Annotated in this window: 51 protein-coding genes and 1 pseudogene (2 of these 52 only partly in view); 29 read left to right on the top strand and 23 right to left on the bottom strand. The window is 54.0% G+C overall.

Going from position 1 to position 57671, the window contains the following annotated elements:
- Both ABU190_RS04995 and ABU190_RS04990 read left to right on the top strand, forming a co-directional pair.
- On the top strand, positions 1 to 1223 hold the 3' portion of the coding sequence (locus ABU190_RS04995) for an ABC transporter substrate-binding protein (protein WP_079497473.1). 376 nt of this gene lie to the left of the window's left edge; the window shows 1223 of its 1599 coding nt (coding positions 377-1599); its start codon lies off the left edge, out of view; it ends in the stop codon at positions 1221 to 1223.
- 11 nt (positions 1224 to 1234) lie between these two features.
- Positions 1235 to 1468 carry a DUF2526 family protein gene (locus ABU190_RS04990; protein WP_354690595.1) on the top strand — a complete coding sequence of 78 codons (234 nt, stop codon included), beginning with the start codon at positions 1235 to 1237 and terminating at the stop codon, positions 1466 to 1468.
- 1 nt (position 1469) lies between these two features.
- Here the strand turns inward: ABU190_RS04990 and ABU190_RS04985 are convergent, their stop codons facing one another.
- Positions 1470 to 1919 carry a DMT family transporter gene (locus tag ABU190_RS04985; RefSeq protein WP_354690594.1) on the bottom strand — a complete coding sequence of 150 codons (450 nt, stop codon included), beginning with the start codon at positions 1917 to 1919 and terminating at the stop codon, positions 1470 to 1472.
- Complete coding sequence (gene mddA / locus ABU190_RS04980) at positions 1919 to 2434, bottom strand: L-methionine sulfoximine/L-methionine sulfone acetyltransferase (RefSeq protein ID WP_354690593.1); 516 nt, start codon at positions 2432 to 2434, stop codon at positions 1919 to 1921. The genes ABU190_RS04985 and mddA overlap by 1 nt, the downstream gene beginning before the upstream one ends.
- A 38-nt stretch (positions 2435 to 2472) precedes the next feature.
- Here mddA and ABU190_RS04975 point away from each other — a divergent pair, with 38 nt between their 5' ends.
- The 4 genes from ABU190_RS04975 (at position 2473) to ABU190_RS04960 (ending at position 7200) form a co-directional block, all read left to right on the top strand.
- Complete coding sequence (locus tag ABU190_RS04975) at positions 2473 to 3045, top strand: helix-turn-helix transcriptional regulator (RefSeq protein WP_354690592.1); 573 nt, start codon at positions 2473 to 2475, stop codon at positions 3043 to 3045.
- 70 nt (positions 3046 to 3115) lie between these two features.
- Positions 3116 to 4153: an NADP-dependent oxidoreductase gene (locus ABU190_RS04970; RefSeq protein WP_354690591.1), complete on the top strand. Its 1038-nt coding sequence runs from the start codon at positions 3116 to 3118 to the stop codon at positions 4151 to 4153.
- A 259-nt stretch (positions 4154 to 4412) separates the two neighbouring features.
- Positions 4413 to 5069 (top strand): GntR family transcriptional regulator, encoded by a 657-nt coding sequence (locus ABU190_RS04965; protein WP_354690590.1) that lies wholly within the window; start codon positions 4413 to 4415, stop codon positions 5067 to 5069.
- 199 nt (positions 5070 to 5268) lie between these two features.
- The gene (locus ABU190_RS04960) at positions 5269 to 7200 is read left to right on the top strand and encodes a methyl-accepting chemotaxis protein (RefSeq protein WP_354690589.1); all 1932 of its coding nucleotides are present in this window, start codon (positions 5269 to 5271) and stop codon (positions 7198 to 7200) included.
- A gap of 52 nt (positions 7201 to 7252) precedes the next feature.
- Here ABU190_RS04960 and pqqU read toward each other — a convergent pair whose 3' ends face one another.
- Positions 7253 to 9367: a TonB-dependent receptor PqqU gene (gene pqqU / locus ABU190_RS04955; RefSeq protein WP_354690588.1), complete on the bottom strand. Its 2115-nt coding sequence runs from the start codon at positions 9365 to 9367 to the stop codon at positions 7253 to 7255.
- Positions 9368 to 9625: 258 nt separating this feature from the next.
- Between pqqU and ABU190_RS04950 the strand changes: the two genes are divergently transcribed.
- Positions 9626 to 10687 carry a YncE family protein gene (locus ABU190_RS04950; protein ID WP_354690587.1) on the top strand — a complete coding sequence of 354 codons (1062 nt, stop codon included), beginning with the start codon at positions 9626 to 9628 and terminating at the stop codon, positions 10685 to 10687.
- Between the two features lie 61 nt (positions 10688 to 10748).
- On the opposite strand, the gene ansP is transcribed toward ABU190_RS04950, so the two are convergent.
- Positions 10749 to 12245 carry an L-asparagine permease gene (gene ansP / locus ABU190_RS04945; RefSeq protein WP_354690586.1) on the bottom strand — a complete coding sequence of 499 codons (1497 nt, stop codon included), beginning with the start codon at positions 12243 to 12245 and terminating at the stop codon, positions 10749 to 10751.
- A 477-nt stretch (positions 12246 to 12722) separates the two neighbouring features.
- Here ansP and ABU190_RS04940 point away from each other — a divergent pair, with 477 nt between their 5' ends.
- The 6 genes and pseudogenes from ABU190_RS04940 (at position 12723) to ABU190_RS04915 (ending at position 19513) form a co-directional block, all read left to right on the top strand.
- Positions 12723 to 13739, top strand: a complete 1017-nt coding sequence (locus tag ABU190_RS04940) for an LLM class flavin-dependent oxidoreductase (RefSeq protein ID WP_354690585.1) — start codon at positions 12723 to 12725, stop codon at positions 13737 to 13739.
- Complete coding sequence (locus tag ABU190_RS04935; protein ID WP_039079080.1) at positions 13736 to 14857, top strand: amidohydrolase; 1122 nt, start codon at positions 13736 to 13738, stop codon at positions 14855 to 14857. The genes ABU190_RS04940 and ABU190_RS04935 overlap by 4 nt, the downstream gene beginning before the upstream one ends.
- A gap of 184 nt (positions 14858 to 15041) precedes the next feature.
- Positions 15042 to 17303, top strand: a pseudogene (locus ABU190_RS04930) (NtaA/DmoA family FMN-dependent monooxygenase).
- A 10-nt stretch (positions 17304 to 17313) separates the two neighbouring features.
- Positions 17314 to 17823, top strand: coding sequence for a GNAT family N-acetyltransferase (locus ABU190_RS04925; protein ID WP_354690584.1), 510 nt, complete (start codon positions 17314 to 17316; stop codon positions 17821 to 17823).
- A 9-nt stretch (positions 17824 to 17832) separates the two neighbouring features.
- Entirely contained in the window at positions 17833 to 18756 is a 924-nt protein-coding gene (locus ABU190_RS04920) for an amino acid ABC transporter permease (protein WP_354690583.1), read from the top strand.
- Positions 18740 to 19513 (top strand): amino acid ABC transporter ATP-binding protein, encoded by a 774-nt coding sequence (locus tag ABU190_RS04915; RefSeq protein ID WP_354690582.1) that lies wholly within the window; start codon positions 18740 to 18742, stop codon positions 19511 to 19513. The genes ABU190_RS04920 and ABU190_RS04915 overlap by 17 nt, the downstream gene beginning before the upstream one ends.
- A 48-nt stretch (positions 19514 to 19561) precedes the next feature.
- Here the strand turns inward: ABU190_RS04915 and ABU190_RS04910 are convergent, their stop codons facing one another.
- The 3 genes from ABU190_RS04910 to ABU190_RS04900 form a co-directional block, all read right to left on the bottom strand.
- Positions 19562 to 20872, bottom strand: coding sequence for an MFS transporter (locus ABU190_RS04910; RefSeq protein WP_071194157.1), 1311 nt, complete (start codon positions 20870 to 20872; stop codon positions 19562 to 19564).
- Positions 20873 to 20936: 64 nt separating this feature from the next.
- Positions 20937 to 21059, bottom strand: a complete 123-nt coding sequence (locus ABU190_RS04905; RefSeq protein WP_354690581.1) for a hypothetical protein — start codon at positions 21057 to 21059, stop codon at positions 20937 to 20939.
- 393 nt (positions 21060 to 21452) lie between these two features.
- Positions 21453 to 22649, bottom strand: coding sequence for an L-talarate/galactarate dehydratase (locus tag ABU190_RS04900; RefSeq protein WP_039079073.1), 1197 nt, complete (start codon positions 22647 to 22649; stop codon positions 21453 to 21455).
- Positions 22650 to 22965: 316 nt separating this feature from the next.
- On the opposite strand from ABU190_RS04900, the gene ABU190_RS04895 reads away from it, so the two are divergent.
- From ABU190_RS04895 to pptA, 4 genes are read left to right on the top strand one after another with little or no spacing between them, the layout of a single operon-like run.
- Complete coding sequence (locus ABU190_RS04895; protein ID WP_354690580.1) at positions 22966 to 23979, top strand: LacI family DNA-binding transcriptional regulator; 1014 nt, start codon at positions 22966 to 22968, stop codon at positions 23977 to 23979.
- 4 nt (positions 23980 to 23983) lie between these two features.
- Complete coding sequence (locus tag ABU190_RS04890) at positions 23984 to 24514, top strand: AAA family ATPase (RefSeq protein WP_039079071.1); 531 nt, start codon at positions 23984 to 23986, stop codon at positions 24512 to 24514.
- A gap of 32 nt (positions 24515 to 24546) precedes the next feature.
- Positions 24547 to 25164: a glutathione S-transferase family protein gene (locus tag ABU190_RS04885; protein WP_354690579.1), complete on the top strand. Its 618-nt coding sequence runs from the start codon at positions 24547 to 24549 to the stop codon at positions 25162 to 25164.
- 55 nt (positions 25165 to 25219) lie between these two features.
- On the top strand, positions 25220 to 25450 hold the full coding sequence (pptA, locus tag ABU190_RS04880; protein ID WP_039079069.1) for a tautomerase PptA: 231 nt from the start codon (positions 25220 to 25222) through the stop codon (positions 25448 to 25450).
- A gap of 102 nt (positions 25451 to 25552) precedes the next feature.
- Here pptA and ABU190_RS04875 read toward each other — a convergent pair whose 3' ends face one another.
- From ABU190_RS04875 to ABU190_RS04865, 3 genes are read right to left on the bottom strand one after another with little or no spacing between them, the layout of a single operon-like run.
- Positions 25553 to 27172, bottom strand: coding sequence for a carbohydrate porin (locus ABU190_RS04875; RefSeq protein ID WP_354690578.1), 1620 nt, complete (start codon positions 27170 to 27172; stop codon positions 25553 to 25555).
- A gap of 42 nt (positions 27173 to 27214) precedes the next feature.
- A complete protein-coding gene (locus ABU190_RS04870; protein WP_354690577.1) occupies positions 27215 to 28597 on the bottom strand; it encodes a glycoside-pentoside-hexuronide (GPH):cation symporter in 1383 nt (460 codons plus the stop codon).
- Positions 28598 to 28620: 23 nt separating this feature from the next.
- On the bottom strand, positions 28621 to 30192 hold the full coding sequence (locus ABU190_RS04865; protein ID WP_354690576.1) for a sugar hydrolase: 1572 nt from the start codon (positions 30190 to 30192) through the stop codon (positions 28621 to 28623).
- 204 nt (positions 30193 to 30396) lie between these two features.
- On the opposite strand from ABU190_RS04865, the gene ABU190_RS04860 reads away from it, so the two are divergent.
- The gene (locus ABU190_RS04860; RefSeq protein WP_354690575.1) at positions 30397 to 31224 is read left to right on the top strand and encodes a helix-turn-helix domain-containing protein; all 828 of its coding nucleotides are present in this window, start codon (positions 30397 to 30399) and stop codon (positions 31222 to 31224) included.
- An 86-nt stretch (positions 31225 to 31310) separates the two neighbouring features.
- On the opposite strand, the gene ABU190_RS04855 is transcribed toward ABU190_RS04860, so the two are convergent.
- Positions 31311 to 31883: a flavin reductase family protein gene (locus tag ABU190_RS04855; RefSeq protein WP_039079068.1), complete on the bottom strand. Its 573-nt coding sequence runs from the start codon at positions 31881 to 31883 to the stop codon at positions 31311 to 31313.
- A gap of 194 nt (positions 31884 to 32077) precedes the next feature.
- Between ABU190_RS04855 and ABU190_RS04850 the strand changes: the two genes are divergently transcribed.
- Positions 32078 to 33172, top strand: a complete 1095-nt coding sequence (locus tag ABU190_RS04850; protein ID WP_354690574.1) for a malate/lactate/ureidoglycolate dehydrogenase — start codon at positions 32078 to 32080, stop codon at positions 33170 to 33172.
- 36 nt (positions 33173 to 33208) lie between these two features.
- Here ABU190_RS04850 and ABU190_RS04845 read toward each other — a convergent pair whose 3' ends face one another.
- Complete coding sequence (locus ABU190_RS04845; protein WP_354690573.1) at positions 33209 to 35008, bottom strand: sensor domain-containing diguanylate cyclase; 1800 nt, start codon at positions 35006 to 35008, stop codon at positions 33209 to 33211.
- A gap of 243 nt (positions 35009 to 35251) precedes the next feature.
- Here ABU190_RS04845 and ABU190_RS04840 point away from each other — a divergent pair, with 243 nt between their 5' ends.
- The 4 genes from ABU190_RS04840 to ABU190_RS04825 all read left to right on the top strand — a co-directional run bounded on the left by ABU190_RS04840 (position 35252) and on the right by ABU190_RS04825 (position 39528).
- Positions 35252 to 35953 carry an ABC transporter ATP-binding protein gene (locus ABU190_RS04840; RefSeq protein ID WP_354690572.1) on the top strand — a complete coding sequence of 234 codons (702 nt, stop codon included), beginning with the start codon at positions 35252 to 35254 and terminating at the stop codon, positions 35951 to 35953.
- Positions 35950 to 36912 (top strand): ABC transporter substrate-binding protein, encoded by a 963-nt coding sequence (locus ABU190_RS04835; RefSeq protein ID WP_354690571.1) that lies wholly within the window; start codon positions 35950 to 35952, stop codon positions 36910 to 36912. The genes ABU190_RS04840 and ABU190_RS04835 overlap by 4 nt, the downstream gene beginning before the upstream one ends.
- A 42-nt stretch (positions 36913 to 36954) precedes the next feature.
- On the top strand, positions 36955 to 38610 hold the full coding sequence (locus ABU190_RS04830; protein ID WP_354690570.1) for an iron ABC transporter permease: 1656 nt from the start codon (positions 36955 to 36957) through the stop codon (positions 38608 to 38610).
- A gap of 75 nt (positions 38611 to 38685) precedes the next feature.
- Positions 38686 to 39528, top strand: a complete 843-nt coding sequence (locus ABU190_RS04825; protein ID WP_354690569.1) for an arylamine N-acetyltransferase — start codon at positions 38686 to 38688, stop codon at positions 39526 to 39528.
- On the opposite strand, the gene ABU190_RS04820 is transcribed toward ABU190_RS04825, so the two are convergent.
- On the bottom strand, positions 39510 to 40100 hold the full coding sequence (locus ABU190_RS04820) for a TetR family transcriptional regulator (RefSeq protein ID WP_354690568.1): 591 nt from the start codon (positions 40098 to 40100) through the stop codon (positions 39510 to 39512). The genes ABU190_RS04825 and ABU190_RS04820 overlap by 19 nt on opposite strands.
- 112 nt (positions 40101 to 40212) lie before the next feature.
- Between ABU190_RS04820 and ABU190_RS04815 the strand changes: the two genes are divergently transcribed.
- Complete coding sequence (locus ABU190_RS04815; protein WP_354690567.1) at positions 40213 to 41715, top strand: MFS transporter; 1503 nt, start codon at positions 40213 to 40215, stop codon at positions 41713 to 41715.
- Here ABU190_RS04815 and ABU190_RS04810 read toward each other — a convergent pair.
- The 3 genes from ABU190_RS04810 to yddG all read right to left on the bottom strand — a co-directional run bounded on the left by ABU190_RS04810 (position 41699) and on the right by yddG (position 43568).
- Positions 41699 to 42175, bottom strand: coding sequence for an RES family NAD+ phosphorylase (locus tag ABU190_RS04810; protein ID WP_039079059.1), 477 nt, complete (start codon positions 42173 to 42175; stop codon positions 41699 to 41701). The genes ABU190_RS04815 and ABU190_RS04810 overlap by 17 nt on opposite strands.
- Positions 42175 to 42621 (bottom strand): antitoxin Xre/MbcA/ParS toxin-binding domain-containing protein, encoded by a 447-nt coding sequence (locus tag ABU190_RS04805; RefSeq protein ID WP_271850435.1) that lies wholly within the window; start codon positions 42619 to 42621, stop codon positions 42175 to 42177. Before ABU190_RS04805 ends, ABU190_RS04810 begins: the two co-directional genes overlap by 1 nt.
- A gap of 65 nt (positions 42622 to 42686) precedes the next feature.
- Complete coding sequence (gene yddG / locus ABU190_RS04800) at positions 42687 to 43568, bottom strand: aromatic amino acid DMT transporter YddG (protein ID WP_354690566.1); 882 nt, start codon at positions 43566 to 43568, stop codon at positions 42687 to 42689.
- Positions 43569 to 43900: 332 nt separating this feature from the next.
- Between yddG and fdnG the strand changes: the two genes are divergently transcribed.
- From fdnG to fdnI, 3 genes are read left to right on the top strand one after another with little or no spacing between them, the layout of a single operon-like run.
- A complete protein-coding gene (gene fdnG / locus ABU190_RS04795) occupies positions 43901 to 46948 on the top strand; it encodes a formate dehydrogenase-N subunit alpha (RefSeq protein WP_354690565.1) in 3048 nt (1015 codons plus the stop codon).
- 11 nt (positions 46949 to 46959) lie between these two features.
- Positions 46960 to 47841, top strand: a complete 882-nt coding sequence (fdxH, locus tag ABU190_RS04790; RefSeq protein WP_354690564.1) for a formate dehydrogenase subunit beta — start codon at positions 46960 to 46962, stop codon at positions 47839 to 47841.
- Entirely contained in the window at positions 47834 to 48490 is a 657-nt protein-coding gene (gene fdnI, locus ABU190_RS04785; RefSeq protein ID WP_296416509.1) for a formate dehydrogenase-N subunit gamma, read from the top strand. Before fdxH ends, fdnI begins: the two co-directional genes overlap by 8 nt.
- A gap of 83 nt (positions 48491 to 48573) precedes the next feature.
- On the opposite strand, the gene ABU190_RS04780 is transcribed toward fdnI, so the two are convergent.
- The 3 genes from ABU190_RS04780 to ppk2 form a co-directional block, all read right to left on the bottom strand.
- Positions 48574 to 48897: a CcdB family protein gene (locus ABU190_RS04780; RefSeq protein WP_071194178.1), complete on the bottom strand. Its 324-nt coding sequence runs from the start codon at positions 48895 to 48897 to the stop codon at positions 48574 to 48576.
- Positions 48897 to 49088 (bottom strand): hypothetical protein, encoded by a 192-nt coding sequence (locus ABU190_RS04775; protein ID WP_169038529.1) that lies wholly within the window; start codon positions 49086 to 49088, stop codon positions 48897 to 48899. Before ABU190_RS04775 ends, ABU190_RS04780 begins: the two co-directional genes overlap by 1 nt.
- A 169-nt stretch (positions 49089 to 49257) precedes the next feature.
- The gene (ppk2, locus tag ABU190_RS04770) at positions 49258 to 50076 is read right to left on the bottom strand and encodes a polyphosphate kinase 2 (RefSeq protein WP_193796155.1); all 819 of its coding nucleotides are present in this window, start codon (positions 50074 to 50076) and stop codon (positions 49258 to 49260) included.
- 245 nt (positions 50077 to 50321) lie between these two features.
- Here ppk2 and araJ point away from each other — a divergent pair, with 245 nt between their 5' ends.
- Positions 50322 to 51497, top strand: a complete 1176-nt coding sequence (gene araJ / locus ABU190_RS04765) for an MFS transporter AraJ (RefSeq protein ID WP_222556061.1) — start codon at positions 50322 to 50324, stop codon at positions 51495 to 51497.
- Positions 51498 to 51538: 41 nt separating this feature from the next.
- Here the strand turns inward: araJ and ABU190_RS04760 are convergent, their stop codons facing one another.
- Together ABU190_RS04760 and ABU190_RS04755 are read right to left on the bottom strand one after the other, a co-directional pair.
- Complete coding sequence (locus ABU190_RS04760) at positions 51539 to 51976, bottom strand: VOC family protein (RefSeq protein WP_354690563.1); 438 nt, start codon at positions 51974 to 51976, stop codon at positions 51539 to 51541.
- A 183-nt stretch (positions 51977 to 52159) separates the two neighbouring features.
- Positions 52160 to 53875, bottom strand: coding sequence for an ABC-F family ATP-binding cassette domain-containing protein (locus tag ABU190_RS04755; RefSeq protein WP_354690562.1), 1716 nt, complete (start codon positions 53873 to 53875; stop codon positions 52160 to 52162).
- A 376-nt stretch (positions 53876 to 54251) separates the two neighbouring features.
- Here ABU190_RS04755 and ABU190_RS04750 point away from each other — a divergent pair, with 376 nt between their 5' ends.
- Positions 54252 to 55658, top strand: coding sequence for a glutamine synthetase family protein (locus ABU190_RS04750; protein ID WP_354690561.1), 1407 nt, complete (start codon positions 54252 to 54254; stop codon positions 55656 to 55658).
- Between the two features lie 111 nt (positions 55659 to 55769).
- Here ABU190_RS04750 and ABU190_RS04745 read toward each other — a convergent pair whose 3' ends face one another.
- Together ABU190_RS04745 and sra are read right to left on the bottom strand one after the other, a co-directional pair.
- A complete protein-coding gene (locus tag ABU190_RS04745) occupies positions 55770 to 57467 on the bottom strand; it encodes an NAD-dependent malic enzyme (RefSeq protein WP_354690560.1) in 1698 nt (565 codons plus the stop codon).
- A gap of 176 nt (positions 57468 to 57643) precedes the next feature.
- Positions 57644 to 57671, bottom strand: the 3' portion of a protein-coding gene (gene sra, locus ABU190_RS04740; protein WP_039079045.1) for a stationary-phase-induced ribosome-associated protein. The gene runs 107 nt beyond the window's last position; 28 of the gene's 135 nt are visible here — the last part of the coding sequence; its start codon lies off the right edge, out of view — the gene reads right to left on this strand; it ends in the stop codon at positions 57644 to 57646.

The following is a 57671-nucleotide window of genomic DNA, read 5'->3' as shown; positions in this document are numbered from 1 at the left end:
CTAACCATCCTTATCATAATGTTTCGAAAGGAAATTACGAATATTTCAGCGATGTTGGGCTGGATAAACTGATTCAGGATGTCAAAAAGGTTGATGACTATCACGTTCAGTTTGTTTTGAGCGAGCCTAACGCCGCGTTTCTTGCCGACTGGGGAATGGACTTCGCCTCCATCCTCTCGGCGGAATATGCCGACGCCATGCTGAAAAAAGGGACGCCGGAGAATGTCGATAACTGGCCGATCGGTACGGGCCCGTATGTCTTACAGCAATACAAAACCGACGCGCAAATCCGCTATCTCGCAAACCCCAACTACTGGGACGGCGAGGTGCCGACAAAACACCTGATATTTGCCATCACCCCGGATGTCCAGACCCGTCTGGCGAAACTGCAAACCAACGAGTGTCAGATTATCCCGGCGCCTGCGCCGGTTCAGTTTGAGCAGATTAAAGGCAATAAAGATCTGACCCTGCACACTATCGATGCGCTGAACGTTGGCTATCTGGCGTTTAACACCGAGAAAAAACCGTTTGATAATGTCCTGGTGCGTCAGGCGTTGAATTACGCCACTGACAAAAAAGCGATTGTCGATGCGGTCTTCCTGGGGTCGGGTACCGTGGCGAAATCGCCGCTGCCGCCGAACATGCTGGGCTACAAAAAAGATCTGAAAGATTACGGCTACGATCCGGAGAAAGCCAAAGCACTGCTGAAACAGGCCGGGCTGGAGAAGGGCTTTGAAACGACCCTCTGGTCCATGCCGGTACAGCGTCCGTACAACCCGAACTCACGCCGCATTGCGGAGATGATCCAGAGCGACTGGGCGAAAGTGGGCGTGAAAGCGAAAATTGTCTCTTATGAGTGGGGCGAATATCTGGCCGGGATGCGTCGCGGTGAGCATGATACCGCGCTGTTTGGCTGGATGTCGGATAATGGCGACCCGGATAACTTTGCCGACACCCTGTTAAGCTGCGCCAGTGTGAAAAGCGGTTCAAATGCCGCACGCTGGTGCGATAAAGCGTATGATGGCCCGGTACTACAGGCTAAACTGACCAGCGATCCGGCAAAACGCGCCGGGCTTTATGGTCAGGCGCAAGAGGTCTTCTATCAGCAGGCGCCGTGGATTGCGCTGGCGAACGGTAAAACCTTCTATGCCACACGCAGTAACGTCACGGGTTATAGCGTGAGCTTAATGGGCAGTGATTTTTCGAAAGCAAAACTGAATTAACAGGGGTAGGCATGTCACATCTGGATGAGGTAATCGCCCGCGTGGACGAAACCATTGCACAAAGCGTGATTGCAAATATGAACGAGCTGCTGATTGCACTGAGCGATGATAGCGCGCTGAGCCGGGAAGAGCGTTATACCCAGCAACAGCGCCTGCGTCACGCCATCTCGCAGCATGGTCGTCAGCATAAAGAGGATATTGAAGCGCGACGCGAGCAGCTCACCAAAGGTGGCAGTATCCTGTAAATCAGAACTGGCGTCTGGCAACCAGCCAGGCGCCAATCACCAGCAGAACCGCACCGCATACCGGGCCAATCAGGGCTTTGAGTGCCACCCCCTGGCTTCTGACCACATCCATCACCAGCCCTCCAATCAACTGACTGGCTACCAACACGGCAATGGTAGTGGCGGCCCCCACGTACTGATAGCCACTGATACTGGCGAAGACAAAAAACGAACCGAGCAGGCCGGGGATCAACGTCCACCAGCGGACGGTTGCCGCCAGTTCGCTAAAGCCGGACAGGCCGTGTTTTACCAACAAGATACTGATAAACAGAACGATCCCCACCAGCGAGTTCAGCAACATGGCGATCAATATAGTGGACGACGACTGGGTGATGCGCACCATCAGGGTGTTTTGCACCACCAGGCCAATGCCAGCGGCAACCAGAAAGCAGAGGGTAAGGGTCTGATTCATCAGATAGCGTCCGGGTCCTGGCGCTGATCCAGTTGCAACTGCATAAACGTCAGATCCAGCCAGCGGCCAAATTTGGTGCCCACCTGCGGCATCTGTGCGGTAACGGTGAAACCCAGTTTCCCATGCAAATGGATAGAGGCATGGTTCTGCGACTCGATGCCTGCAACCATCACATGTTTGCCAACGCGTTTAGCCTCGTCAATCAGTCGCGCCATCAACGCCTGACCGATTTTCTTACCCTGGTGATCCGGATGGACGTAGACAGAATGCTCGACCGTGTGACGGAAACCGTCGAACGCGCGCCAGTCGCCAAACGACGCATAGCCAGTGACAACGTCACCTTCTTCGCTTATCAGTACGGGATAACCCAGTAGCGCACGTGCTTCGAACCAGGCAATCCGGTTATCCACGTCAACAGTTTTGTCATTCCAGATGGCCGCAGTGTGCACGACGGCGTGATTGTAGATCTCTGCAATTGCCGCGCAATCGTCTTTACTGGCGTAACGAATATTCATGGTTGAACCTCAGTGATTGTTCACTATAGTATTACGATATGAATACTATTACAGACAACATAAATCAACGGATCAGTGCGCGAATTCGCGTTGAACGGGAATCCCGAGGCTGGTCGCTTAGCGAACTGGCCGAGCGCGCTGGCGTCTCGCGCGCCATGATCCATAAGATTGAACGCGGGGAAAGTAGCCCTACGGCGACACTGCTTGCCCGCTTATCCGGGGCGTTTGGCATTAGCATGTCTACCCTGATTGCGCGCGCTGAGATGCAAGAAGGCAAGCTGTTGCGCTTTGGCGACCAGCCCGTCTGGCGCGACCCGCAGACGCATTATTTGCGCCGTCATATCTCGCCGCGCAGCGATCTGCCCATCGACCTGGTACAAATCGATTTACCCCCTGGCAGCAATATCCCGATGCCAGCCTCTTCTTACGCACTTGCCAGGCAATTGATCTGGCTGCAGGAGGGGGAGCTGGTCTTTATGGAGGGTGATACGCGCCATGAAATGAAAGCGGGGGATTGCCTGGAGCTCGGCCCGCCTAACGACTGTCGCTTCATTAATGAAACTGACACATCCTGTCGCTACCTGGTAGTGCGCCTTAATCCAGGCAGTTAACAATGAATGTGCATCTCCTGTTTTCCACGACTAGTATCAATAGAACTTTTCATGGGAACAGGAGAGCAACATGAAACAACAGCATGACCGCAACCGCCGTTGGGTTCTGGCCTCAAGGCCAAAGGGCGCACCGACAGTCGACAATTTTCGGCTTGAAGAAGATACCATTGCCACCCCAGGCGAAGGCCAGGTGCTGCTGCGAACCGTCTACCTTTCACTTGACCCCTATATGCGCGGCAGGATGAGCGATGCGCCATCTTACAGTCCGCCGGTGCCGGTTGATGGCGTCATGTGCGGCGCTACCATCAGTCGCGTCGTACAGTCACAGCATAACGATTTCCACGAAGGCGACTGGGTGTTGGGCTACAGCGGCTGGCAGGATTACGAGATTTCCGGCGGTGAAGGGCTCGTCAAACTCGGCGAAAATCCTGAACATCCATCGTGGTCGCTTGGCGTGCTCGGGATGCCGGGTTTCACTGCCTATATGGGGTTACTGGATATCGGGCAGCCGAAAGCGGGAGAGACGCTGGTCGTCGCTGCGGCTACAGGGCCGGTAGGGGCGACGGTCGGCCAGATAGGTAAAATCAAAGGGTGCCGGGTTGTGGGCGTTGCTGGCGGCAGTGAAAAATGTCGCCATGCGGTGGATACACTTGGTTTTGATGCCTGTCTCGATCACCATGCCAGCGATTTTGCCGAACAACTGGCGAAAGCCTGTCCACAAGGCATCGATATTTATTTCGAAAATGTCGGCGGCAAGGTATTTGATGCGGTATTGCCATTATTGAATACCGCAGCACGAATTCCGTTGTGCGGGCTGATTAGTGGTTATAATGCGACCTCTTTGCCGGAGGGTCCGGATCGTGTCCCGTTATTAATGGCGACGCTCCTGAAAAAAAGAATTCGCTTGCAGGGGTTTATTATTAGCCAGGATTATGGTCACCGCATAAACGAATTTCAGCGTGACATGTCGCAGTGGGTTAAAGAGGGGAAAATCCATTATCGCGAACAAATCACTGACGAACTTGAAAGCGCGCCAGAGACCTTTATTGGCTTACTTGCCGGGAAAAACTTCGGTAAAGTTGTGATTCGCGTCGGCGAGGATAACTAAAAATGGTGGTGACGGTGAAAACCGTCATCATAATACGTGCAAAATTTTTAAAAACGTCTTTAATTATACAAGCATAAGGAATCGACGACCTTATCGGTAACGGTTCCTGGTAGTTGTGCATAAAAAATAACATTTTGTTCTAACTTTACGCGTCAATCCAATACCAGGCATGCTTATACATAATATATCTTCACAAATTATGTTTACCGACACGCTACCAGGCTGAAAATAAATAAGAATTTGGACGGGACACAATCACATGCTTGATTTGGAAAAAGCGCAGCGGACGAGCCTTACTATGCAGGTAGAAGCCAGTCTAAAGAGTGCGCTTATTATTGGTGCGCTTAAACCTGGCGCCCGGCTCATCACGAAAGAAATTGCAGATCAATTAGGAACCAGTATTACGCCTGTCAGGGAAGCATTGTTGCGTCTTGTTTCCGCAGGGGCACTTCATGCCACACCTGCGCAAGCATTCCTTGTTCCGGACGTGGGTAAGGCACGATTCATAGAAATTAGTGATATCCGCAAAAAACTTGAAGGCATGGCTGTACGCGCTGCCTGCAAAAATATGACGGCAGGTAAAGTTCATGAATTGCGTATTCTTGCCGAGGCTTTTAGTGAGGCGGCAAAAACAGGAAATACTGAATTGACTTTGCAGTCGAATCGCGTATTTCGGTTTGCCGTATATCATTATGCGGAAATGCCCACGCTTGCCGCAATTATTGAACAATTATGGGTTCGGATTGGCCCATGCTTTAATTATCTTTATCCTTCATCACCTGAGTTATCGCGTGGATATGATTATGGCGATTTATTATCCGCATTCGAGAAAGGCGACGAAAACGGTTGCGAAAAAGCAATATACCAAACCATTGATGATGGGGCAGGCATACTGTTAAAGCAGTTCAATAGCTGAGTGATAGTTTAGTCTTGAAATCATTCAGTGCAATTTGATGATTTTTTAAATGCTCCTCACCAAAAATTTGGCAAAGGGGAGCATCATCATCACGTTTTTTGTCTTCAGCGATTATCCCTCTTAACTCCCTGGCCCGCCTGCCGATAATCGATGAGTGCTAAGTTGAGCGCTAACATTGATGTGACGCAAGGAGTTTGGGATGTCTTTTAGCCAGGGGTTGAAAAATATAACTATCAGTAAAAAGCTGTCAGTCGGGTTTGGGATTGTGCTTTTTCTGGTTGCCATTGCTACCGTTCTGAGCGTATTGCGGTTTAAAGAGATCCGCGACGTCTACGCAAAAACCAACCTGATTTATAGCGTTAACATTGAGGTCTTCCAGGCCAAGATTAACCGCCTGAAGTATCTTTATGGTGATGAGAAAGCCGGTCCGATCATGTCCGACTACGTAAAACATGCGTCGCAGCTCACCGCTAGCGCGAGTGAAATGTCATGGAATGATGACGAGAGCGCGCTATTACATACGCTGTCAGGTCATCTGGCGAACTTTGAAGCAGGATCTGCGGAAATGCAGCAGGCGACGAACGCCATGAAATCCGTTCGTGAGACCCTGGACCAGCTCGGAGCAGACGATAAGCGTGCGCGCTTTAGTACACTCATCTCCGCACCTGTGGCTGATAACGCGTTAAGCGCCCGGATTTTTGATCAGCTGATTGCCATCGGTGGGGTGCGCGATGCCGCGTTAATGGTGCGTTTTAGCCCGACGAAAGAGACGCGCAATATTCTCGATGATCGCTTCAACAAAGCGCAGGCTGGAGTACAAACGCTTTCAGGCGAGCTTCCGGCTGAGCTGGTTTCTCCGATGCAGGCATTGTGGGATGAAACCGCTCGTTATCGCGACCTGAGCATCAACTATTTTACTGCGGTTCAGGCGATCAAAACGGCTGAGGATAAAGTTAAAGTCGCTGGCGATGACAGCAGCGCTGACATCAAGAAACTGATTGCGCGGGTGAAAACCTATAACGATGCGCTGGCGGATAACTCCAGTACCACAGCAGCCATTATCGGCATTATTGCCATTCTGATTGGCGTAATTGTCTCGTGGTGGATTATTCGTCAGATCACCCGTCCTGTTGTCCATAACCTGGCGCTGGCCGAGCGTATCGCCAGTGGCGATCTCAGTTCGCAGATCACCGCACAAAGCGACGATGAACTGGGCAAACTCACCGCTGCAATGGGGCGTATGAATAGCCGTCTTCGCGAGATGATTTTTGACGTTCGTAATAGCGTGGCGCAGGTTTCCCATGCGGCAACGGAGATTGCCGAAGGCAATACCGATCTCTCTTCTCGTACAGAGCAACAGGCCGCCGCCGTCGTGCAAACGGCGGCCAGTATGGAAGAGTTAACCGCGACGGTGAAAAACAACGCGGATAACGCGCGTAATGCCAGCAGGCTTGCGGCGCAGGCTTCGGACACGGCCAGCGAAGGTGGCAACGTGATGCGCGATGTGGTGAAAACGATGAGTGATATCCACAATAGCTCAAACAAAATTGCCGACATTACCGCGGTCATCAACAGTATTGCCTTCCAGACCAACATTCTTGCACTTAACGCGGCGGTAGAAGCAGCCCGTGCGGGAGAGCAGGGGCGCGGCTTTGCGGTGGTCGCCAGTGAAGTGCGTAGCCTGTCTCAGCGCAGTTCCCAGGCGGCGAAAGATATCGAGCAACTGATTACCGAGTCGGTGTCACGCATCAATACCGGCAGTGAACTGGTGGCTAAGGCCGGGGAAACGATGGGGCAAGTGGTGCAGTCGGTCACCCGTGTTAATGACATCATGGGTGAAATTTCTTCTGCCTCTGAGGAGCAAAGCCGCGGGATTGAACAAATTGCCCGCGCGGTGGGTGAACTGGACAGTACCACGCAGCAAAACGCCGCCCTGGTGAGCGAGTCGTCAAGCGCAGCAGGTTCTCTTGAAGAGCAGGCGTTACGCCTGGAACAACTGGTTGCGACATTCCGTCTTGAGTCGGGCGCGACGCCGGTAAAATCATCGACGCCTGCCAGGCCCCAGCCGCCAGTCTCAACGCCGCGTAAACCGGCTGAGGTGACCAGCGACGACGGCTGGACGACCTTCTGATACGACAGAGGCCCGCTTTGCAAAAAGAGGGCCTCTGGTTATTCAACCGCCATCACTCAAAGCGATAAGCAACTGACAAACCTACGCCATAATTGCGCCCCGGCGCCGGTTCGTAGTAACGGTTATTGGATTCGTTAACAATCACCGATCCCACATATTCACGATCAAACAGATTATCCACGCGCCCGAACACATCCATCATCCAGTTACCGTAGTTAAATTTATAGCCGGTATTCAGGCCGACCACCGTCCAGGACGGTGCGGTTGCCGTGTTTTCGTCATTGGCGGCGATATCACTCATATAGTGCACATCCGCACCCGCATACCAGCCTTGTTCGGGGACATAGCCCAGTGATGCAAAGCCCATATTGCGCGCGATACCGGGGATCCGGTTGCCGTTGCAATTACTGTCGCCGCAGACGTCGCTGCGGTAGGTCGCATCCAGATACGTCCACGCCAGTTTTGCCCGCCAGTTTCCGGCGAACTGCTGATCGAGCGCCAGTTCCGCACCCTGACGGCGCGTTTTGCCGGCGTTTTTATAAGTGGCGCGTCCGCCGCTATTGGTATCGGTGACAATTTCGTTATCGGTATCGGTACGAAAGAGTGCTGCACTGAGTAAGCCATAACCCACGCGAGTTTTGCTGCCGATTTCGACGGTATCGTTTGTCGACGGCTTAAGGGCAAAATTGAGTCCACTTTGCCCGCCAGAACGGTAAGAGAGCTCGTTAATGGTAGGCGTTTCAAAACCACGCCCCGCTGCCGCATAGAGATTCCAGCTATCGGTCAGCGCATATTTCAGCGACCCGGCAGGCAGCCATTTGTGATAGCTGGCATCACCGCTGTCATCGCCGTTGCTCGCCGTAATATAGTGATCGTTTGAATCAAACCAGACCGAGCTATAACGCAGACCCGCATCCAGCGACAGCTTATCGGTCAACTGCCAACGGGTTTGCACATAAGGGTCGACGTTCCACATCAGGTTACGTTCGTTACGACGCAAGTTCCCCTTGCGGCCATAATCCGGCGCGCCATTGACCATCACAAAGTTTTCATAGCCTTTGCGCTGCTCGCTCATGGTTTCGTAATTCAACCCGCTGGTAATAGTCACCGGTACCAACAGTTCGCCGCGATGGGTCCAGCGGGTGTCGATCCCCTGGTAATGGCGGGTCAGGTCGATCACGCCCCCGGCGTGATGTGGGTTCAACTGGAGGGTGCGGAAATATGACTGGTACTGGGTGGTTTCCCGCTCCCCGGCGTACATCATGACACTCACATCATCCTGCGCGCTGAGCTGGCGCTCATAACGCAGCCCGGCCTGAGTCTGTTTGACCGTTTTGCGCGTGTCGAACTGTACAGCACGCGGTGACTGGCGCGGGTTATCGTGCCACTCCTCTTTCGTGAGACCGCCCGGATCGTTCGCCTTGATGTCGACACTGTTGAAAATCAGCGTCAGCTTACTGGCCTCGTCGATACGCACACCCAGTTTGGCGTTGGCGAGATTTTTACGCGCACCGCTGCGATCGCGATAGCCATGGGTGACAAAACGGGTCGAGGAGACCGTGTAATCCACATCGCCCGGCTGTGTGCCATCGCCCACCGCACCGCTGGCTTTAGTGCCATAGCGCCAGCTTCCGTAACTGCCGTAATAACTGCTGGCTTCAAGTTCCGTTGGCTGACGGCCCGTCTGGGTGGTCACATTCACCACACCGCCAGATGCATTGCCGTACAGAGCAGAGAAGGGACCGCGCAGGACGTTGATACTCTCGACACTGGTGAGATCGATATTCGAGGTTTGCCCCTGTCCGTCCGGCATGGTGGCAGGAATACCGTCGACATACATGCGGATACCGCGCACGCCGTAGGTCGAGCGGGAACCAAAGCCGCGAATGGAGAGCTGTAAATCCTGCGCATAGTTCTGGCGATTTTGCACTTGTAAGCCAGGCACGCCGCCCACCGATTCCGAGAGGTTGATTTGAGGCGTGGCATGACGAATATCGTCGCCGTTCACGACACTGATAGCCGCCGGAGTGTCGAGTTCTGAAACTGTGCGGGGTGTCGCGCTGACGATCATCGTTTGTTCATTGTCGGCCGCCAGCACGGCAGGCGCGTAGATGACCGGAAGTAACAGCGCTGGAAACGCTGTTCTTGAAAGGGCAAAAATATTCATAAATTGACCAGAATAAGAAACGAACCAAATGGGAACATGGCGTAATGTTAATATCTTTAACAATTCATGAAAACTTTAAGGGCACATTACGTTAACAAAAAGTGTAGACGTTACCGCCGATGACAGTAAAAACAGATTTAATGCTCCACATTGCACGTAATAATGATTACTATTCTCAATTAATAAGGCAGGGCTATGACCCTGGCGTCATGGAAGCATGTGAAGCAAAACTATATTTGTTTATCAAAGGGAGTCGTCATGTCTTTACGTCATTTATCTGCGCCACGTCTGCGTCGTTCACTGTTGTTAGGTTCACTGCTGCTGGCCGGGACATTTCACGCCCAGGCCAGCGAAGAGATGCTGCGTAAACCGGTCGGTAAAGGTGCCTACGAAATGGCCTGGAGCCAACAGGACAACGCGCTGTGGGTTGCTACCTCACAGAGCCGTAAAACCGATAAAGGCGGCGTGGTCTACCGTCTGGACCCACTTTCACTGGACGTGACGCTGGCTGTCCATAACGATCTCAAGCCGTTCGGTGCCGCCATTAACTCCCGGACGCAAACCCTGTGGGTGGGTAATACCACTAACGGCGCCGTCACTGCCATTGACGCGAAAACGGGCGATGTGAAAGGGCGCCTGGTACTTGATGACCGTAAGCGCAGTGAAACTGTGCGTCCGCTGCAGCCGCGTGAACTGGTGGTGGATGAAACGACTAATACCGTTTACATCAGCGGTATCGGCAATGAGAGTGTGATTTGGGCCGTAAATGGCGAAACCATGACGCTCAAATACACCATTACGGGGACCGGCAAATTCAGTACGGGTCTGGCCATCGATGCGGCGGCAAAACGCCTGTATACCACCAACGGTGACGGAGAATTGCTGACTATCGACACCGCCAGCCACAAAATTGTGACGCGTAAGAAATTGCAGGATGACGGTAAAGAACACTTCTATCTGAATCTGAGCCTGGACACCGCAGGCCATCGCGCCTTTATTACCGACTCCAAAACGCCTGAGGTTCTGGTCGTTGATCTGCGTAATGGGGCTGTACTGCAAAAGATCGCCGCGCCGGAATCCCTGGCGGTGCTGTTTAACCCGACGCGTAACGAAGTGTATGTCACACATCGTCAGGCGGGCAAAGTCAGTGTGATTGATGGCAAAACCTATAAGGTGGTGAAAACCTTCGATACGCCAACGCATCCGAACAGCCTGGCGCTCTCCGCCGATGGTCAGACGCTCTATGTCAGCGTGAAACAGGCGTCCAGCAAAGAGAAAGAGGCTACTGAGCCTGACGACATCATCCGTATTGCGCTCTAAGCGCGCATAAAAAAAGCCAGCCGGTGGAATACCTGGCTGGCTTTTATTTTTACACGTCAGATTATTTCGCGGTTTCTTCTACAAGCTCAGTGGGAGCAGCGGTAGCGTCAGCCACGACCGGCGCGGTGCTGTGAATTTCCGCTACGCGTTTACGTACACCGAACCAGCCAATCACCAGCAGCACAATCAGCAGTGGGAGACAACCGATGGTCAGGGTGCCGTTCGGGTAGTCAAACGCCATCAGAACCAGCACAGAGAAGAGGAACATCAGCGTTAACCAGGAGGTGAACGGTGCCCCAGGCATTTTAAAGCTGACTTCCGCTGCTTTGCCTTGTTTGATGGCTTTGCTCAGACGCATCTGGCAGAGCACGATAAAGCCCCACGACGCGATAATGCCCACAGATGCCTGGTTAAGAACGATTTCAAACACCTGTGCCGGAACCAGATAGTTCAGAAACACGCCCACAACGTAGACCGCCAGGGTCGCGAGGATCCCCGCGTACGGTACGTGCTGTTTGTTCATTTTGGACATGAACTTAGGCGCGGAACCCCCCATCGACATGGAACGCAGGATACGCCCCGTGCAGTACAAGCCGGAGTTCAGGCTCGACAGCGCAGCGGTCAGGACCACGATATTCATCACGTCGCCCATGTACGGCACGCCCAGTTTGGAGAAGAAAGTCACAAATGGACTCTGCCCCGGCTGATACGCCATCCACGGCAGCAGCAGAACCAGCAGCACCACGGAACCAACGTAGAACAGGCCGATACGCCAGATAACGCTATTGATCGCTTTCGGTACGGTTTTTTCCGGGTCTTTACATTCACCGGCTGCGGTACCGACAAACTCGATAGAGGCAAAGGCGAAGACCACACCCTGGATCAGAACCAGCGCAGGGAGCAGACCGTGGGGGAAGAAGCCGCCATTATCGGTGATCAGATGGAAACCCGTCGCGTTGCCGTCCAGCGGTTTACCGGATCCCAGGACGATAGTCCCGACAACAAGGAAAGCGACAATGGCCAGTACTTTGACCAGCGCGAACCAGAATTCCATTTCAGCGAACCACTTCACGCCGATCATATTCATGGTCCCGACGATGGCGAGCGCACCAAGGGCAAATACCCACTGCGGTACATCGCCAAACGCACCCCAATAATGCATATATAACGCAACGGCGGTGATATCCACGATACCGGTCATCGCCCAGTTTACGAAATACATCCAACCGGCGACATAGGCCGCTTTTTCACCCATAAATTCACGGGCATACGAGACAAAACTGCCGCTGGAAGGGCGGTGTAATACCAGCTCACCCAGTGCACGTAAGATGAAGAAAGAGAAAAGACCACAAACCAGATACACGATCGCCAGTGATGGCCCCGCCATCTGCAGACGCGCTCCGGCGCCTAAGAATAACCCCGTTCCGATTGCGCCGCCGATAGCGATCATCTGTACGTGGCGGTTGCCCATCGCTTTGTTATAACCCTCCTCGTGAGAGTTTAACCAGCGTCGTTTCGCGGCCTGATGCTCCGCCGCGTTGTTGTTGGTTGTTTTCATTGCGTTACCCGTTGACCTGTCTGAATCTTTTGGAACTTCCTCGACCCCACAGAGCAGCAAGACAATCGTTTGCTCTGTTGGGAAAGCGTTCTGTCTTTTCAATCATTCTACGTATGAATAAGACACAACATGGCGCAGCATCCTACCTGCATTTTTTTGGCGACGCAAAACATACCAGACGAAAAAACGATGGGTATGAGTTGAATTTGTGACGTAAGTGTTACTTGACAGTTTAACTGATTCAATATGGCGAAAAAGACGGCAGAAATGACTAAGCATGCAAAAGGAAAGACGATATCGGCGAGGTTGCACGGCACAGAGGCATACAGGCTTATTCATAAGCGCAAATAATGACTACCGTTCCTCTGCGGGGGCTACTTTGCAAATTTTTTGCTTATTTAATGTAAATTAATTGTTTCACAAGGCCGTAAGCCCATTCCAATAATGCAGACATGTTACCCAATAAGAGCGTGCTGCATGTCTTATCGTCTGAGTTTGCTGGATAAAAGCCCGATTGCGGAAAATGAAACCGCACAGGATGCCCTGAACCGTACGTTACAACTGGCGCAACAGGCTGAAAGAGGCGGTTTTCACCGCTTCTGGATTGCGGAACATCACAATACGTCCCAACTCGCCAGCCCATCCCCTGAACTGCTTATCGCCTGGATTGCCGGACAAACGCAGCGGATCCGCATCGGCTCCGGCGGCGTCATGTTGCAACACTACAGCCCCTATAAAGTCGCGGAAAACTTCAACGTGCTGGCTTCTCTGGCTCCTGGCCGTATCGATATCGGTATCGGTAAAGCGCCGGGCGGACTGCCTCTGTCCACACGCGCATTACAGCGAGGATTGCACCCGCAAGATAAGGGGAGTTTTGCCGACCAACTCGGTGAGTTGGATAACTGGCTTAACGCGAAGCAGGCTACTGCCGATGCGGAATCTCTGGCCGCCACGCCGCTTCCCACAGAACGTGCGCAGGGTTTTCTGCTCGGCGCGAGCCTTGAGAGCGCGCGACTGGCGGCGAAACTCGACTGGAATTTCGTTTTTGCGGCCCATCTTAATGGTGACAGAATATTGCTTCGTGACGTTGTCACGCAGTGGCGAGCGCTGAGTCAGCGTGACCTGATTGTCGCGGTGCAGGTGATTGTGGCCGATACGCAAAACGATGCCGAACGGCTGGCGCAGCAGGTGGAGATTTGGGGTGTTGAACTGGAAAACGGTCAACGGGTCAGCGTTGCCAGCGAAGCCCAGGCTCAGGCCTTCGCGCGTCAGGCCGGAAGCCCGGCGGTACGAATTTTCCGCCGGGAACCGTCGCTGATTAAAGGCACCGCAGAAACTGTGCTGGCCGGGCTGGATGTGCTGGCAGCGGAATTTGGCGTGGATGAGTTCATTCTTGATAACCCGCTGGTTGACCCCAATGCGCGAATTGCTTCATTGCGCCTGCTGAGTGAATCCTGGCGGCAGAGCACGGTTATCCAGGAGGTGGCGCAATGAGTTTTGCTCAACAATTGATTGACTGGCGGCGTGAGTTGCATCAATACCCGGAACTGTCGTTACAGGAGTTTGAAACCAGCCGCCGGGTAAGCCACTGGCTGGAAAATGCCGGGCTGCGCTTAGTCCCCACCACCTTGCCTACGGGCGTGGTCGCGGAGGTGGGCAGTGGCGACAAGGTGATTGCTCTGCGTGCGGACATTGATGCCTTACCGATTGAAGAGGCGGTCGACGTGCCTTATGCCTCGCGCAATAAAGGGGTGATGCATGCCTGTGGTCACGACATCCATACCAGTGTCATGCTCGGCGCGGCACTGTTGCTAAAAGAGAAAGAATCCGCTTTACCGGGACGCGTGCGGCTGATCTTCCAGCCTGCGGAAGAGAATTTCGGCGGCGCAAAGCGGCTCATTCAGGCAGGGTTGCTAAACGGTGTCAGCGCTATTTTTGGCATGCACAATGAGCCTGGCCTGCCCGTGGGCACGTTCGCCACGCGCGGCGGCCCGTTTTATGCCAACGTTGACCGCTTTGTCGTGCAGGTCGGCGGAAAAGGGGCGCACGCCGCGCGTCCCCATGAAGGTAATGACGCCATCCTGCTCGCCAGCCAGCTTGTGGTCGCGCTACAAACCATCGCCAGCCGGAATGTGGATACCCTGGATTCGGTGGTACTGAGTGTTACCCGGATGCAGGGCGGCAATACCTGGAATGTGCTGCCGGAGCAGGTCGAACTGGAAGGCACGCTGCGTACCCACCGCAGTGAGGTGCGTGAAAAAGTGAAGGTGCGCGTCAATGATATCGCTGCCGGACTGGCCCGCGCCTTTGATGCAGAGATCACCGTGCGCTGGTTCGAAGGCCCATCGGCGCTGGTTAACGATGAACGCTGGGCCGCCTTTACCCGCGACGTTGCGGACTGGCACGGCTATGACACGCAGGTTGCACAGTTGCATATGGGCGGGGAAGATTTTGCCGTCTATCTCGAACATATTCCCGGTGCGTTTGTCAGTATTGGTAGCGCCAGTGAATATGGCTTGCACCATCCGTCGTTTAATCCTGACGAAGCATTAATTGAAGACGCCGCACGCTATTTCGCGTTGCTGGCTGAAAAAGCCTTACTCCAGCCATAACGGAATAAAACAACCTGGGGCGACAGCTCCGGGGAACCTGTTGCCTGAAAATGAAGCATTAATTGAAGAAGCCGCACGCTATTTCGCGTTGCTGGCTGAAAAAGCCTTACTCCAGCCATAACGGAATAAAACAACCTGGGGCGACAGCTCCGGGGAACCTGTTGCCTGAAAATGAGGATGGATTATGTCACAAGCTCGTCAACTGCGCCTGGGCACCATATTGCATGGCGCATCCGGAAATATGTCCGCCTGGCGACACCCGGCAGCCAAAGCCGACGCCAGTATTAATTTTGCTTTTGTTCAGGAAACGGCATTAAAAGCCGAAGAGGGAAAACTCGATTTTTTATTTGTCGCCGATGGTTTATATATTAATGAAAAATCCATTCCCCATTTTCTAAACCGTTTTGAACCCATCACCGTATTATCGGCACTGGCGAGCGTCACCCGCCATTTAGGGTTGGTTGGCACGTTGTCGACCTCCTATAGCGAACCTTTTACCGTGGCGCGTCAGTTTGCCAGCCTCGACCATTTAAGCAACGGGCGCGCGGGCTGGAACGTCGTCACCTCGCCGCTGGAGGGCTCGGCAAAAAACTTTTCTCGCCAGCAGCACCCGGAACATGCGCTGCGTTATCGCATCGCCGATGAATATCTGGACGTGGTGAAAGGACTTTGGGACTCCTGGGAAGAGGATGCTTTTATTCGCGATAAAGCGACAGGGCAATTCTTTGACCCGCAAAAACTGCATACGCTTAATCATCGTGGCGATTTTTTTCAGGTCGCCGGGCCACTGAATATTGGCCGCACGCCACAAGGACGACCCATTATATTTCAGGCGGGCGCATCTGATGATGGCAAGAAATTAGCGGCACGACACGCTGATGCGATTTTCACCCACCACGAGACGCTCGACGAGGCCAAACATTTTTATCGCGATGTCAAAGCGCAACTGATTAAAAACGGCCGTCGCGAAGATGAATTACATATCTTCCAGGGTGTCAGCGTGATTGTCGGTGATAATGCGCAGGACGTTGAGCAGCAATATCAGACCACCGCAGCGCTGGTCTCCATTCAGGATGCGCTCAATTACCTTGGCCGTTATTTCGAACACCACGATTTTAGCCAGTACCCGCTGGACGAACCTTTCCCGGACATTGGCACTCTGGGGCAAAACAGTTTTCGCAGTACCACCGATGAAATCAAACGTCATGCCCGTGAACGCCACTTAACGCTGCGTCAGGTGGCGCTGGAGGCGGCCTCACCGCGCCCGCGTTTTTCCGGCACCCCGGAGCAGGTGGCAGACGGCCTGCAACAGTGGTTCGACGAGCGGGCAGCCGACGGTTTTATTATCCAGGGCGGTACGCCGGATACCTTCCCGCGCTTTGTCGATACCGTGGTGCCGATTTTGCAGGCTCGCGGTCTGTTCCGTAAGGCCTATCCCGGCACGACCCTGCGCGAAAGTCTTGGCTTACAACAACCTGCGAATCAATTCACAAAACAATAAAGAGAATACGCTATGCAGAAATCATCGCTCCTCCTCGCAGTGACACTGGCGTTTGCGCCGCTGGTCTGGGCCAATGACGTCACGATTAACGGCACCGGCGTTAGCCTTGACGCTAACAAAACGCCCATTAACACGCCGCGCAATGCCGACGCGGTGGCCCGCTTGCCGAAAGATTATCATCTGGCGGTACCGGGAAAATTTACGGTGGCGGTGGCCGCCCTGAACTCGCCGCCGCTGACAGTCTTTTCTGATGACAACAAAACCCTGCTCGGCAGTGAGGTGGATATCGCCCGTCTGGTTGCCGACAGCCTCGGTCTGGAACTGAACGTGGTGCCGACCTCCTGGGAGGACTGGCCGCTCGGGGTGACCTCCGGCAAATATGATGCGGCAATCAGCAATATCACCGTCACCAAAGCGCGCAAAGAGAAGTTTGATTTCGCCACCTACCGCAAAGATTCCCTCGGCTTTTACGTGAAATCCAGTAGCCCGATCAAAGCCATTGAGAAGGCAGAGGACATCGCCGGGCTGCGTATTATCGTCGGCTCCGGCACCAATCAGGAGGCCATTCTGCTGGCGTGGAATGCGGAAAACGAAAAGAAAGGGCTTAAACCGTTTACCCCGGTCTACACCAAAGATGATGCCGCCCAGACGCTGGCACTTCAGTCCGGTCGTGCGGATGCCTTCTTTGGCCCGAATGTGATTGGCGCCTGGAAAGCCGCGCTGACCAATAAAACCCGTCTGGTAGGCAGCGTGGACGGCGGCTGGCCGAAAGCGGCGCATATCGCGGTCACGCTAAAAAAAGGCAGCGGCCTGGTGGAGCCGGTACAGATTGCGCTTAATGGCGTCATTAAAAATGGCGACTACGAAAAAGTGCTCAATCGCTGGGGTGAGGGCGTTGAGAAGATCCCGACCTCAGAAATCAACCCCGCCGGATTGGGCGACTAAGGAGGCGCAGATGAGCGAACGTTTCCGTGATATCTCCCCCGACGCACCGGAATTACAGCCCGTGATAGCCGGTCTGTTTGGCGAATATGCCGCCCGTTATGGCGATTATTTTTCTAAAGATGCCGAGGTGGAACTGACGGAGTGGTATCTGCCGCCGCAGGGGCTATTCATTGTGCTGGAGCGTGACGGGGCGATTATCGCCACCGGCGCGTACAAACCGAAAGATGCCCACACGGCGGAAATCAAACGCATCTGGACACAACACACCCTGCGCAAGCAGGGGCTGGCCAGTAGAGTGGTGGCCGAACTGGAACGGCGCGCGGTGCTGGCGGACTACAGCCGCATCTTTCTGACCACCGGTTTTCGTCAGCCGGAAGCGGTGCAACTCTATCTTCGCCAGGGGTATGAAGCGCAGTTCGATCTGACGCGCGACCCGGAAGAGTACAGCCAGCCACCGTTCGATGGCCGCCTGCGGTTTACCAAGGCCTTAGCGGTCGACACGCTCAGTAAAACTGCCTGAGGGATAAACATGAAAACGACAGAGTCTATCAAAGTCGTCCCGGCACGCTACCCAATGCGGATCGTCGGGGCTGTTATCGCGTTGATCGTACTGGCGATTGTGGTCCAGTCCGTCGCCTTTAACCCACGCTGGGAGTGGCGCGTTTTTGCCCGCTGGTTCTTTGATCCCGTGATCCTGGAAGGTCTGGGTCAGACGCTGTTATTAACGCTACTCGGTACGGCATTAAGCGTTATCTTTGGCGGCGTGCTGGCGCTGGCGCGGTTGTCCAGCTCCTGGCTGTTGAGCAGCCTGGCGTGGAGCTACATCTGGCTGTTTCGTTTACTGCCGCTGATTGTGGTACTGATTATTCTCTACAACTTCTCTTATCTCTACGACACGCTGACGATTGGCATTCCGTTCACGCAACTGAGCTGGGCGCACTACGAAACGGTGAATGTGCTGGGGCAATTTTCCACGGCGGTGGTTGGCCTGACGCTGGTGCAAAGCGCCTATACGGCGGAAATCATTCGTGGTGGTTTTTTAGGGGTCGATCATGGGCAGTATGAGGCCGCCGCCGCATTAGGGCTTCCTGCCTGGCGACGCACCCTGCGTATTATTCTGCCACAGGCGCTGCGGACCATTTTGCCGTCCGGTTTTAATGAAATTATCAGCCTCGCTAAGGGAACGGCGATGGTCTATGTGCTGGCGATGCCGGAGCTGTTCTACACCATTCAGATGATCTACAACCGCACCCAGGAGGTGATCCCGCTACTGATGGTGGGTGCCGTGTGGTATCTGGTGATCACCAGCGTGCTGTCGGTGATTCAACATCTGGTCGAACGCTGGCTGGCGCGCAGCGAACGTCGCTCTGCCGTCAATTCCCGCCGGGTGCGGGCTACGACACCTGCCCGTGTCGCGCAACCACAGGAGCCGATTCATGCCAGCCTCTCTTAATGGTCATATTTCGATTACCGGCGTCAGCAAATATTTTGGTCGCCATAAGGCGCTGGATGATGTGTCGCTTGAGATCCCGCCAGGTACCGTGACCGTGATTCTCGGACCTTCCGGCTCCGGCAAATCGACGCTTTTGCGCACCATTAATCATCTGGAGCGTGTCGATGAAGGCTTTATTCAGATTGATGGCGACTATATTGGTTATCGCCGCAAAGGGGATAAGCTCTATGAGCTGAAAGAGCGGGAGATCCTGCGCCAGCGGGTAAACGTGGGCTATGTGTTTCAGAACTTCAATCTGTTCCCGCACCTCACGGTACTGGAAAACCTGATTGAAGCGCCGATTGCCCATCAGCAACTCAGTCGCAAAGAGGCCGTCGAGCAGGCGTATCAGTTACTCGATGTGGTAGGGCTGCGCAATAAAGCGGATGCCTGGTCACGCCATCTTTCCGGTGGGCAGCAGCAGCGTATTGCCATTGCCCGCGCGCTGGCGCTGCGCCCACGGGTAATGCTGTTCGATGAACCCACCTCTGCGCTGGATCCAGAACTGGTTGGCGAAGTGCTGGATGTCATCAAAAAGCTTGCCCGTTCCGGTACAACCCTGGTGGTGGTTACGCACGAGATCGGTTTTGCCCGCGAAGTCGCGGATCAGGTGGTGTTTATGGTGGATGGCAAAATTGTGGAGCAGGGCGACAGCGACACGGTGCTCAACCATCCTCAGCATCCCAGAACGCGACAATTTTTATCGAAGGTGTTGTGAGAGACGAAAACGCTGCTTCGCCGGATGCGAAGCAGCGTACGTTCATTCTCAGGCGGCGGAAGGCGTAAGTTGAATACGCTCCAGCGAACCGACAATAAACAGATAAGAGAACAGGCCAATTAAGCCCATCGACCCCACATACAAAATGGCGTAATCAAACGACTGGGTACTGGAGAGAATCACCCCAATCACCAGAGGCGTAATAATACTGGCCAGATTGCCGCACATATTAAAGACGCCACCCGCAATGCCCAGCACTTCTTTCGGCGAGGTATCGCTCAGTACGCACCAGCCTAAATTACCGAAGCCTTTGGCGAAGAAGGCCAGGCTCATGGCGGCAATGACCACCACTTCTGACTGGGTGTAGTTTGCCACCACAATCACACAGGAGAGCAACATGCCGCAGATAACCGGGAATTTGCGCGCAGTGGTCAGGCTATAACCGCGTTTTAATAACCAGTCAGAAAACACACCGCCCATCAGGCCGCCAATAAACCCGGCGATCGCCGGAATACTGGCAATAAACCCGACCTTGAGAATCGACATCCCTTTTGCCTGATATAAATAGGTCGGAAACCAGGTCAGGAAGAACCAGGTGATAGACGTTACGCAGAACTGACCGATATACACGCCGATCATCATGCGATTCACACAGACGCTTTTGATCTGGGCAAGGGAAATCTTTTCCGATTTCTTCGCATTACCCAGCTCCGGTTCGCCGCCGCCTTCGCGGATATAATCCAGCTCCTGCTGGTTGATTTTCTTGTGTTGTAGCGGGTCGCGAATTTTCGCCAGCCAGACAATTCCCAGCACCACACCGATAGCACCGATGTAATAGAACACATAGTGCCAGCTCATGTTATGCAGGATAAGCGTCATCAGCGGCGTCACAATCCCGAGCGAGATGTACTGTGCGGCCTGATAAACCGCTGTCACGAAACCGCGCTCTTTATTGGGGAACCACTGCACGCTCAGGCGACTGTTCGCCGGAAAGGCCGGTGCTTCAATCGCCCCCATTAGCAGGCGCAAAATAACCAATACAATTAACGGACTTGCAAAAAGATAAATCGTTCCCTGAAACATGGTGACGATTGACCAGCCAATTAATGCGCAACCATAAACAAGGCGCGAGCCATATTTATCCAGCAGCCATCCGCCGGGAATTTGCATAATGACATACGAAATGCCGAATGCAGAAAAGGCCAGCCCGAGTGCTTCTGGATCAAAGCCTAATTCTTTACTCATGATTGGGGCAACCACTGAAAGGGTCGCGCGGTCAGCATAGTTAAATACCGTAGCCAGAAATAAGAAAATAAGAATACCGTGGCGCACGCTGGTGCGCTTAATAACATTACTCATAATCGATTCCTCGACGAGGTTTCCCCCGACGTGTGTATTAAACGGGAATGGCCCTGTCGGCTATTTACTCCGTGGCGTTGACCGAACGGACAAGCAGGCCAGCCAGCGGCATCACGCGGTTGCTATGGCAGAGTGGGTACGTTGTTTCTCGGCATAAGATGGCGCCAGTACAGGCACTCAAGGTCATGGATAGCTCCTTTTCTTTATGTATGTTTGCGCTAACATTTATATAAAAATACCCAGAGCGGATCCATAATAAATGTATAAATGTGCCCTCGCGATCACATATATTCTGCAATTGCATTATTTATGGGGGAAATTAAAAGATGTTAATCGTCTGCTGTTTTTTAAAGGTAAGTGGATAAGCGTAATAAATATATTTAAAAGGGGTGGGCAGGGATAATGCCAGGATGTTGACGCAACCTGTGACTGCAGCGGGTTATTTATATTGCGTGCGCGAAAAATAAAAAGCGCTGCTCCGTCGGGAGTACAATAATATGGCGAAACAGCGGGGCATAACTATGCCAGTCTTCATGCTGCAATAAATAAAGACGGGAATATCTCCCGTCTTTATGACCTGTTACGGACGTTTGCCAAATTCACAGCTTAGCTGAGTCCAGGCACGCGCTTGTTCACTCAGCGTGAAGCCCAGTCCATGACGGTCGGAGACGTACATGCGGCCATCGCGCAGTTCAAGCTGCTCATTAAACAGCGGGTTCAGCCATTCGAAGTGCTCCAGCCACGGCTCAAGCGGGTAGGCGGCAGAGAGGTGCAGGTGCACTTCCATGGCAAAGTGCGGGGCCAGTTTACGGCCATGCTTCGCGGCCAGATCCATGATTTTCAGGAACGGAGAGATACCGCCAACGCGTGGGGCATCCGGCTGAACGAAGTCGCTGGCGTTGCCCAGAATAAGCTGTTCGTGTTCGCGGAAACTGGTCAGCATTTCACCGGTCGCGATGGGCGTATCCAGTGCGGCGGCCAGTTGGGCGTGGCCTTCCACGTCGTAGGCGTCCAGCGGCTCTTCAATCCAGATCAGATTGAACTGCTCCATTTTACGCCCCATGCGAATGGCGGTCTCGCGGTCCCATTGCTGGTTCGCGTCAACCATCAGCGGGAAATCATCGCCCAGCGCTTCACGCACGGCGGTCAGACGACGGATATCCTCTTTGGTGTCTGGCTGACCGACTTTCAGTTTGATACCCCCGATGCCATTTTCACGGGAGATCACCACGTTTTTCAGAACCTGATCCAACGGTGTGTGCAGGAAGCCGCCGGAGGTGTTGTAGCACTGTACGGAATCACGGTGCGCACCAAGCAGTTTTGCCAGCGGCAGACCGGCACGTTTTGCTTTCATATCCCAAAGCGCGATGTCGATAGGGGAAATGGCCTGTACGGCCATGCCGCTACGGCCTACGGATGCGCCAGCCCACAGCAGTTTGCTGTAAATTTTGTCGATATCGTTCGGGTCTTCGCCCAGCAGATTATCGGCAATTTCTTTGGCGTGAGCATAGATACCCTGGCCACCTGCACGTTTCGAGTAGCTGAAACCGACACCTTCGAAACCGTCACGGCTGCGAATTTCCGCGATGATAATGGCAACTTCGGTCAGCGGTTTCTGACGACCGGTCAGCACTTTCGCATCACTTACGGGGGTAGCCAGCGGCAGGAACGCGAGGGAGAGTTTTACCCACTCGATACGGTCGCCGGTTTCGGCGGCAGTTTTAACACCCTGCGCTTTGGCATAGGTTACAGCAGCGGAATTCGCACTTACGGTCATGATTGACTCCTGTGAACGGTAATAATGTTTGCGCTAACATTTTTAATTGAGTTGAGAATAGACCGCCAGCATTTTGCCGTCAATATGTACAATTGATCACAATAATAGGCGTCAAAGAGGGATTTTATTCGTGCTAGTTCACACTTCAAAACAGTTTGTGAAATTGTCCAACTCTAAATGATATCGCTAACATTACGGTGTGATTCTGTTTTTAATCTACTGATTTTAAAGCTGATTAAAATAATGAGAGAGAAGCGAATTAAGCTAACAAATCGCTTATAATCCCTGTCACAAAAAGAAGCCGTTGTGAGTTTACATGTCGAAAACCTCTCGTCCTGTGCCCCCCAGGGCCCCCACATTAGAAGATGTCGCCCGCGCGGCTGGGTTGTCATCAATGACCGTCAGCCGGGCACTGAACACCCCGCAACTGGTGCGTCCTAAAACCGTGGAAAAAGTGCTCGCGGCGGTCAAGGCCACCGGCTACATCCCCAACGCGCTGGCGGGGGGGCTGGCGTCCCGGCGCAGCAAACTGATTGCCGTTGTGGTCCCGCAAATCAATAACAGCATGTTTGTCGATACCATTCAGTCGATAAGCGATGAGCTGGCGGTACGCGGTTATCATATGCTGCTGTGTGTGGCGGGTTACGCCCAGCAAACGGAAGCAGAGCTGGTGGCCACGCTCTTATCACGTCGTCCGGACGGTATTGTTCTCACAGGGATCCACCACTCAACGGAATTAAAGCGTGTGATCCTCAATGCCAGCGTACCGGTGGTAGAAATCTGGGATCTCACCCCCACGCCGTTGGATATGCTGGTGGGCTTTTCCCATGAAAAAGTGGGGGAGGCGACGGCGGATTATTTGCTGCGTAAAGGCTATAAACGCCCCGGCTTGCTGTGGACGGTGGACAATCGTGCGGCGCTGCGTAAAAGCGGACTGTGCGAGGCGCTGGCGCGTAATGATATTCGCGAGCCCGCTTTTGTGGATGTCTCACTCCCGGCGCGTTTCGCCTCGGGGCGGCAGGGGCTTCGCGATTTGCTGAAAAAGGGCAGCTTCGATGTGATTGTTTGCAGTTCGGATACCCTTGCTCAGGGGGCGATTGTCGAAGCGCAGGCCAGCGGATTACGGATACCACAGGATCTGGCGGTGATTGGCTTTGGCGATCTGGATTTTGCCGCCGATACCCATCCCTCCATCACAACGGTCAGCGTCGACAGGCAGGTTATCGGTCAACGTGCCGCCACGCTGCTGGCGGATCGCATCGAAGGGCTGCCTCAGCAAGAAACCATTGTGGATATTGGATTTCATTTTGTAGAAAGAGATTCGGCATAACGCTATGAAAATTAATGTGATCGGCACTAGCGGTAGCGGTAAAAGCACGCTTTCGCGGCGGCTGGCCGCGCAGCTTAATGTGCCGTATATCGAAATGGACAGGCTTTACTGGCTGCCGGAGTGGCAAGGGCGCAGTGATGAGGACTTCTACGCATTGTTAGAAGAGACGCTGAATGCCACGCCAGGCTGGGTACTGGACGGCAATTACAACCGATCGCGGCCGATCAAATGGCGGGATGTCGATCTGGTTATCTGGCTGGATTACGGTTTCTGGCGTACCCTGCGCCAGGCGGTGCTTCGGGTGATTCGCCGGGCATGGCAGGGAAAAGAGCTGTGGCCTGGCACCGGCAATACGGAAAGTTTCCGCCGCGCATTCTTAAGCCGCGAGTCAATCCTCATCTGGACATTAAAAACCTGGCGCCATAACCGGGTGCGTTACGCGGCCGATATGGCGAACCCGCAATATCAACACATCCGCTTTGTGCGTCTTACCAGCCCACAGCAGGTCGACACCTTTCTTGCCAGTTTGACGTAGACTTACTGTTCACTCGCAAGAAAGGAGGTCATATGATCACCGTTTATGGCGCATCCGGCTGGGGTTCAGCCATCAGTGAGCTGATGCTGACGCTGGCGGATATCCCTTATCAGTTTGAGAATGTTGAAGGGTTCGATTCGCCGGGGCATAACCAGGAAAAATTGCTGAAACTCAATCCGCTTTGCCAGGTGCCTACGCTGCAACTTGACGATGGCAGCATCATGACGGAATCGGCTGCCATTGCGTTAATGATCCTCGATGAACACCCGCATCTGGCGCCGCCGACGGGCACGCCTGAACGTAATCAGTTCTGGCGGCTGTTGGTCTGGCTGGTGGCAAATGTTTACCCGACATTCACCTATGCCGACTATCCCGAACGCTTCGTTCCCGGTGCGGCGCAAGAATTGCGCGACCACTGTATCGCGTATCGCAAATCACTCTATATCTGGCTGGAACAGCAGTTACACGCCACGCCGTACGCGTTTGGCGAACAGCTAACGTTGTTGGATATCTATATCTGTGTAATCAGAACCTGGGGGCCACGGCATGACTGGTTTAAGGAAAACACGCCGAAAATCAGCGCGATTGCCGATGCGGTTTGCGCGCAACCCAGGCTGCAGTCCGTTTTGCGCCGTAACGACATTATTTGATAACTGACGTTTTTTCAGTGTGGTAGGTTGGTTGTCCCACTATAAGGAGCACACCATGCCACATGTTGATATCAAATGTTTTCCCCGTGACCTGAACGATGAGCAAAAAACCGCGCTGGCGGCCGATATCGCCGATGTGATCACCCGTCATTTAAGCAGCAAAGACAGTTCCATCAGCGTCGCGTTAACCGAAATCGACCCGGATGCGTGGAAAAGCGAAGTATGGGATACGGAAATCGGGCCGCAGATGGACACACTCATTAAGAAGCCCGGTTATCAGATGTAATGGCTTGCGGGGAGATGTCTGCACACGCTTTTCCCCTCACCCCGCCCCTCTCCCAAAAAGGGGCGAGTGGGTCATCGGCGGGCACCGTGCCCGCCTTTGTTTTTAGAACCAAATCTCCGTTTGCACCCCAAAGTTCCAGGTTCCGCCTGCCGTAAAGCCTTTGCTACCAAAGTCATCGTTGACTGCATAGCGGTCAAGCGCTTTATCCCAGTTCATCCATGTCGCGAAAAAGCGGATTTCAGGACGTGCTTTGATATCGAAAATATCACCGACTTTAAATGTCGGCGCGAAGGTCAGTTTGTAGAAGTCGCCTTTCACTTTCTGGTAGCGGTACAGCGTATCGTCGGAGCGGTAGGTGCGTCCGTTCGGGTCGAGGTCCATATACTGCCAGGACGCTTCATAGAGCAGGGCGAAGTTGCGCGTAATGGCCTGTGACGCACGCAGGTTAAAGGAAACCCAGTCATAACGGTCGCCGTCACGATAGCGATCCTCGCTGTGTTGGGCGATAACCGATGGGGCGATTTCCCAGTTTTTTGCCACAGGTAGAATACCGTACGAGGCAAAACGCACCGAGGTGGCGTTATCCGTCAGGTCGCCATCGCTACCCGGCTGGCGTGCTTCTGCGCCAAGGCCGCCACCGTATTGTAACGCCGTTTCCGATACTCCTGGCGCCAGCCCGTAGAATTGCTGCTTGTCATGCCAGGCCAGCATCGCGTAATAGCCGTTTTTAGCGGTATTGTCGCTGCGAAGCGCATAACTTCCGCTGGTCGACGTCCGGTCTTTCAGCGTGTCGTTGCCCTGGGCGGTCATGCCGGTGAGCATCAGTTGCAGGTGGTCACCAAAGAAGTGGTTAGCGGTAAACATCACGTTCTGGACGTCATTGTCGTCGTAGTTATCGCTGCCCAGATCGCCGAAGTTACGCGCATAGACCGAATAATCGCCGCGTACGTTTTCCCCCCATTGAACGTCATTGATCCCACCGCCGGTCCCGCCGAGGAACATGATATCGCTGTCGGTAAAGTGAATATCGAAGTTATCCCGGTCAAAGCGTTTACCCGCCCAGATAGAGGCATTTTTGACGGGACCGGAGAAATCGGCAAAATTACCCATCTCTACATATAGCTGGCGCACATTGATATGGTGGCTGTCGTTGTCCTGAACCCAGGGATCCGGGTTATTCGCACCGTCGGCAATCATGGTTTTAAAATGCGCCCATGAGCCATCATCAAAAGTCATTTTCTTGCCGAGACTCAGCTCGACATAGTTATCCTTTTCATTGCCCAGACGCCCGACATGCGCATCACCGTTTAACGAGCTGGCAGGGGAGACGCCCGGGCCGCCGCGCCCACCTTTACCGTGGTTGTTCACCAGCATGCCGGAGCGGGCATAGGCATTAAATTCTACGCCGTCACCGAGCGTACTTTTGCTTGCCTGCGCGTTTACTTTGTTCTCCGTCGCCTGCATTTTTTGCTCACTGACGGTGGTACGCGCGTTAAGAGCGTGTAATTGTTGCTCCGCGTTTTTGGCCCGGTTCTCGGCGCTGATGGTTCGCTGTTCTGCCGCTTTGGCTCTGGCATTCGCCTCGCTGGCCTGATTAACCGCGTCATTAAGCCGCGATTCCAGCAATGCCAGCCGCTGTTCAACCGTCAGAGCGGCAGCTTGCGCCGTATTTACCCCAAAAAAGGCGCAGCAAACCGCTGCGCTAATCAGTGTGATACGCATAAAAGTCCTTAAAAGTCAGAGGTTTTTTATATTTGAGTGTGGTTATATCGCCGTACGTTCACCCTGTAAGGCGAGTTTATCCGCAGGCGCGTGTTTTCCGGCATCAAGGTCGGCGCGGATGGCTTCGTAATGATCGTCCAGTCGATAAAAACGACCAATCCAGATCATTGAGGCGATGATGAGCGCGGCTGGAATGTAGAGATAGCAGGATTTAATGGCGAGCAGCGCCGTTTCATTCTGGGTCTGGTTGGCAACATAGCCGCCGGAGGAGAGCAGGATACCGGTGATCGCCCCGGCACCGGCCATCGCAACTTTGCCCAGGAAACCGTTGATGGAGGTTAAAATCCCGGCGGTATTGATACCCGTTTTCCACACGCCGTAATCCACCGGGTCAGCCTGCATCGAAAAGTAGATTGCTGTACGCTGGCCTGCGCCGAGTGAGAGGATGACCGCCCCAATCATCAGCCCCAGCGTCTGTACACCAGAGACAATCATCACCGCCATGCCAAGCAGATTGATGGAACTGGCCACCAGATAGACGTGCCGTTTTTTCATGCGGCTGGCAAGCGCGGGCACCGTTAAGGTTCCGAGCAGGGGAACGAAGGTGGAGATCCCGGCAATAATTGCGGTGAGTTCGACATTACCCACGTAATAATGGAAAAAATAGACCAGTGCGCCGGTCTGGAAAAAGAACGCACCCCACATCAGGAAGATATTCAGGGCAAAGACAAACCATGGTTGATTGGATTTCAGGCCCGTCCACGCGCGTTTTAAGGTCATCCGCTCCTGGGTAATGCTGATTTTCTCTTCCACATTGCGAAAGCTGATGAGTAAAAAGAAAGTCGCAATCACGCCAAACACGATCGCCGTGTAGAAAAAACCTTGTGTCTGATTGCCTTTGCCCAGTGTATTGACCAGCGGCAAGGTTGCCACGGCGACAATCGTTGAACCTAATGAGCCCAGCAAAATGCGCACCGTCGACAACGTCGTGCGCTCGCGCGAATCATTGGTAATAAAGGGCAGCATCGCGCAGAACGGAATATTGACGATGGTATATAAAAACGACAAACACAGATACGTTAAAAAGGCATAGATTAATTTACCGGTGGTGCCAAAATCCGGCACATAAAACGCCAGTACACAGAGTAAACCAAAGGGAACCGCGCCGATTAATAAATACGGACGGCAACGCCCCCAGCGCGTTGTCGTATTGTCGATGACCAGCCCCATTAATACATCAGCAACGCCATCGACCAGGCGAGTCACTAAAAACATAATCCCCACGTAATAAGCAGGTAGCTCCATTACATCGGTATAAAAAAACATCAAATAAAGCGAGATTAATTGCCACACAAGGTTACAGGAGAGGTCAGCGATGCCATAACCAACACGCTGCCGCCACAGGGTAGATGTTATTTCAGCCATAGAAAAACTCACTATTGTTGTGATTAAAGTCCGTACTGGCGAATAAACCAGGCCGGGGTACAACTCCACGCGTGGCAGTAGCTATTAATTATTTTACTGCCATACGGAGAATACTCAGGACGTTGCGGGTCATACAATTCCCAGAAGGTGTCCGCACCGTGCTTCACCATCGCACCCCAGTACGCTTTAATTTCGGTCACCGCCTGTTGTTGCAGGCCCGTTTTGAGCAGGGCAGCAATAAAGTGATGACGCAGATAGGGGGTGTTCATGCCGATTTCCGGCGGCTGTGCCAGCAGGCGTTGCATAACCTGACGTTGCTGTTCAGCGCTGCCAACATCGGCCAGGACCAGCCAGACTTGCGAAGCGCAGGAGATCTGCCGATGTGCGCCGCTAACGTAGAAGCCACACGTCTCATCCCAGAATGCGCGGTAAGCCGCGGCTTTCAGGCGCTCCAGCGTTTTTGTGAGTAACGCCACCTTGCTGACGTCGTAGTCTTTGGCCAGTGACAGGGCGCGCTCAAGGCAGAAGATCAGTACGCCTTGCGAGGCAGCCTGTTTATTCAGCTCGTCATGCCAGTCGATAAACGACCACCAGGTCTCATCGTCACGGACAATTCCACTGGAATCACAACGCTCAAGCGCCAGCTCAACCTGACGCCAGGCGGTGGGCCACAGTTCTTGCGCGGTCTGTTTGTCGCCGGTGCTGCTAAGGTAGTTAAACAGCACATCGATAAAGAACAGGGCATAGTCGAAAAGAAAGGTGTCGTCGGCGATGACCTCAGGCTGGACGAAGATATTGGCAGACAGCATGCCATCTTCACGGGTGTTACCGGCAAACAGATAGAGGCAGCGGCGTACCAGATCGTGCCGGGCAAAGGTCACGTCGTTAACCAACGCCTGCAGGCGTAGATCTCCCAGCCACAAACGGCGGTCACGTTTGGGACCATCTTCAAAAACGTCCTGCATACAGTTGCGCAGGGTGTGTACCGAGACCGCATCGATTTGCCGCAGTAGCGGATCCACTGAGTGACAGGGCAGACACTCAGCCGGTGCCGAACTGACGGTGGTGAGAGTCACATTGTCGACGCACAGGCGATATTTACGCGATACCGCCATCACCTCGATTTTCAGGTAGCGCAGGCAGTAGCGACGTGACAGCTCCAGCGTGGCGGGCAACAGATCGATAAATTCGTCGTGCTGTTGTAACCAACTGCGACACAGCCAGCCCTCATATTCGCTAAACGGTTCGGTGACTTCGCTGAGGGTTTCACCAAACGTCAGGCGGATGTGGGCCGGCGCATCCGGTGGGCTACCCACCGCATGACAGCGTAACGACAAATGCCCCACGCAGTGGGTCCCAAAATCAAGGATCACGCTATCGCCGGAATTCAGTTCCCGTCCATAGAATTCCTCCAGAGTACCGCTGTCTTCGGCGCGCCAGCCGTGAATGGCCTCCACATCAGGCAGGGCAATAACTTGTTGGCGCGGCTGTAACATTGCGCGGTGAAGTTGTGGCTTTAACGCCTCGGCCGTCGCCAGAAAATCGGCGTGGCGCACCATAGTGATACTGGGGTTTTGTTGTAGCGCTTGAGACATGCTGCATCCTCTGTTTTCATTGTGGAGGCAGGATAGAATGTGCAGCGCGCGGCGGGCCACTCCCGGAATGCCAAAGTAGATGTGACAATGGCAATGACAGTGTGGTGATATCGCCTGCGATCACAATTTATTAAACAGGGCTCGTTGTCCCTCCGGCTTTGCATTATTGTGCAGGAAGAGCGTTCCTCATTTTCGGTATCCTGAATGAATAAACTGACAGTTGAGTATTATTTTCCGACGGTAACAACCAAACTTGCGCGTTATTCCAGCGATCCGGAAGACAATGGCTGTGAGCATTGTCATGAGTTCGATGAGTTGGTTATTGTGGAAGAGGGGCATGGTTTGCACGTTATTAATGGCAAGCCTATGTATATTCAGCAAGGAGATGTATTTTTCGTACGCGGCCCTGATTTTCATTTTTACGATGAGCTGGGTACGCTTAAGTTGATTAATATCCTGATTAACCCTATGGTTAATTTCCGTTATTTAACAGATATAACCCCATTATTACTTTCGCTTTCCGGTCAGGAGGCGGCCCGTTATGGCTGGTTAGCCCCCGATACGCGCGCCCAGTGTAAGCGCATTATCGAGAAAATATTCGCATCTGCTATGCAGTCTGAGGATAAATGCGCGCTGCGCGAATCCTGTTTTTTTCAACTGCTCACTACCATTTTGCATGCGCAATCGGAGGCGGAATACAGCAACACCAAATATAAGCTGCATAAGCTGTTGCATTACCTTCAGGAAAACTGTTTTCAGGAACATGACTGGTCGCTACTGCCCGAGCAGTTTCACCTGACCAGTCGTACAGCATTTCGTCATATCAAAGAGGCTACAGGCTTAACGCCCGACAGCTATATTAAGCGCCTGCGTTTGGTTTCTGCGCGGGTTAAATTGCGTGAGACTGACGCGACCATTACCGATATTGCCTATCTGTGCGGCTTTGCTAACAGCAACCATTTCACCACGTTGTATAAAAAAGTGTTCGGTATTACGCCGAGTGAAGAGCGACGCCGGATTTCTCACATCTGATGGTGAAGGGCTGCTCGCCGTTAAGAAGATCTTAGGGCGGGGGGATTGTCCCCGGTGGCGCTGCGCTTACCGGGGCGAGTTTCAGGTTAACCCGGAACTTTTATCGACTTGCCGCTGGTGACGAAATTGCCGCCGCCCAGATGGTGGATGGTGTTCAACTGGTCATCATCAAACTGCCAGTGGCCGTTGCTAAAGGCGCGTTCATCCGCAGCGGCGGAGACCACCTCACCAAACAAGGTGTCATACTTTTCCATTGCGGCAGTAGGCGGCAACAGGCGGCATTCCATCCACGCCAGACACTTTTCCTCTACGACCGGCAGCCCCAGTACCGGGCCAGCGATGGCCGGAATACCGTAACAGTTGAATTTATCCTCTTCGCGACCGCTAATGCTGCCCACCGCCCAGGTCCAGCGGGTGGCCGCCACGCCCGGCACCACAATGCCGAACATACCGCTGCGTTCAATCAGTTCACGCGACCAGGCGCTTTTGTCCACCACGATCGCGATGCGGGCGGGAGAAAATTCAACGGGCATTGACCAGGCCGCCGCCATAACATTGCGACGGTCGATACTCTCATCACGACTGGTAATCAGTATGGTCGGGCCGTGATTCAGCAAGCGGCTGGCGTGATCCAGTGCCACCGGACGGAAAAAACTCATAAGCCACTCCTTCGTTCTGTCGTGCAGGAATTAAAGCACAGATGCCAGGTACTGACACCGTGCATTGCATGTTTATCCCGCACAGAAACAATCTTCAGGCCATTATTCTCTGTGCCCGTACAGTTATTGACCTCAGGCAAGCTCACATGCAGCATGGAAATGCAGACAACAACATAATAAATGGAGAAATATCAATGGATACAGGGCTTCGTCTTCATCCCCAGCGCTTACACCATTTTATCGAGAAAATCCTGCACTATGCGGGCAGCGAACCACAGGAAGCTCGCCTGGTTGCGGACCATTTGCTGGCGGCAAACCTTGCCGGACACGATTCTCATGGCGTAGGGATGATCCCGAGCTATGTTCGCTCCCTTGAACAGGGCTACCTGCAACTTAACCGCCATGCCAGCGTGGTGAAAGATATGGGCGCGGTGGTCACCCTGAACGGCAATCAGGCTTTTGGTCAGGTCGCCGCGCATGAGGCTATCTCACTGGGCATTGAAAAGGCCCGACAGCATGGCCTTGCCGCCGTTGCGCTTCACAATTCCCATCATATCGGACGTATTGGTTACTGGGCCGAACAGTGTGCCGCAGCCGGTTTTATCTCCATCCATTTTGTCAACGTCGTCGGCGATCCGATGGTGGCCCCGTTTGGTGGAAAAGACAGTCGGTTCGGGACAAATCCTTTTTGCGTGGTTTTCCCCCGGGAAGGACAATCGCCCCTGTTGCTGGACTACGCAACCAGCGCCATTGCATTTGGAAAAACGCGCGTGGCTTACCACAAAGGCGAGCCGGTGCCTGATGGTTGTCTTATTGACGCGCAGGGGCTTGCCACTAACGACCCGGCGGTTATGCATCGTTCGCCGCTGGGGTCACTGGTGACATTTGCGCAACATAAAGGCTATGCGCTGGCGGCACTGTGCGAAATTATGGGGGGAGCCTTATCCGGCGGACAGACCACCCATCAGGGCTCTTTGCAGGCCAGCGTCGATGCTATTTTCAACTGTATGACCACCATTATTTTAAACCCGGACATGTTTGCCGCGCCGGATATGCAGCAACAAACGCAGGCTTTTGTTGAATGGGTGAAACAGTCGCCGCATAGCAATGACGAGCCGATTCTGGTGCCAGGCGAGTGGGAAGAGAACAACCGCCGTCTGCGTAAGGCGCAGGGGATTCCGTTGGACCCGGGGAGCTGGCAGGGGATTTGTGCGGCGGCAGTGCGCGCCGGGATGCCGCAGGAAGAGGCCGACCGCTTGCAGGCAGACTGTGAAGAAGTGACACTGTAACGAAATGGCTGCGCGCACTACCGCGCAGCCATCATATCAGGAGGAAAGTTGTGTCTGAGGTGCGTTGGCATTGCGGGCGACCACAATCTGGCCGCGCCCCTGTTCTTTAGCCATATAAAGCGCAAGGTCCGCTGCCCGGATCAGATTTGCCGCCCGCGCATGCTGCGGCCAGGTAGCCAGACCGATAGAGATCGAAACCTGCCCGATATCATGCGACTCATAAAATATGCGATGGTCCAGTACGCTTTGCAGTAACCGTTCAGCCAGTTTTTTGGCATCGGTCTCGCTGGTATCCGGCAAAATAATCAGAAACTCCTCGCCACCGTAGCGGAAGGCAATCCCGTTATCGCCCACCGTATCCTGTAACAACCGGGCAATGTCGCGCAGCACTTTGTCACCCGCTTCGTGTCCGTGGCTATCATTAAGCTTTTTAAAGTAGTCGATATCGATCATCAGGCAACTCAGCGAGGTTCCGTTTGCCATCGACTGATCAACCAGGCTGCGAAGGGTCTCATCCAGATTATGGCGATTACGCAACCCGGTCAGCGAATCATGGGTCGCTTTTTCTGTCAGGGTATCGCGCAATATCTGGTTTGCCAGCGCAAGCGCGATGGTCTCTGCCATCAGTTCCAGATAGGCGTAGGTCGGCTCTTTCTGCTGCTCATTATCGAAGGTGAGCAGGCCGATAATCTTGTTTTGCGCGATTAACGGAACACAAATGGCCCGTGCGGCCACCTCCGGCACAAGATGTTCGCAGGGCATATCTACCGAATCGTGCGACGGACAGTGCAGTTGTCCACGTTTTAATGCCCAACAGGCATCGGGGGTAAAGGGGGCATCCTCGCCGGGCGGCAGGAGCCAGCGGGCCGCGCATTTCATGCGGTTTGTCCGCGAATCCAGAATGTAGAGTCGCCCCCCCATGTCGGGGATGATTTTCGGCGCGAAACGGCCAACGACCCTGACAATGCCCGCATGGGAATCACAGCCCTGTAGACGTTGCGTCATCCTCGCCAGCAGTGTGCGCGAAGCCCACTCGGCATCACGTTCTTGTTCCAGGCGCTGTCGGGCAAGACCGTTCTCACGAAAAATATGGATGGCTTGCGCCATATCGCCAATTTCATCTACCTGCGCCAGTACCGGTGTTTCCACCGCATAATCCTGTGTCGCCAGTCGGTTCACCACGTCGCTCAGCGTGACCACCGGGCGCAAGATGCGGTGTTTGATAATAAACCCAAGCACAAACAAGAAAAGCAGGGCGGTAACCGCCACCATCACCTCAGACACCGTGCGTAGCCGTTGCGATAGCGCCGTCGCCTCGGCAATGACGCTCGCAGTGCGTTGATCCGCCAGGCTACGAAAATGGGCAAAACGGTATTCGGCCTGAGCAAGCTGGTCTTCATACTGCTGACCAAAGATGATATTCATGCCTTCATTAACATTGCCCGCTTCCACAGCGGCTATGGCAGCACGCTGCTCATCTTCAAGTTGATCAAAGACCTTAAGGCCATCCCGGAGGATCAGTATTTCTGCTGACGTTGCGCCGTTATCGTGTAAACCCAGCAGATGGTTTTCGAACTGGACATCGGTCTCCAGCATTTGTCGCCAGGCCTTGATGTTCTCCGGCTGCCGCTTCACCACTGCCTCACGCGCAAGGTCACTCAACGCATAAGCTTCTCGTTCCAGGTCATCGGTCAGCGTATCGAAAAGGCGAATCTGGGCGACGGCTTCCCGTTCGGCCCGGTCTGCACCGGATGCGCTGAACAGCGCAAAGCCGGAAGAGAGTGTCAGAACAACGGTTGCGATGTATGCAAAATTTGTGATCGTTGCGATACGCACGTAATCACCTTTTTATATTAGGGAAAATCAGGAGAGATCTTCTAAGGGTTTACTATTCCTCTATATAAATCAAGACGCAACATTACCGTAATTTATACGTCACATTTCCTGCCTATAGTCAGCCGCATCAAATCCCAAAGAGGATAACAATATGTATGCTCCCCTGACGTTCGTGCAGGTGGACGCGGCCCGTTGGATGAAGACCACGGGTATCAGACGCTTTCTCATTGTGGGAGAGCGCTAATGGACGCGTTCACAGAAATCCGCCTGGAAGGTGTGTCGTATGCCTTTGGCAACAACACCGTTCTCGATCAGATCGATCTCCTTATTCCCGCAGGCACTATCGTGGCTTTGCTCGGCCCCTCAGGCTGCGGCAAAAGTACGCTGTTGCGTTTACTTGCCGGATTAACACAACCTGCTGACGGCACCATTACCTTCGGTTCGCGTCTGGTGGCGAAGGCCGGATGGGCGTTGCCGCCGGAGTCCCGTGATATTGGCATGGTTTTTCAGGACTATGCGCTGTGGCCGCATATGACGGTGGAAGAGAATATCGCTTTCCCGTTAAAGATGCGTAATGTCCCGCGCGCTGAACGTGAAAACCGTGTCCTGCAAGCGCTGGCGCGCGTTGGCCTTAGCGAGTTTGCTAAGCGCAAACCCTGCGGGCTCTCGGGTGGCCAGCAGCAGCGAGTGGCGCTGGCACGGGCCATTGTCGCCGAGCCGCGCGTGTTGTTGTTTGATGAACCCCTTTCCAATCTCGACAGTGAGCTGCGCGAATCTTTGTGCCGTGAGATGGCCTCTCTGCTTCGCCAGCTCGGCATCACCGCCGTTTATGTCACCCACGATCGCCGTGAAGCCGAGATCCTCGCTGACCGTATTGTTCATTTGTCTGCCGGTCGTGTAGACGGCATTCGTTCTATTACAACAACCTCAGGGGAAATTGCATGAAAATGTCTTTGAAACAAGGAGTTGCTTTAGCCATGGTGTTATCGTCCGCTATGATGTCCAGCGCTCATGCGCTCACCGTTTATACCGCCGGTCCGGGTTCGCTGGCGAAAGGCCTTGCCAGCGGATTTGAGAAAAAAACCGGGGTGAAAGTGGATATCTTCCAGGCCACAACCGGCAAAGTCATGGCGCGCCTTGAAGCTGAGCAGGCCAACCCGCAGGCGGACATTCTGATTTCCGCCTCCTGGGACACCGCAGAAGATCTGCATAACCGTGGCTGGTTGCTGCCTTACCAAAGCGCCAACGCCGAAAAGGTGCCTGAAATGCTCAAAAGTACGGATTATGTCGCCCAGGGCGTTTCCGCGCTGGGTATCGTCTGGAATACCAAAAGCGGTACGCCAGAGCCGAAAGAGTGGAAAGATCTGACGGCGGCTGCGTTTAAAGACAAAGTCACTACCCCGGATCCGGCCCTGTCTGGCGCATCGCTGGACCTGCTGATCGGTCTGCAAAACGGCATGGGCGAAAACGCCTGGACACTGTTTGATGAACTCAAGAAAAACGGCATGGTGGTTAGCGGTCCGAACGCCCAGGCGGTCACGCCGGTGATGCAAGGTGCAAAAGCGGCGGTGTTTGGCGCGGTTGACTATGTTACCTATGGCAACATTGAACAGGGTGAATCTCTGAAAGTCATCTTCCCGGCCAGTGGTACCGTGATTGCGCCACGTCCCATGATGATCCTCAAATCCACCCAACATGAAGCTGACGCCAAAGCGTTTGTGGACTATGTGCTGTCGCCGGAAGGACAGAAACTGGTGGCCGATGCCTGGCTGATGCCAGCGCGTACCGATGTGCAGGCCAAACGTCCTCTCTTTAACGAGTTGAAAATTCTGCCGACCAAAAACGATGGCACCAGCGAGCGCGGCGCCGTGCTCAAGCGCTTCAACACACTTTTCGCTCAGTAATCATCATCTGACGGGGGCAACCCCGTCTTCTGGATACTCGCCGTGAACCAACGATTAATCTCACTTGTGACCGTGGCCGTGCTGATGGTTCTGGTCGCGTTGCCGTTGCTGTTTATTGTTCTGCAGGCCGTTTTCCCGCAGTTTAGCGCTGGCTCCTTGCAGGGCGCGTTTTCCGGGTTACGCCCGCTGTTTTCTGAACCTCAACTCCCGGCAATGTTTGCCGGAACGCTGCAAATTGCCGCAGGCGTTGCGCTGCTGAGCGCCTGTATTGGCCTGCCGCTGGGGGTGGCGCGTGGACTGTTCGATTTACCCTGTCCACGGATGTGGGATCTGCTGTTTCTGATCCCGTTTCTGACGCCGCCCTATATTGCGGCGCTCTCCTGGATGCTGGTTTTGCAAACCAATGGCTATCTTGCCCAGTTATTGGGGTTTGATCTCAATGCATTGCTATTCAGCAAAAGCGGGATCGTGCTGGTCATGACGCTCAATATTTTTCCGGTCGTTTACTTCGCGGTATCCCGTAGCCTGCTTGCCAGCGGGCAGCGTCTGGCGCTGGTTGCCCGCGTACATGGCGCAACGCCCTGGCGTGCCTTTTGGCATGTCACGCTGCCTATGCTATCGCCTTCGCTGGCGGCAGGCATGCTGCTGGCCTTCACCCTGGCGATTGAAGAGTATGGCGTACCAGCCGCGTTGGGCACCCGTTCCGGCGTGGTGATGCTGACCGTTGGTATTGAAAAAAAACTGGCCGACTGGCCCATCGACTTGCCGGGCGCGTCCATGCTGTCGCTGATTCTGATCGTGATTGCGCTCAGCGCCTGGTGGTTACAGGGCAAGTTGACCGGTGGAAAGGACGTGACCAGCGTGACGGGTAAACCCACGGAAAATATGGGGGCGAAACTGGGTATCGCAACCTTGCCGGTGGTAGGAGCGATGGCATTTGTCGGCTTTCTGGCGGTGCTGGTGCCGGGGCTGTCCATGGCGATCACCGGCGTGATGTCGACCCTGTCGGGCGGCTTATCACTGGCAAACGCCACGACTGCCCATTATGCCGCGCTGTTTGCTCAGCAGGGCGATGCCTTAACAGCCCTGGGGACCAGTTTGTCACTGGCTTTTGCGTCGGCATTGATCACCGGTTTTGTCGGGCTGCTTGCCGCCTGGCTTGTGGTGGTGCAGCGCATCAAAGGGCGCAGTGTTATAGACGCCCTGTCGCTGATGCCCGCCGCGCTACCGGGTATTGTGGTCGGGGTGGGGCTGATTCTCTTGTGGAACCGCACGTTCTGGCCCGTCTCGCCGTACAATACCTGGGCTATTTTGCTGCTCTCGTACTGTTGTCTGTTGCTGCCCTGGCCGGTGCGCTATGTCGGGAGTGCGCTGCGTCAATTAGGCGGGAATCTGGAGCCAGCCGCCCGTGTTCATGGCGCCAGCCCCCTGCAGGCATTGCGTTTTATTGTCCTGCCACTGGTCTTTCCGGCGATGCTGGCGGCGATGCTGATGGTTTTTGCTATCGCGTCGCGTGAACTGGTGACATCGCTGTTGCTGGCCCCGGCAGGAACGCAAACGGTGGCGGTCTTTATCTGGCGGCAGTTTGAACAGGGATCGGTTGGGCAAGGCATGGCGATGGCGACGCTGACGCTCATTACCGGGCTCGCATTGATGCTGACCGCGCTGGCGATTATGCAGCGGAGCACACAACGATAAATCCACGGCACAAAATCCCCTGTGCCCTGAAAAAAATGAGATATAACAGAAGGACATCTATTGCAGGAGCTTCTTATGACCTCGTTTTTGGACGACTATTTTGCCCGTATTGGCTATACCGCTGTCCCCGCTGTAAATCTGGAAACATTGCGTACATTGCATCTGCAGCATAACAGCAGCATTCCGTTTGAAAATATTGAGGTCGTTCTGCCTCGGGAAATCGAACTGAGCGATGAGGCCATCTTTAATAAACTGGTGATCGCCCGTCGTGGCGGCTACTGCTTTGAGCAAAATGGCCTGTTTGAGCGCGTATTGCGCGAAATCGGCTTTGAGGTGCGCAGCCTGCTGGGGCGCGTGGTGCTGGCAAATCCGCCGCAGATGCCGCCGCGCACGCACCGTGTCGTGCTGGTGACGTTAGGGGACGAGCAGTGGATTGCGGATGTCGGCTTTGGCGGGCTCACGCTCACTGCACCTGTACGCCTCAAGGCGGATATTGAGCAGGAGACGCCGCATGGTCTGTACCGTCTGCAACAGGCCGGGCCGGACTGGATTTTGCAGTTTCGCCACCACGATCGCTGGCAGTCTATTTACCAATTTGAGATGGGCCAGCAGTATCAGGCCGATTTTGTGATGGGGAATTTCCACTCGGCGCACTGGCCGCAATCGCACTTTCGCCACCATTTGCTGATGTGCCTGCATCAGCCGGACGGCGGGAAATTGACGCTGACTAACTATCACTTCACCCACTGGCTCGACGGGCATGCGGTGGAGGAGAAGACCTTACCGGATACCCAGGCGTTGTATGACATCATGCAGCAACGATTCGGCCTGGGTACGGATGATCCGCATTATGGGTTCAGCGTTGAAGCGCTCGACACCGTGATGTCGCGTTTCGATCTTCACGGGGAAGGGGCGTAAAACAGCTCGCGATGAATCATGGCATCCAGGTGTCGATCAAACGCCGCATCGTCGACATCTGGCATGCCAAGCACATAGATGCCGTCAAGCCCGCAGACCAGGGCAATTAAGCGCCAGGCGATGTTTTCCGTCGAATCATGGCGGATAAACTCACCCGCTTTCACGCCCGCATCAATAATATCGACCACCTTTTCATGCCACATTTCCATCGTCAGCACATAAGCGCCTTTTAACTCGTGCTCTTTGCTTGCCAGCAGTTGGGCTTCCCGCCACAGACGGATATAGGGATCGAAGCCATCTTCATTGCTGCCAAGCATGGCGTGCAACCGTTCGCGCCAGCTTGCGGATTCGGGTAACAGATCCACGTCCAGCAGTTCGCCCATCACCCGCACAAACGCCTGCGCTTTTAGCTCTGCGCCCGAGCTGAAATGGTGATGCACCTGCCCCGTGGCGACACCGGCTTCGTTGGCTATCCTGCGCACGGTCATCCCGGCAAATCCGTCACTTAACGCAACGCGCATCGCCGCCTGCAGGATCAATTCCCGGCGCTCATCCCGACTCAAATAGCCCATATATCCCCCTAAACGTTAAGGAAACGGAGTCTAACAAAAAGCTGGACAGTTGTTCAACTTTCCGTAGGATCGCCATTCTGGACGCGTGTCCAACATAAGTTAAGAGGAAATTATGGTTCGTCAGTGGTTAACATTGGTCATTATTGTGCTGGTTTATATTCCGGTCGCTATTGATGCCACCGTCTTGCACGTGGCATCACCGACATTGAGTGCAGAGCTGGCAGCCAGCGGTAATGAGTTACTGTGGATCATCGATATCTATTCTCTGGTGATGGCGGGCATGGTGTTGCCCATGGGGGCGCTGGGAGACCGCATCGGTTTTAAACGCTTGCTGCTGACGGGCAGCGGCCTTTTCGGGCTGGCCTCTTTTCTGGCGGCCATGTCTGCCAGCGCCGAACAGTTGATTGCCTCGCGGACCATTCTCGCCATCGGCGCGGCGATGATTGTTCCGGCGACACTTGCCGGTATTCGCAATACATTTTCGAAAACAGAACATCGCAATATGGCGCTTGGCGTCTGGGCTGCTGTGGGCTCCGGCGGTGCAGCGTTTGGCCCGTTGATTGGCGGCTGGTTGCTGTCTCATTTCAACTGGGGCGCCGTGTTTCTGGTCAATGTGCCGATCGTGATGGTGGTGATGGCGTTGACCGCGCGTTATGTACCTCGCCAGCCGGGGCGGCGTCAGCAACCCCTCAATCTCAGCCAGGCGGTGATGCTGATTGCGGCCATTCTCATGCTGGTATGGAGCGCCAAAACGGCGCTCAAAGGTAGCGTTGCCGCCTGGGGTGTGATCGCGGTGTTCTTCGTGGGGGCGACACTGCTAGCCGGATTTGTGCATCAGCAACTGGCGGCGCCTGTCCCGATGATCGATCTGCGCCTGTTCACGCATCGCATCATTCTGAGTGGGGTGTTAATGGCCGTGACAGCCATGGTTGCCCTGGTCGGTTTTGAGCTGCTGATGGCGCAGGAGTTACAGTTTGTTCACGGCTTTACGCCGTTTGCAGCCGGACTGTTTATGCTGCCGGTGATGCTGGCAAGCGGGTTCAGTGGTCCGATAGCCGGTATGCTGGTCTCCCGCCTCGGCTTACGTCAGGTGGCATCCGGCGGCATGGCGCTGAGTGCCTTTAGCTTTTTGGGGCTGTCGGTAACCGACTTTTCCACCCAGCAAACTCAGGCCTGGATCCTGATGGCGCTGCTGGGGTTTAGCGCGGCCAGTGCGTTACTTTCTTCGACAGCGGCCATCATGGCGGCAGCCCCGAAAGAGAAAGCGGCCGCCGCAGGGGCTATTGAAACCATGGCATACGAACTGGGGGCAGGGCTTGGCATCGCGCTGTTTGGCTTGATCCTGACCCGCAGCTTCTCGTCTTCAATTACGCTACCCGCGGGGTTAAATGACAGGCAGGCAGCGCTGGCGTCGTCATCAATGGGTGAGGCATTCCAGTTGGCGCAAGAGGTCTCATCCCCCCTGGCGGAGGGAATCATGCATGCGGCCAGAAGCGCGTTCGTCTCGTCGCATAGCGTGGCATTAAGTACCGCCGGCATAATGCTGATGCTACTGGCGGTCGGCGTGTGGCTGAGCCTTAAAGGTGTCGACAGACAGGCTAGCAAGGACGGCTAAGACGAGGATCCAGCATAAAGGGTTCGGACTTTACGCTTTTGAGGACTTTCGCCGCCTGTGGGTGTTCGGGGTTAAACAGCGCGTTCCATTCACCGGTGATGGTACTGGGGACGCGCAGTACCAGCCCGTTTTGCTTCGATGCCAGCCATTCATCGCCGATGTGTTGCGTGGAAACAGGGGGCGGGTCAGCTTTCCAGTCTTCGGGCAGGGCGGTCAAATCCAGCGTCGCGATAAGATTACGCGGTACATCGAGGGTTAAGAAACAGTAGCCCTGGGCGATATCTTCAATCTCAAGATGTACCAGTGTTTCCAGCACGCAGAGGGCTTTTGATTCACCCAGGTAGACGCATTCATGCCCCGGTGAATTCCAGCGTCCGCCAAAGGTTCGGGCGCCGTAGCCGTCGAAGGCGGTCAGCGCATAGCGTTCTTTGACCAGACGCCAGAAGGTGACAGTTTCCATTAGCCGATCACACCATGCTCAAGACGACCAATCAATGTCAGTACCGCTTCCGCACCGGCGGGTGTCGAGAGAAGCTCTGCGGGTTTTTTACCGCCAAGGCCTTTCGCGGGTTTATTGAGCCAGGCGGCCATACGCTCACTGTCACCTTCAAATAACTCACGAGCGGCGCTGATCACTCGTGCCAACGTGTAGACGCGCGCGCTCTGTTCTGGTGAAAAGCGTTTTTCCGCGCTGTTAAGCCTGCGGCTATAGGTATTACGATCAATGCCAGCCATTCGGCACAGCGTAATTTCATCAAGAGAGACGGCGCCAGCGATATCACGCAACACACCTGCACTCAGACCAGCATTGATGCTGTCATGAGCGGCAATCGCCGTGGCGGGCAGCCCCAGGATGCTGAGCAGGTCGTGCGGGATCGCGCGTACGCCCGGTGTATAGAGTTGCATTTTTCTGCTCCGTCTGTTCATTTGATATTAATTTTAGTTCAAATGAACAGGGGGTGCAATGATCACTACTGACGCCGTGTCGCCCACCAACAAAGCAGGGATCCGCCGCACACCATAAACGCGCCCTGCCAGAAGGAAAACGAGAGCGGGGCGCTCAACACGGCGGCTGCCAGCGCCGAGGAGAGTACCGGTGTGAAGTACGACGCGGCAGCGAGGACGGCAACGTGCCCGTGTAAAATGCCGGTATTCCAGGCCGCGTAGCCGAAGCCCAGCGCGACGGCGGTCATTGCCAGTTTCATCACCACTGGAAGTGTAAATTGCATGGTGGGTTGATCGGTCAGGGCAAATTTTATCCATAAGGTTGCCGCCGTCAGCAAAATAAAGAGCGTAATGCCATTCGACCCTTTGGCATATTTACTGGTGACGGTACAGTAAGCTGCCCAGATAAACGCACCGGCAAAAGCAAGAGAATAACTTAACGGGCTTGAGAGAATATTTTGTGTAATATCGTGAAGATTCAATCCCTGTTCGCCGCCCAATACCCAGCTCACCCCCATGACAGCCAGAATGAGTCCCGGAATGACCCACAGCGTAGCTTTTTGTCCATTAAACAGGATCGCAAATAATATGGTTAAGCTCGGCCATAAATAGTTAACCATGCCGACTTCTATCGCCTGCTGGCGTGTTGCGGCAAACCCCAGTGACAGGGCGAGGCAGAGTTCATAGCTGACAAATAAAACGCTGCCCACCAGTAAATAGCCGCGAGGGAAACGGCGAATATCGGGAAAACCGACCGTGAGAATAAGTAAAATGCCGCTCAGGGTATAAATCATCGCCGCACCGCCGACCGGGCCTAAGCCTTCGCTGACTGCGCGAATCAGACCCACCATCGTACTCCACAACACGATGGCTAACAGCCCGGTCAGCGTGGCTCTCTTCTTATTCATGTAACTTTATTCCCTTAAAAAACAGCAAAGAGGGAATTTATAGCACTTTACTCAGCATGCCTACTAATAAATCACGATGCAATATCACCCCTTTAGGGGTAAATAAATTCGCCAGAAAAGACTATTAAGAAGTTGCTGCGTTGCAATATTGATTTGCCGCAAATTACGCAGGGATATAGCTGTTAGTTTTCCTCGCCAGTACACCCGTCATATTTCAAGTTGCTGATGCGTTGGCTGTGTTCGCTTTTCGTAAACACCCGGGAATTCGTTCTCTTGCCGCCTTTGCGCAACTCGAATTATTCAGGGTCTCTCTTCATATAACGAGGAACACAATGGACGTCAGCCGCAGGCAGTTTTTTAAAATCTGTGCGGGTGGTATGGCCGGAACAACCGTTGCTGCGTTGGGATTTGCCCCCAAAGCGGCACTGGCGCAGGCGCGAAATTATAAGCTCCTGCGTGCGAAAGAGGTTCGAAATACCTGCACATACTGCTCCGTAGGTTGCGGGCTATTAATGTATAGCCTGGGGGATGGGGCGAAAAACGCCCGTGAATCGATTTACCACATTGAAGGTGACCCGGATCATCCGGTCAGCCGCGGCGCGCTGTGCCCTAAAGGGGCGGGCCTGCTCGATTATGTTCACAGTGATAACCGACTGCGCTACCCGGAATATCGCGCACCAGGGTCTGACAAATGGCAGCGCATCTCCTGGCATGACGCCTTCGAACGTATTGCCAGACTGATGAAAGACGATCGTGACGCCAACTTCGTAGAGAAGAATGCGCAAGGTGTAACGGTCAATCGCTGGCTCTCCACCGGGATGCTATGCGCCTCGGCGGCCAGCAACGAAACCGGCATGCTGACGCAAAAATTTGTGCGCTCTCTCGGCATGCTGGCGGTAGACAACCAGGCGCGCGTCTGACACGGACCAACGGTAGCAAGTCTTGCTCCAACATTTGGTCGCGGTGCGATGACCAACCACTGGGTTGATATCAAAAACGCGAACGTCGTGATGGTGATGGGCGGTAACGCCGCTGAGGCACATCCGGTGGGATTCCGCTGGGCGATGGAAGCAAAAAACACTAACGATGCGACGCTGATTGTCGTCGACCCGCGCTTTACGCGAACGGCGTCGGTGGCCGACATCTATGCGCCAATCCGTTCCGGTACCGACATCACCTTCCTGTCGGGCGTACTGCTGTACCTGATCGAAAAGAACAAAATCAATGCCGGGTACGTTAAACACTACACCAACGCCAGTCTGCTGGTGCGGGACGATTTTGCCTTTGATGACGGTTTGTTCAGCGGCTATGACGCGCAAAAACGCCAGTACGATAAATCCTCGTGGCACTATCAGTTCGATGAAAACGGCTATGCCAGACGGGATGAAACGCTGACCCATCCGCGCTGCGTGTGGAACCTGCTAAAAACGCACGTTTCCCGCTATACGCCGGAGGTGGTGGAAAATATCTGCGGTACGCCAAAAGAAGACTTCCTGAAAGTCTGCGAAGTGCTGGCCTCCACCAGCGTGGCAGACCGTACCACCACCTTCCTGTATGCACTGGGCTGGACACAGCACACCGTGGGCGCGCAGAACATCCGCACCATGGCGATGATCCAGCTTCTGCTCGGCAATATGGGCATGGCTGGCGGCGGCGTCAACGCGCTGCGCGGTCACTCCAATATTCAGGGCTTAACAGACTTAGGGTTGCTGTCGACCAGTCTGCCGGGCTATCTGACGCTGCCGTCAGAAAAACAGGCAGATCTGCAAACTTATCTCACGGCAAATACACCGAAAGCCATGCTGCCCGATCAGGTGAACTACTGGGGTAACTATCCGAAGTTCTTCGTCAGTCTGATGAAATCCTTCTATGGCGATGCGGCGCAGAAGGAGAACAACTGGGGCTTTGACTGGCTGCCGAAGTGGGACCAGGCCTATGACGTTATCAAGTATTTCAACATGATGAATAAAGGCAATGTCACAGGCTACCTCTGTCAGGGCTTTAACCCGGTGGCGTCTTTCCCGGACAAAAACAAGGTGGTTCGCAGCCTGAGCAAGCTGAAATTCATGGTAGTTATCGATCCGCTGGTCACGGAAACCTCAAATTTCTGGCAGAACCACGGCGAAATGAATGATGTGGATCCGACGGCCATCCAGACCGAAGTTTTCCGTCTGCCATCGACCTGTTTTGCCGAAGAGGAGGGTTCAATTGCCAACTCCGGGCGCTGGCTGCAATGGCACTGGAAGGGGCAGGATGCGCCGGGTGAAGCGCGCAATGACGGTGAAATTCTGGCCGGGATTTACCATCGCCTGCGCGAGATGTATCGAACCGAAGGCGGCAAAGGTGTTGAGCCGCTGCTGAAAATGCGCTGGGCGTATAAGCAGCCTGAAAGCCCCGAGCCTGAGGAAATAGCAAAAGAGAACAACGGCATTGCGCTGGCGGATCTCTACGACCCGACGGGGGCGTTGATTGCGAAGAAAGGAGAGTTACTGAGCGGTTTTGCGCTGTTGCGAGACGACGGAACCACCGCGTCTTCCTGCTGGATTTATACCGGTAGCTGGACCGGGCAAGGCAATCAGATGGCTAACCGCGATAACGCTGACCCGTCAGGGCTTGGCAATACGCTGGGCTGGTCCTGGGCGTGGCCAATGAACCGCCGCGTGTTATACAACCGCGCTTCGGCGGATATCAACGGTCAACCCTGGGATCCGAAACGCATGCTGATCCAGTGGAACGGCAGTAAATGGGCGGGTAACGATATCCCAGACTTCAACACCGCACCGCCGGGCAGCGCGACCAATCCGTTCATCATGCAGCCGGAAGGGCTGGGACGCCTGTTTGCGCTTGATAAGCTGGCAGAAGGGCCGTTCCCGGAACACTACGAGCCGATGGAAACGCCGCTCGGCACGAACCCGTTGCACCCGAACGTGATCTCCAGTCCGGTCGTCCGTCTGTACGAAGACGATGCCGCCCGTCTTGGCAAGAAAGACAGGTTTCCGTATGTCGGCACCACTTACCGTCTGACGGAGCATTTCCACACATGGACCAAACATGCGCGCCTGAACGCTATCGCGCAGCCGGAACAGTTTGTCGAGATAAGCGAAGGGCTGGCGAAAGCCAAAGGCATTGCCAACGGCGACCGCGTGAAGGTCAGCAGCAAGCGTGGCTTTATTCGCGCAGTGGCGGTGGTTACGCGTCGTCTGCGCACGCTGCACGTTAACGGCCAGCAGGTGGAAACCATTGGCATTCCGCTGCACTGGGGATTTGAAGGGGTGGCGCAGAAAGGCTACATCGCCAATACCCTGACACCCAACGTCGGCGATGCGAACTCGCAAACGCCGGAGTACAAGGCGTTTCTGGTCAACATCGAGAAAGCGTAAGGAGCGACGATATGGCAATGGAAACACAGGACATTCTCAAGCGCTCCGCGACAAATCCCATCACCCCCGCGCCACGTGCGCGGGATTGTAAAGATGAAGTGGCCAAGCTGATTGATGTCTCTTCCTGCGTGGGCTGCAAAGCCTGCCAGGTGGCCTGCTCTGAGTGGAATGATATCCGCGATGAAGTCGGGCACTGCGTCGGGGTGTACGACAACCCGGCGGATCTGAGCGCCAAATCCTGGACGGTGATGCGCTTTAGCGAAACCGAACAGAACGGCAAGCTGGAGTGGCTGATTCGCAAAGATGGCTGCATGCACTGTGAGGATCCGGGCTGTCTGAAAGCTTGCCCATCCGCTGGGGCGATCATCCAGTACGCCAATGGGATTGTTGATTTCCAGCAGGAAAATTGTATCGGCTGCGGCTACTGCATCGCCGGTTGCCCCTTTAACGTCCCGCGCCTCAATAAAGAGGATAACCGGGTCTATAAATGCACCTTGTGTGTGGATCGCGTGAGTGTCGGCCAGGAGCCGGCCTGCGTGAAAACATGCCCAACCGGGGCCATTCACTTTGGTACCAAAAAGGAGATGCTGGACGTCGCGCAGGCGCGCGTTGAGAAACTCAAGAAACGCGGCTATCCGAATGCGGGGGTCTACAACCCGCAAGGCGTTGGCGGCACACATGTGATGTATGTGCTGCACCATAATGACCAACCACCGTTGTACCACAACCTGCCGAAGGATCCGACTATCGACACGTCCATCAGCCTGTGGAAAGGAGCGCTGAAACCGCTGGCTGCCGCCGGATTTATCGCCTCGTTTGCCGGGTTGATTTACCACTACATCGGTATTGGGCCGAATAAAGAAGTCGATGACGACGAGGAGCATCATGAGTGATTCGAAAATGATTGTGCGCACCCGGTTTATTGATCGTGCCTGTCACTGGACGATGGTTATCCTCTTCTTCCTGGTGTCGCTGTCGGGGATCTCGTTTTTCTTTCCGACGCTACAATGGCTGACAGAGACCTTTGGTACACCGCAGATGGGGCGCATCCTGCACCCGTTCTTTGGCGTTGCGGTCTTTCTGCTGCTCATGGTGATGTTTGTGCGCTTTGTGCATCACAACATCCCGGACAGGCAGGATATTCCCTGGCTGAAAGGGATTGTGGAGGTACTGAAAGGCAACGAGCACAAGGTCGCGAAAGTCGGCAAATATAACGCCGGGCAAAAGATGATGTTCTGGACCATCATGAGTATGATTTTTGTCTTACTTGTATCCGGCATTATCATCTGGCGCCCCTGGTTTGCCCAATATTTCCCGATACAGGTGATCCGCTATAGCCTGCTGATTCACGCAACCTCTGCCATTATCCTTCTTCACGCCATCCTGATTCATATGTATATGGCGTTCTGGGTGAAAGGCTCAATTAAAGGGATGATCGAAGGGAAAGTGAGCCGCCGCTGGGCACGCAAACATCATCCGCGTTGGTACCGTGAGGTCGAAAGGCAGGAAGCCAAAGAAGAGAACATGCACGGCCTCAGATAGCGTTCGCCGGGTATGCCAACTGTGTATTTACCTGCTTACCCGGCCTGGCGCGTTCACAGGCGTCAGGCCGGGGCGGGTGATGGTCAGACATTGGTGATCAACGCGTCGATGGCATTGACGACGTCTCGTCTGGCCGACCTGAGGTTACAAATAAAATCTTTATGATGAATCCGCGACGTTTCCAGATTTGTCAGCATCGGTGAATAAAGCGTTAGCGATTCAAACTCGACATTAATTTTGGGTGCGACATTGAGATGCCATAAAGGCAGCTTTGGGTTTCGCATAAGAGGAATGATGACTCGGGTAGAAAAATCATCATAACAATCGTCCTGAACAATCATATAATATGGCAATACTTTATTGGTTTGCGAAGAAGGATTTCGATATACATTAAATTGTCTCAGCATTAAAGCACCCTAAAATATTCGTCATCCGTGATAGTTCCATGTTCTGCAACAAACTCATTCATCGCTCGAATAAATTCCTTGTCATTTTCAGATAGCTTCGTACCATTAGGCTTTCCTTTTGGTTTCGCCTGTGGCGCGTTGCTTCTGGCATGTGAACGAGGCGCCGCACTATGTACGGAATAATTTTTCATCTTTTCATCTCCCTTGTGTTTATGTAAACATTATCAATCCCCCCGCACAAAAAACAATACTGAACCCCCTGGTAATTCCCTTTCTGCGAGAACAATTCCAGAAAAAAAGAAACACGTGAAATAAAGGCAACTGCATCGGCAGCGGTAACCGATGCAGGAAGACACTTATTCAGAACGGTTCGGGAATAATACGGAAAGGATAATGGGTGGGTTTAACTTTACCTATTTTGCGTTTCGGGAACTCCACCGGATCGTCCGGAATATCCTCATAAGGGATCTGCGTTAGCAGGTGGGTAATGATATTCAGCCGTACACGTTTTTTGTCTTCGGAGCGGGCGACAAACCACGGTGCCCATGAGGTATCGGAGGCTTCGAACATCGCGTCTCGCGCAACAGTGTAATCATCCCAGCGGTCGAAGGATTTGATATCCATGGGGGATAGCTTCCAGGTCTTACGGCCATCGTTCACACGGTCGCGCAGACGGCGTTCTTGCTCTTCCGGCGTCACCTCAAGCCAGTATTTCAACAAGATAATGCCGGACTCAACCATAGCGCGCTCCATCATCGGGACGCTTTCCAGAAATTTATCTACTTGTTCCATTGTGCAAAAACCCATCACGCGTTCAACCCCGGCGCGGTTGTACCAGCTACGGTCAAAGATAACAATTTCACCTGCCGCCGGCAGATAGGGAACGTAACGCTGCAGATAAAGCTGGCTTTTTTCGCGCTCAGTGGGGGCGGGCAGGGCGACAACGCGGAAGATACGTGGACTGACGCGTTCAGTAATGGCTTTGATGGTGCCGCCTTTGCCCGCGCCATCACGCCCCTCAAAGACGATGCAGACTTTGAGCCCTTTGCTGACAACCCAGCGCTGAAGTTTTACCAGTTCAACGTGAAGCCGACGTAACTCTTTCTCATATTCCTTGTTTTTAAGCGGCGCCGCAGGAGGTGCGTCAGCGATGGTGCTAATGTTTTTCTTCTTTCCCATGACTCTCTTCCTCTTTCAAATAAATAACGAGACGCCTAAGAAGTGTAATGGTCGGTTCAGGTGCGCGCGAAAATTACTCGTGTCATTGTATTTCAGGGGCTTCTGATATATCGCATAGGGTATAAAAACATTCACAGCCTGAGCTGAATGTATGGATGAATATGCCAGCAGGAGAGTTTGAACTGGTTCACACTTAACGAATGGTCGATAATGCTTGTTGCATTCTATTAACATGTGGTTGTGGTATGAAAAAGACGATTTTTTCGTTAGCACTGGGCACCTTTGGCCTCGGCATGGCGGAATTTGGCATTATGGGTGTGCTGACCGAACTGGCGAAAGATGTGGGGATCTCCATTCCGTCGGCGGGCAATATGATCTCCTTTTATGCTTTTGGCGTGGTGATCGGCGCGCCGATTATCGCCGTGTTCTCCAGCCGTTTTTCCTTGAAAACCATTCTATTGTTCCTGGTCGCCATGTGTGCGGTGGGGAATACAATTTTTACCTTTTCATCGTCATATACCATGCTGGCCATCGGCAGGCTGGTGTCGGGGTTCCCTCATGGCGCGTTCTTCGGCGTTGGGGCAATTATTCTGTCTAAAATCGCCCCGCCGGGAAAAGTGACACTGGCCGTTGCGGGTATGGTCGCCGGGATGACGGTGGCTAACCTTGCGGGTGTACCGCTGGGAACCTGGCTTGGTCATGCCTTTAGCTGGCGCTACACCTTTATGCTGATTGCGCTGTTTAATTTACTGGTGCTCGTTTCCATTCTCCTCTGGGTACCCCAACTTTTTGATAAATCCGAAACCCGTTTTACCGAACAGTTTCGCTTTCTGAAAAAGCCAGAGCCGTGGTTTATCTTCGCCGCCACCATGTTTGGTAACGCGGGCGTCTTCGCCTGGTTCAGCTTTGTGAAGCCATTTATGCTGAACGTGTCCGGCTTTTCGGAAATGTTCATGACGGTCATCATGATGCTGATGGGGCTGGGAATGGTGTTGGGTAATCTGTTAAGCGGCAGATTGTCCGGACGATATAGCCCGCTGCGTATCGCAGCCACCACCGATCTGGTGATTGTACTGTCTTTGCTGCTGCTGTTTGCTTTCGGCGAAAACAAAGTCGCCTCTTTAATGATGGGTTTTATCTGCTGCGCGGGTCTGTTCGCTCTGGCGGCACCGCTACAAATTCTGCTTTTACAGAATGCCAAAGGCGGTGAATTACTGGGGGCGGCAGGAGGACAAATTGCCTTTAACCTCGGCAGTGCCATCGGCGCTTATTTTGGCGGCCTGATGATCACGCTCGGTCTGAGCTGGGATTATGTCACGCTGCCCGCCGCAATCCTTTCGTTCTCGGCCATGTCAGCGCTGCTTATGTACGGGCGCGTAAAGGCGAAGCGGGTTCGTGCTGACGTTAGCGCACTGGCCTGAAAAAAACGCTCTTAAGGGAGCGTTTTTCGTCACATCAGCAATTAATCGCGCAGCCACGGCGTAATGCTTAAGCCCACCAGAATGCCTTCCGGGCTGAGAAAGCGGGTGATGCTTTGTCCCCAGGGCTCAAGGCGGTTCTCCACGAGCAGGGCGTAGCCTTTTTCGCGCAGCACACGGGTTGCGCTGTCAAGATCGGCGACTTCGAACTCAATCCAGCTTTGCGGCGCGGGAATATCGGCAGGCCATACTTCTGTTCCAAAGCAGGACTGTGCCGCCTGATGCAACGGCCAGAGTGCAAAATGTTTTGCGCCGTCAAGCGCGCCATGTTCGGCTAACAGGTAATCTTCATTGCCCTCCATGGGCTTAATGGGAAGACCTAACGTCTCCTGGTAAAGTGCTTTACTGTCGCCCACGTTGCATGGGACTGGGCCAAAACCTGCAATAAACAACACATCCAGGCCACGGGTCGAAATATCCATATCTGTTTCACCTCAGTCGGTATGCGGAAAAATATCAATAAGACAGCGCACGTATAACGGCATGCAAAAAAATATGCGGTTATGCGGGGCCATTTTTAGCGCTTACATTGCTTTTTACAACAGATAACACCTCTCTCGCCATGAGAAAAAACAGGCGCAAAAGCGCCTGTTCAGGTAGGTGTCTTACATCAGTAACCGGTTGATTCTGGCTATCTCCTCTCGCCACTGCGCCTGTAGCAACGGTTTTTGATGCGCCGGTTTACGCGCCAGATCCTGCTCAAGGCGGGTTTCCAGCGCAATTAACTGCTCCAGTAACGCATCGCTTTCATCAACCAGCTCCGTTGATGCCGCTTTTGCTGTCACCGGCGTCTCATCTCCCTGTTGTACCTGGCGCAGACGGTCGTAGACCACCTCGACGTCGTGCCATTCGCTAAACTGCCCCTGTTCAACCAGCCAGAAGCGGTTACAGCTCTGGCCAATTAGCTCACGATCGTGGCTGACCAGCAGTACACCGCCTGAGAACTGTTGCAGCGTTTGCATCAGTGCCTCTTTACCGCTCATATCCAGATGGTTAGTCGGTTCATCGAGCATCAGCAGGTTGTAGCGAGCCAGCGACAGGCCAACAAACAGCAGTCGGGAGCGCTCGCCGCCGCTGAGCGTTGCCACTTTTTGTCCGTGACGAGCCCAGGCAAACCCGGCGCTGATTAACGTCATTTTGCGCAATTCCGCCGACGGCGCGAACGGCTCCAGCGCGTCCAGAAGCGTCGCGTCATCGGGCAGTTGCTCCAGCGTCTGATCATAGTACCCGGCATGCAGACGTGGATGAACCGCCATCCCAGGAGCCGCGATATCACCGGTCAGTTGACGCCAGATAAGCCGAAGCAGGGAGGACTTCCCACAGCCGTTTTGCCCGATAATGGCAATCCGGTCGCCGGTTTTTACCCGCGCCAGCGGCACGGAAAAGAGCGGTGGTAAACCCGGCGCGGCGCTGACGGGGAGATGTTCCATCTCCAGCAAACGGTCGGCAATCAGCGGTTCGCCCTGGAGTGTTAAACGCCACAGACTTCCCGCCGTCAGTTGCGTCTGGCTCTCTTTCAGGCGTTCTACCTGCTTTTCCATTTGCTTTGCTTTACGCGACAGATCTTCATTGTCGTAAACACGCCCCCAGGTCGCCAGCCGTTTGGCGCTGCTGGTAACCCGGTCGATCTCTTTTTGCTCTGCTTTGTGGCGCAATGCATCGCTGGCATCCCGCTCCTGCAGCGCCTGACGCGCGGCAGAGCAGGGAAGTGCGAAGTAATGCAGCCGGTTATCGCGAAGGATCCAGGTGCCATTGGTCACGGCATCCAGTAGCGCCCGGTCGTGAGAAACCAGCACAAAGCTACCAGACCAGCGCTGCAGGAATCGCTCCAGCCAGAGCATGGTTGGCAGATCGAGGTGGTTACTGGGCTCATCCAGTAGCAATAAATCAGGATCGGTGATTAACGCGCGGGCCAACAATAGCCGGGTATGTTGCCCGCCACTGAGGGTTGCCGCAGGTAGGGCTATCTCATGTTCACTGAGTCCCATTCCGGCTAACAGCGCTTGCGCACGCCAGCGCTGAACGTCACGTTCGCCCGGCGCAAGTCGGGCCAGAACAGCGTCAAGCAGGGTGAGATCCAGCAGCGTGTCGGGCAGATGTTGCTCAACGCGCGCCATCAGGCAGTGATTCGCCACTGAAACGCTGCCCGCAGAGGGCAAAACGGTGCCATCAAGAACTTTCAATAGCGTACTTTTGCCGCAGCCGTTGTCGCCAATGAGACCAAGCCGGTCGCCTTGTTTCAGGGTAAAGGAGATATCAGAAAATAACGGACCAAATGCCGTTTCAACACGTAATGATTGTGCAGACAGTAATGTGCTCATTGCTTACTCAAGAGTTACAGGCATAGGCATGCCTCGTCAAACATCGCTGACGATAACCCGGTAAGCCCGAGGAAGGGTGTTAGTTAGCTTCGCTCAAGCCGAAGTTATCGCAGCACGATACCGATAACGCTTGAGCTGGTGCGATCACCAAAGGCATGTGAAACGAGAAAACGTTCACAGTACGACATAATTATCCTCCTTTTATTTATCCGGTTAATGGGTAGCAGCAGTGTAGCGAGGTTTTACCGAGGATGCCAGCATCGGCGTCATGGGCATTTACAGTTTTTTTATGCCGGTAAATTCCCTTTTTACAGGCTCTTTATGCCGCTTATTTTATGCTGCTTTCATCGCCGCAAGGCCTTAATGAAAGAAACCCATGAACTCACTGATGAACTTTACCTCACTCAAAAATATGCGCTCTCTTTTCCCGTTTACGGCAACATCCTCTGCGGTTGTTGCCCTCATGGATGTATCAAAGAAGAGGATCGAAAGTGATTTTGCGAAAGAAGTTCACCACTATCTGGCGCGTTACCCGGATACCCGCCACGTTGATATTTACTTGACCGACACGCACGGTATATTCCGTGGAAAACGCATTGCCATCGCTGCATTAGACGCACTGGCACAAGGATGTTATTTCCCGCAGTCTGTTTATACCATGGACAAAAAAGGCCATGTCATCAGCCGGGGAGAAAATGATAATGCAGAAGATGAGCCCGATAATCTCTGTATGCCCGTCCCCGGAACATTGCGTCCCTGCGCTCAGGATCCCAGTCATCATGCACAATTATTACTGATGATGCGCAATCATGAAGGCGGCGGCTTTGAGTACGATCCGCGCGCTATTCTCGAAAACGTCCTCGCGAAATTTCATTACCACGGTTTATTCCCCGTTATCGCGCCGGAAATTGAATTTTATCTCATCGACCCACACCAACAACATCAGCAGGAAGCCGGCTGTTTTCATTTGTCATTGTCGGCCGCAAAGACGGCTTTTGTTGAAGAACTGGAAGCGATGGCCGCCGCACAAAACTTGCCGTTATCGGGTGTGGTCTGTGAGGCAGAGCCCGGGCAGTTTGAACTGAATTTGCACCACTCCCGCGATGTGGTTGCGCTGTGCGAAAACGTTCTGGCATTACGCAAATTAACCTCTGCCGTAGCGGAAAAGTTGGGTTTGCAGGCAAATTTCATGGCCAAACCCTTCTCTGCGCTCGCGGGTAATGGCCTGCATTTTCATATCAGCCTTAATAATGTCCATGGCGAGAATATCTTTGCTTCCGATGAGGGTGAACTCAATGAGATGACCCGCCTGTGCCTGGCCGGATTGCTCCGGCTTATGCCGGCATCAATGGCCATCATGGCTCCGGGCGTGAATGGATTCAGGCGCTTACGTAAGGGTATTGATACACCGATCTTCAATGCCTGGGGCTTTAACAAGCGCTCCGCCGCACTGCGGATACCGTGTTCAGGTCATGCGGCCAGGCGTATTGAATATCGGCTGGCCGGCGCCGACGCTAATCCCTATCTGGTTATGGCGACAGTGCTGACCGGTATGCTGTATGGTCTGGAACAGGTTAACGATACCGAGCTGCCGGAGATTCTCGATAACGCGCCAATGCTACCGCTTTTTCAACAGGACGCCCTCACTCTCTTCGGCCAATGCGACTACCTCAAGGCGGCGCTGGGCGCTGAATTTTCCCGTTACTGGATCCATAGCCGATTGATGGAATTAAGCGCTTTCGAAGGCATCGTGACGGCCGAAGAAACGCATTTCCCGTCATGACTCAGAGCATTCTTGTGAACAGGTCGTAGTGAAGAGGCCGGACCGGAAAAGACAAAATAGCGGCGGATAAGAGGAAAGAAACCCGGCAACATCGCGCTGCCGGGTGAGTCATCAGATAGAGGTTCGACGATAGTTGCGATATTCCGGCAACCAGAAGTTATCGTCAATCGCCTGCAACAGTGCCTCTTCGGACGTTTTCACAGCAACACCTTCTTGTTGGGCGACTTTTGCCACCGCGAAGGCGATTGCGCGGGAAACGATATGGATATCTTTCAGCTCCGGTAAGACCAATCCTTCACCGTTAATGACCAGCGGAGAGTATTTCGCCAGCGTCTCACTGGCGGACATCAGCATATCGTCGGTAATGCGCGATGCGCCGGAGGCAATCACACCCAGACCAATACCCGGGAAGATATAGGAGTTGTTGCACTGTGCAATAGGCCAGGTTTTCTCGTTCCAGGTTACCGGCGTGAATGGGCTGCCTGTGGCGACCAGCGCCATACCGTTCGTCCAACTGATAATGTCCTGCGGTGTCGCCTCAACGCGCGAGGTCGGGTTTGACAACGGCATGACGATCGGACGCGGGCAATGCTTGTGCATTTCACGGATGATCTCTTCCGTAAACAGCCCCGGCTGGCCGGAAACGCCAATCAGAATATCCGGCTTAACGTTACGCACTACGTCGAGCAGCGACAGCGCATCGGTCTGGGCATCCCAGTTCTGCAGATTTTCGCGCTTTTGTACCAGCTTGTTCTGGAACGGCAGCAGGTTCGGCATCTGGTCGGTGAGCAGGCCAAAGCGGTCTACCATGTAGACTTTCTGACGGGCATCGGCTTCGCTTAACCCTTCACGCTGGGTCTGGGCAATAATCTGCTCGGCAATACCGCACCCGGCAGAGCCCGCGCCGAGGAAGACAATCTTCTGGTTGCTAAGCTGGCTACCCGCCGCGCGGCTGGCAGCGATCAGCGTACCGACCGTCACGGCGGCGGTTCCCTGAATATCATCATTGAAGCAGCAGATTTCATCGCGGTAGCGATTAAGCAATGGCATCGCGTTTTTCTGGGCAAAATCTTCGAATTGCAGCAGCACATTCGGCCAGCGATGTTTCACCGCCTGGATAAATTCATCAACAAACGCGGTGTACTCATCGCCGGTAATACGCGGATGGCGCGAGCCCATATACAGCGGGTCGTTAAGCAACTGTTGATTGTTGGTACCGACATCAAGGACCACGGGCAGGGTGTAGGCCGGACTGATACCACCACAAGAGGTATAGAGGGAGAGTTTGCCAATAGGAATGCCCATACCGCCGATACCCTGGTCACCCAGACCGAGAATACGTTCACCGTCAGTGACCACAATCACTTTGATGTTATGGTTCGGTACATTTTGCAGTATGTCATCCATACTGCCGCGGTCTTGCAAGGAGATAAACACACCGCGCGCGCGACGATAGATTTCGGAGAAACGCTCACACGCCCAGCCTACGGTCGGGGTATAAATGACCGGCATCATCTCATCGAGATGGTTCTCGACCAGACGATAAAAGAGGGTTTCGTTGGTGTCCTGGATATTTCGCAGGTAAATGTGCTTGTCGATATCCGTCTTAAAGCCCTGGTACTGTAACCAGGCGCGTTCAGCCTGTTCTTCAATGGTTTCCACCACGGCTGGCAACAGCCCCAGCAGGTTGAAGTGGCTTCTCTCTTCTACACTAAATGCGCTGCCTTTATTGAGTAGCGGGAACTCAAGTAATACAGGTCCGGCATAGGGAATATATAGCGATCGGTTTTTATTATGCTTCGTATGCATTTTACAGCTCCTAAGTCGACGATTCCGGCGCGAATGCCTGTTCGCGCGGGTACAGCGGCGCGCGCCAGTATAAAGCATACATATGGTAAATACTTCTTGTTCGCGCGATTTGGGAGATGAATTTTACGAGGTGTAATGCCACCCCGGGCGGGGCGGCATGAAAGGGGAAATGTACGTTATTCAACGCGACGATGACGACCAGAA

The organism is Phytobacter sp. RSE-02 (assembly GCF_040578655.1).
Taxonomy (GTDB): Bacteria; Pseudomonadota; Gammaproteobacteria; order Enterobacterales; family Enterobacteriaceae; genus Phytobacter; species Phytobacter diazotrophicus.
Note: the sequence above shows the minus strand (reverse complement) of the source record. Positions and strands in the feature narration are given on the sequence as shown.

Excerpts from the sequence above, each read along its gene's own strand:
- ABU190_RS04975 (WP_354690592.1), top strand. The coding sequence starts at position 2,473 with ATGAATACTATTACAGACAACATAAATCAACGGATCAGTGCGCGAATT.
- ABU190_RS04760 (WP_354690563.1), bottom strand. The coding sequence starts at position 51,976 with ATGGATATTTCGACCCGTGGCCTGGATGTGTTGTTTATTGCAGGTTTT.
- ABU190_RS04895 (WP_354690580.1), top strand. The coding sequence starts at position 22,966 with ATGTCGAAAACCTCTCGTCCTGTGCCCCCCAGGGCCCCCACATTAGAA.
- ABU190_RS04870 (WP_354690577.1), bottom strand. The coding sequence starts at position 28,597 with ATGGCTGAAATAACATCTACCCTGTGGCGGCAGCGTGTTGGTTATGGC.
- ABU190_RS04755 (WP_354690562.1), bottom strand. The coding sequence starts at position 53,875 with ATGAGCACATTACTGTCTGCACAATCATTACGTGTTGAAACGGCATTT.
- ABU190_RS04900 (WP_039079073.1), bottom strand. The coding sequence starts at position 22,649 with ATGACCGTAAGTGCGAATTCCGCTGCTGTAACCTATGCCAAAGCGCAG.
- ABU190_RS04805 (WP_271850435.1), bottom strand. The coding sequence starts at position 42,621 with ATGCAACTCTATACACCGGGCGTACGCGCGATCCCGCACGACCTGCTC.
- ABU190_RS04820 (WP_354690568.1), bottom strand. The coding sequence starts at position 40,100 with ATGGGCTATTTGAGTCGGGATGAGCGCCGGGAATTGATCCTGCAGGCG.
- ABU190_RS04970 (WP_354690591.1), top strand. The coding sequence starts at position 3,116 with ATGAAACAACAGCATGACCGCAACCGCCGTTGGGTTCTGGCCTCAAGG.
- pptA (WP_039079069.1), top strand. The coding sequence starts at position 25,220 with ATGCCACATGTTGATATCAAATGTTTTCCCCGTGACCTGAACGATGAG.
- ABU190_RS04960 (WP_354690589.1), top strand. The coding sequence starts at position 5,269 with ATGTCTTTTAGCCAGGGGTTGAAAAATATAACTATCAGTAAAAAGCTG.
- pqqU (WP_354690588.1), bottom strand. The coding sequence starts at position 9,367 with ATGAATATTTTTGCCCTTTCAAGAACAGCGTTTCCAGCGCTGTTACTT.
- ABU190_RS04965 (WP_354690590.1), top strand. The coding sequence starts at position 4,413 with ATGCTTGATTTGGAAAAAGCGCAGCGGACGAGCCTTACTATGCAGGTA.
- mddA (WP_354690593.1), bottom strand. The coding sequence starts at position 2,434 with ATGAATATTCGTTACGCCAGTAAAGACGATTGCGCGGCAATTGCAGAG.
- yddG (WP_354690566.1), bottom strand. The coding sequence starts at position 43,568 with ATGAATAAGAAGAGAGCCACGCTGACCGGGCTGTTAGCCATCGTGTTG.
- ABU190_RS04745 (WP_354690560.1), bottom strand. The coding sequence starts at position 57,467 with ATGCATACGAAGCATAATAAAAACCGATCGCTATATATTCCCTATGCC.
- ABU190_RS04850 (WP_354690574.1), top strand. The coding sequence starts at position 32,078 with ATGGATACAGGGCTTCGTCTTCATCCCCAGCGCTTACACCATTTTATC.
- ABU190_RS04860 (WP_354690575.1), top strand. The coding sequence starts at position 30,397 with ATGAATAAACTGACAGTTGAGTATTATTTTCCGACGGTAACAACCAAA.
- ABU190_RS04865 (WP_354690576.1), bottom strand. The coding sequence starts at position 30,192 with ATGTCTCAAGCGCTACAACAAAACCCCAGTATCACTATGGTGCGCCAC.
- ABU190_RS04925 (WP_354690584.1), top strand. The coding sequence starts at position 17,314 with ATGAGCGAACGTTTCCGTGATATCTCCCCCGACGCACCGGAATTACAG.
- ansP (WP_354690586.1), bottom strand. The coding sequence starts at position 12,245 with ATGAAAACAACCAACAACAACGCGGCGGAGCATCAGGCCGCGAAACGA.
- ABU190_RS04855 (WP_039079068.1), bottom strand. The coding sequence starts at position 31,883 with ATGAGTTTTTTCCGTCCGGTGGCACTGGATCACGCCAGCCGCTTGCTG.
- ABU190_RS04780 (WP_071194178.1), bottom strand. The coding sequence starts at position 48,897 with ATGCTGAGACAATTTAATGTATATCGAAATCCTTCTTCGCAAACCAAT.
- ABU190_RS04885 (WP_354690579.1), top strand. The coding sequence starts at position 24,547 with ATGATCACCGTTTATGGCGCATCCGGCTGGGGTTCAGCCATCAGTGAG.
- ABU190_RS04750 (WP_354690561.1), top strand. The coding sequence starts at position 54,252 with ATGAACTCACTGATGAACTTTACCTCACTCAAAAATATGCGCTCTCTT.
- araJ (WP_222556061.1), top strand. The coding sequence starts at position 50,322 with ATGAAAAAGACGATTTTTTCGTTAGCACTGGGCACCTTTGGCCTCGGC.
- ABU190_RS04890 (WP_039079071.1), top strand. The coding sequence starts at position 23,984 with ATGAAAATTAATGTGATCGGCACTAGCGGTAGCGGTAAAAGCACGCTT.
- fdnI (WP_296416509.1), top strand. The coding sequence starts at position 47,834 with ATGAGTGATTCGAAAATGATTGTGCGCACCCGGTTTATTGATCGTGCC.
- fdxH (WP_354690564.1), top strand. The coding sequence starts at position 46,960 with ATGGCAATGGAAACACAGGACATTCTCAAGCGCTCCGCGACAAATCCC.
- ABU190_RS04835 (WP_354690571.1), top strand. The coding sequence starts at position 35,950 with ATGAAAATGTCTTTGAAACAAGGAGTTGCTTTAGCCATGGTGTTATCG.
- ABU190_RS04950 (WP_354690587.1), top strand. The coding sequence starts at position 9,626 with ATGTCTTTACGTCATTTATCTGCGCCACGTCTGCGTCGTTCACTGTTG.
- ABU190_RS04840 (WP_354690572.1), top strand. The coding sequence starts at position 35,252 with ATGGACGCGTTCACAGAAATCCGCCTGGAAGGTGTGTCGTATGCCTTT.
- ppk2 (WP_193796155.1), bottom strand. The coding sequence starts at position 50,076 with ATGGGAAAGAAGAAAAACATTAGCACCATCGCTGACGCACCTCCTGCG.
- ABU190_RS04775 (WP_169038529.1), bottom strand. The coding sequence starts at position 49,088 with ATGAAAAATTATTCCGTACATAGTGCGGCGCCTCGTTCACATGCCAGA.
- ABU190_RS04905 (WP_354690581.1), bottom strand. The coding sequence starts at position 21,059 with ATGACCTTGAGTGCCTGTACTGGCGCCATCTTATGCCGAGAAACAACG.
- ABU190_RS04985 (WP_354690594.1), bottom strand. The coding sequence starts at position 1,919 with ATGAATCAGACCCTTACCCTCTGCTTTCTGGTTGCCGCTGGCATTGGC.
- ABU190_RS04815 (WP_354690567.1), top strand. The coding sequence starts at position 40,213 with ATGGTTCGTCAGTGGTTAACATTGGTCATTATTGTGCTGGTTTATATT.
- ABU190_RS04910 (WP_071194157.1), bottom strand. The coding sequence starts at position 20,872 with ATGAGTAATGTTATTAAGCGCACCAGCGTGCGCCACGGTATTCTTATT.
- ABU190_RS04810 (WP_039079059.1), bottom strand. The coding sequence starts at position 42,175 with ATGGAAACTGTCACCTTCTGGCGTCTGGTCAAAGAACGCTATGCGCTG.
- ABU190_RS04920 (WP_354690583.1), top strand. The coding sequence starts at position 17,833 with ATGAAAACGACAGAGTCTATCAAAGTCGTCCCGGCACGCTACCCAATG.
- ABU190_RS04940 (WP_354690585.1), top strand. The coding sequence starts at position 12,723 with ATGTCTTATCGTCTGAGTTTGCTGGATAAAAGCCCGATTGCGGAAAAT.
- ABU190_RS04875 (WP_354690578.1), bottom strand. The coding sequence starts at position 27,172 with ATGCGTATCACACTGATTAGCGCAGCGGTTTGCTGCGCCTTTTTTGGG.
- ABU190_RS04935 (WP_039079080.1), top strand. The coding sequence starts at position 13,736 with ATGAGTTTTGCTCAACAATTGATTGACTGGCGGCGTGAGTTGCATCAA.
- ABU190_RS04915 (WP_354690582.1), top strand. The coding sequence starts at position 18,740 with ATGCCAGCCTCTCTTAATGGTCATATTTCGATTACCGGCGTCAGCAAA.
- ABU190_RS04990 (WP_354690595.1), top strand. The coding sequence starts at position 1,235 with ATGTCACATCTGGATGAGGTAATCGCCCGCGTGGACGAAACCATTGCA.
- ABU190_RS04825 (WP_354690569.1), top strand. The coding sequence starts at position 38,686 with ATGACCTCGTTTTTGGACGACTATTTTGCCCGTATTGGCTATACCGCT.